Here is a 55,179-nt window from a genome sequence, read left to right on the forward strand (position 1 = left end):
CGTCGACGGCACCAGCCTGACGGTCAATGAGGTCAATGGCGCCGAGTTCGAGCTGACCATTGTCCCGCACACCCTGTCCGAAACCATCATGGCCGACTACCGCGCAGGGCGTCGGGTCAACCTTGAGGTCGATTTGCTGGCCCGTTACCTGGAGCGCCTGCTGCTGGGCGACAAGGCTGGCGAACCGAGCAAGGGCAGTGGCATTACCGAAAGCTTCCTGGCCGCCAACGGCTTCTTGAAATCCTGATTGAGAAGGGGGTGCCGCGTGGCGCTCAACAGCATCGAAGAACTGGTCGAAGACATCCGCCAGGGCAAAATGGTCATCCTGATGGATGACGAAGACCGTGAAAACGAAGGCGACATCATCATGGCGGCCGAGTGCTGCCTGCCTGAGCACATCAACTTCATGGCCAAGCACGCCCGTGGGTTGATCTGCATGCCGATGACCCGCGAACGTTGCGAAACGCTCAAGCTGCCGCTGATGGCGCCGCGCAACGGTTCGGGCTTCGGTACCAAGTTCACCGTGTCGATCGAAGCGGCCGAAGGTGTTACCACCGGCATCTCGGCGGCCGACCGCGCACGTACCGTGCAGGCCGCAGCCGCCAAGGATGCCAAGGCCGAAGACATCGTAAGCCCGGGCCACATCTTCCCGCTGATGGCCCAGCCCGGCGGTACCCTGGCACGCGCCGGCCACACTGAGGCCGCCTGCGACCTGGCGCGCATGGCCGGTTTCGAGCCGAGCGGCGTGATCTGTGAAGTGATGAACGATGACGGCACCATGTCGCGTCGCGCCGAGCTCGAAGTGTTCGCCGCCGAGCATGGCCTGAAAATCGGCACCATCGCTGACCTGATCCACTACCGCATGATCCACGAACGCACCGTGCAGCGCGTTTCCGAGCAGCCGATCGAGAGTGAGCTGGGTGAGTTCAACCTGGTCACCTACCGCGACGCCGTGGAAGGCGATGTGCACATGGCCCTGACCTTGGGCAAGGTCTGCGCCGAAGAACCGACCCTGGTGCGTGTGCACAACATGGACCCGCTGCGCGACCTGCTGCTGGTCAAGCAGCCTGGCCGCTGGAGCCTTCGCGCCGCCATGGCCGCGGTTGCCGAGGCCGGCAGCGGCGTGGTGCTGTTGCTGGGCCACCCACTGGATGGCGATGTGCTGCTGGCACATATCCGCGAAAGCGCAGGCGATGCACCGACCAAGGCACCGACCACCTACAGCACTGTGGGTGCCGGTTCGCAGATCCTGCGTGACCTTGGCGTGCGCAAGATGCGCCTGATGAGTTCGCCGATGAAATTCAATGCGATATCCGGATTCGATCTGGAAGTTGTAGAATACGTGCCCTCCGAGTGACTTGAGGCGGCGCTTGCGCCCTCACGCTCGAGTCCAAACCCTCCCGAGGCCGCCAGAGCGCGGCCTCGCTCTTGAAGATGAGAACATCGGAATGACCCTGAAGACCATCGAAGGTACCTTCATTGCCCCCAAAGGTCGCTATGCTTTGGTGGTTGGCCGCTTCAACAGCTTCGTCGTAGAAAGCCTGGTGAGCGGTGCCGTTGATGCCCTGGTACGCCACGGTGTCAGCGAAAGCGACATCACCATCATCCGTGCCCCGGGCGCGTTCGAAATCCCGCTGGTGGCTCAGAAAGTCGCCCAGCAAGGTGAATACGACGCGATCGTCGCCCTGGGCGCAGTGATCCGTGGCGGTACCCCGCACTTCGAATACGTGGCGGGCGAATGCACCAAGGGCCTGGCCCAGGTGTCCATGGAGTTCGGTGTGCCGGTGGCCTTCGGTGTCCTGACCGTCGACTCCATCGAGCAAGCCATCGAGCGTTCCGGCACCAAGGCCGGTAACAAAGGTGCTGAAGCTGCCCTGTCCGCTCTGGAAATGGTCAGCCTGCTGGCGCAGTTGGAGGCCAAGTGATTAGCGACGAAAGCGATCGTTTCAACCCGCGCGATCCAAAACCTGCGGATGCCGGCAAGCCATCGAAGAGCGCCAAGCGCCGCGAAGCCCGCAAGCTCGCGACCCAGGCCCTGTACCAATGGCACATGGCTCAGCATTCGCTGAACGAGATCGAAGCGCAGTTCCGGGTCGATAACGATTTTACCGATGTAGATGGCGCCTATTTCCGCGAAATCCTGCATGGGGTTCCGGCCATCAAGAGCGAAATCGACAGCGCGCTGAAACCGTGCATGGACATCGCCCTGGAAGAGCTCGACCCGGTCGAACTGGCCGTATTGCGCCTGTCCACCTGGGAGTTCATCAAGCGTGTCGATGTACCGTATCGCGTTGTGATCAACGAAGGCGTAGAGCTGGCCAAGGTCTTCGGCGCCACTGACGGCCACAAGTTCGTCAACGGCGTGCTGGACAAGCTGGCACCTTCGCTGCGCGAAGCAGAAGTCAAGGCGAACAAGCGCTGATCCTGGCGCTGTCGAGCCATGGGTGAGTTCGAGCTGATCAACCATTACTTCGCCGCCGCGCCCTGTGCGCAGGGCGGTGAGGGCGTGGCGCTGGGCATTGGCGACGACTGCGCCTTGCTCGAGCTTGCCCCGGGCGAGCAGTTGGCGGTGTCTACCGACACCCTGGTTGCCGGGGTGCACTTCCCGACGGTCTGTGACCCGCGCTTGCTGGGGCAGCGCTCACTGGCCGTGGCGGCCAGCGACCTTGCAGCCATGGGCGCCAATGCCATCGGCTTCACCCTTGCCCTCACCCTGCCCGATGTCGGTCCCGACTGGCTCGCCGCCTTCGCCGACGGCCTCAGCCGCATGGCCCAGCGTTGCCGCATGAGCCTGATTGGTGGCGACACCACTCGCGGCCCCTTGAGCATCACCGTCACTGTTTTGGGCAGCGTCCCGGCTGGCCAGGCCCTGCGCCGCAGCGGTGCCCGGCCGGGTGACCTGCTGTGTGTGGGGGGCGTGCTGGGCAAGGCAGCCGGTGCGTTACCGTTGGTGCTGGGCGAGCGGGAAGCGCCTGCCGAGCAGGCCGAGCCCCTGCTGGCCCACTACTGGTCGCCGCTGCCTCAACTCGGCCTGGGCCGGCGCTTGCGCGGGCGGGCGACGGCGGCGCTGGACATTTCCGATGGCCTGCTTGCCGATTGTGGGCACATCGCCAAGGCCTCCGGGGTCGCCCTTGAGGTGAACCTGGCGCAGGTGCCAGTGTCTCCTGCACTAGAGGCCTTTCTCGGCCGCGACGCGGCGGTGCAAGCGGCGCTCACCGGTGGCGACGATTACGTATTGGCGTTCACCCTGCCGCCTGAGGCGCTTTCATCCCTGGCGGACGCCGGCGTACATGTCGTCGGCCGAGTGCTCCAAGGGCAGGGCGTGACCCTGCGTGACCCCCAAGGCCAGGACATCACCCCCGTACAGCGGGGCTATCAACACTTTAGGGAGACACCGTGACCGACCACCCCAACCAGGTGCCAGCGGAGTTCGTTCCGCCATCGGTCTGGCGCAACCCGTGGCACTTCATCGCTTTCGGCTTCGGTTCGGGCACGCTGCCCAAGGCACCCGGCACCTGGGGCTCGATGGTGGCCATTCCGTTCATCCCGCTGTGGCAGATGCTGCCCGATTGGGGTTACTGGCTGCTGCTGGGCATCACCATGCTGTTCGGCTTCTGGCTGTGCGGTAAAGTCGCCAATGACTTGCGCGTGCACGACCATGAAGGCATTGTCTGGGATGAAATGGTCGGCATGTGGATCACCCTTTGGCTTGTGCCGCAAGGGTGGCAGTGGATTCTGGCGGGGTTCCTGATGTTCCGCTTCTTCGACATCCTCAAGCCATGGCCGATTCGCTGGATCGATCGCCATGTGCACGGCGGTGTCGGCATCATGCTCGACGATATCCTGGCCGGCGTGTTCGCCTGGCTGGGCATGCAGGTTCTGGTGTGGGCGGTAGGCTGAGACAGGGAGCGCTTTGATGGCCATTCGGACTGTGCTGCTGGCAATGATGCTCAGCTTTGCCCACGGGGCGCTGGCGGCCGAAGGCGTACCGAAACAGGTCCATCTGGTCAGTGAAGAGTGGCTGGACTACACCAATGCCGATGGTACCGGCGTGGCCTGGGATGTCTTGCGCAAGGTCTTCGAGCCTGCCGGCGTCAAGGTGGTGGCAAAGAGTGCTCCTTACAGCCGTGCCGTCGGGCTGGTCAAACGCGGCGAGGCCGATGCCTGGGTCGGTTCCTACAAGGATGAGAACGACGACAATCTCTACCCGCGTTGGCACTTCGACATGGACCACATCTATGCGCTGGGGCTTGCCAGCAAACCGGTGCCTACCCTGGAGACCGTTGGTCAGTATCGCTTGGCCTGGGTGCGTGGCTACGATTACGGCAGCTACCTGCCGAACGTAACGGAGTCGCGCGAGATCCAGCGCCGCGAAGGCATCCTGCCAATGCTTGAGCATGATCGCGTGGACTTCTACATCGATGCGCTGACCGAAGTTGACTACGTGCTTGGCCAAACCTCTCAGCCAGAACGGTTTCGTCGAACCCATGTCGCCGAACTGCCGTTGTACCTGGCCTTTGCCCGCAACGAGCACGGCAAGGCCCTGCGTGAACTGTTCGACAGACGCATGGCTGAACTGGTACGCAGCGGCGAGTTGAAGCCTATCTTCCAGCACTGGAAACAGCCGTATCCCTTTACTGCCGACAGCAAGCCTCAATAGCACCATGGGCTGCCACAGGCTAACCGAACATCGAACTTTTCGATCTTAACCCACGGTATTCAGCCAGCGCACAGGCGCTGACCTGCTGATACAATCGCTTCACGAGAATTTTCCTACTTATCCAGGAGCACAACGTGCCCGTCGTCTTTGTTGCCGCCTCTAAACTCCCGACCCCCTTCGCGACTTTCACCATGCATGGTTTCCTCGACGAAGCCACCGGCCGTGAGCACGTGGTGCTCAGCCTGGGTGACATCGCCGACGGTGAGCCGGTGTTGGGGCGCCTGCACTCCGAGTGCCTGACTGGCGATGCCCTGTTCAGCCAGCGTTGCGACTGCGGCTCGCAACTGGAAGCCGCCCTGCAGGCCATTGCCCGTGAAGGGCGCGGCGTGCTGCTTTACCTGCGTCAGGAAGGCCGTGGCATCGGCCTGCTGAACAAGATCCGCGCCTATGAGTTGCAGGATGGTGGTGCCGACACTGTAGAGGCCAACGAGCGTCTGGGGTTCGCTGCCGACCAGCGTGATTACGCGATCTGCCTGCCGATGCTCGAGCACCTGGGCGTGAAATCGCTGCGCCTGATGACCAACAACCCGCGCAAGGTCAAGGCGCTGACCGACATGAACATCAAGGTTGCCGAGCGCGTGCCGCTGCATACCGGGCATAACCCGCACAACCGTTACTACCTGGCGACCAAGGCCGACAAGCTTGGCCACATGCTGGGTAACGAACACCAGGGTGAGGTCCCCCAGGCGTGACCCGCAGCGAGGTGAAGCGGCGCCTGGCGCTGGCCTGGTGGCAATACCTGGCGGTTGGCCTGGTACCGCTGCCGGTGATGGCCTGGGCCTTTGGCGGTGGCGATGCGCTGATCCCGGTGCTGGCGATGCCGCTGTTCATCGCCGGTGCGGCAACCATGTTCCTCAGCCTGCCGCGTTTCGGCGCCTACAAGCGTGCTTTGATCGCCACCTCCAAGTTGCTTGGCACGGCTGAAGAGCCGGCTGCCTGGATCGAGTTGGCCCGGGTGCGGCGCATGGCCATGCTGTTCGCCTGTTTCCCTGCCTGGGTCGCCGCGCTGTCGGTGCTGGTAGGGCTCGAAGCTGTGCCGCAAATCCTCTTGGCGTTATCCACAGTGGTGGTGCTTTACCTCTACCGCATCCCGCGTCAGCTGGGGTGATGCGCCGCCTGCTCTGCCTGCTGGCGCTGCTGGCCTGCACCGTCCAGGCTGGCGAGCCTCTGCGCGTGGTCAGCCTTGCGCCTTCAATGAGCGAAATCATGCTTGAGCTGCAGGCCGATGACCTGCTGGTGGGCGTGCTCGACGGCGGCGAGCGCCCAGCGGCGCTGCGTAACCTGCCTTCGGTAGGGCGCCAGGGGCAACTCGACATGGAACGCCTGCTCAGCCTCAGGCCTGACCTGCTGTTGCTCTGGCCCGGCAGCGTGGCACCGGCCCAGCGCGATCAGCTTACGCGCCTGGGTATCGCGACCTACAGTGCAGAACCCCACGACCTTGAGCAACTGCTTGAACAGATCGAGGCCATTGCCGTGCGTGTAGGGCGGGCAGAGCAGGGGCGGCAGTATGTGGGAGGCCTGCGTGAACGGTTGCGGCAACTGCGTCAGCACTATCGGCGTGAACAGCCGCTACGGGTGTTCTATCAGGTCTGGGACCGGCCGCTGTACACCTTGGGTGGACGACAGGTGGTGAGTGATGCCTTGGCGGTGTGTGGGGCGCGCAATATCTTTGCCGACCTGAGCCAGCCGGCACCGCAAGTGAATGTGGAATCAGTGCTGATGCGCGATCCGCAGGTGATTCTGGCTGGCGACCAGGGGCAGTTGGCAAGCTGGAAGGCCTGGCCAGATTTGGGCGCTGTGGCCGGTGATCGTCTGCTGGTGGTGCCGGACAAGGGCCTGGAGCGGCCCAGCGGGCAGATGATCGAAGCCACCGCCCGCTTGTGTGCGCTGCTCGAATCTAAAGCGCCGGCGTCCAGGTGACGCTGAACAGGGCCGTGCGGCCCTCTTCGCGGTAGCCGTAGCTGGCGCCATCGTAGCTGTACAGCGCACGGCTGTAGTCTTTGTCCAGCAGGTTATCCAGCTTTAGTTCCAGCTTCAGCTCGTCGGTCGCTGCCCAACTGCTGCGCAGGCCCAGCAAGCCATAGCCGCCGAGGCGGTTGCGGTTGGCCTCGTCGTCGTAACTGGCGCTGACGGCCTGCCAGCTGCCTCCTACCGTAAAACGCTCGAATTGACGGTCCAGGTCCAGGCTCAAGGTGCGCCTTGCGCGGCGGGCGAGGGTGTGGCCGCTGTCACGATCACGCGGATCGATCAACGCCAGGCCCAGCTGGCTGCGCCATTGGCCCCACTGTTGCTCCAGTGCCATTTCCACGCCGTTGATACGCGCCGAGGCCACATTACGCGGGATCGAGTCCTGGCCAAAGATAATCGCATCGCGCAGGTCAGTACGGTACAGCGAAGTTTCCAGGCGGCTGTCGCGGCTGAGCTGGCTGCGCCATTGCAGCTCGTAACTTCTGGAATGCTCCGGGTCCAGCTGCGGGTTGCTGTACTGCGGGTAGTACAAGTCGTTGAAGGTCGGCGCACGAAAGCCTTCGCTGTAGGACAGCAGCACATCGTTGTGCGTATTCAGCGGCACGGTCAGGCTACCGCTCCATGTGGTCTGGCCGCCAAACTGCTGGTTCTGGTCGCGGCGCACGCCCAGTTCGGTAGAGACGTGCTCGCCGCGCAAGCGATGCTGGATGAAAGCGGCGCGGTTCCAGCGGCTGTCTTCGCTGAAATCGGTGCTGGCGTGCACGCGGTCTTCGTACCAGTCGCCGCCGATCAACAGGTTCTGCCGCTCGCTCAGGGCCAGGTCGTTCTGCCAAGTGACCTGGTCGCGATAGGTGTTGAACACCGAGCGTTCGTCACTGAGCTTGTCGCGCTTGTCGTCGCGGTTTTCGCTATGGCCCAGCTCCAGGCGTGAATGCCACACGTCATTGAGCTGTGCATCGAAGTAAGTACCCAGGCTGCTGACGCTGAAGTCGGTGTAGGGCTTTTGCCCGAAGCTTTCGAAGGTGACCGGGTCGAAGCCACCGAACGGATTGTCGTACTCGCTGCGCCCTCGGCTGTCGAGCAGGTTCAGGCCGGCTTCGAAACGTTCGCCAAAGGTGTGGCTCAGGCTCAGGTTGAACGACTTGTTGCGGTTGGCATCATGATCGCCGTCGCTGGCGAAGGACGGGCCGGTCGAGTCGATGCCTGCTGTTTCGTCCAGGCTGGCGCCCAGGTTGAAGCGGGTCGCGCCCTCGCCTCCGGACAGGCCCAGGCTGCGTTGCCAGGTCTGGTTGCTGCCTGCCGCCATGCGCAGGCGCGGCTGAAGGCCCGTGCCGTTGCTGCGACGGGTGAAGATCTGAATGACACCGCCGATGGCATCGCTGCCGTAGATCGCCGAGCGTGAGCCGCGCAGCACTTCGACACGCTCGATCTGGTCGACGTCGAGAAACTGCAGGCCGCTGTCGCCCGAGGTGGCGTTGGCGATGCGCACGCCGTCGACCAGTACCAGGCTCTGCGCGGCCTTGGTGCCGCGGATGAAGATACCCGGCAGGCTACCGCGGCCACCGGTGGGCGCGACTTGCACGCCGGGCACGCGGGCGAGCAGGTCGGTGACGCTGGTCGGTTGCAGGCGGTCGATGTCGTTGCGGGTGAAAACGGTGTTGGCGGCGCTGGTGGCGGTGCGTGATTCGACCTGGCGGTTGGCGCTGATCAGCACGTCGGGGAGCTTCAGGGCGTCGTCGCGTTCGGCGGCCAGAAGCGGCAGGGGCAGGCAGAGCAGGGTGGCGAAGGTTGAGGTTTTCATGGGCAGTACCAGTTTGCGAGGGCTACGCCCTCGATCGCGACACAAGGCCGCTCCTACAGGATTCCGCGGTCCTGTGTAGGAGCGGCCTTGTGTCGCGATGGGCCGCAAGGCGGCCCCAGGGATTACAGGCCGAGCCTGGCCATGCGGGCCTTCACCGAAGCTTCGATGCCGGCCGCATCCAGCCCACATTCAGCCAGCATCTGCGCAGGCTTGGCGTGCTCGACATAGATATCCGGCAGGCCCAGGTGCAGCAGCGGCTTGATCACGGCCTGGCTGGCCAAAAACTCACCCACCGCAGCCCCCGCACCGCCCATGATGGCGTTCTCTTCGAGGGTCACCAGCAGCTCATGACTGCCTGCCAGCTCCAGCACCAGTGCCTCGTCCAGCGGCTTGACGAAACGCATGTCGACCACGGTGGCGTTGATTTGCTCGGCAACCTGCAGGGCTTCGGCCAACTGCACGCCAAACACCAGCAAAGCGACCTTTTCGCCCTGACGACGGATGACGCCCTTGCCGATTTCCAGCGGTTCCAGGTCGCCACTGATCGGCGCGTTGGGGCCGGTGCCGCGTGGGTAGCGCACCGCTGCCGGGCCGTTGTACAGGTGGCCGGTGCTGAGCATCTTGCGCAGTTCGTTCTCGTCGCTGGGCGTCATCACCAGCATGCCCGGGATGCAGCGCAGGTACGACAGGTCGTAGCTGCCCGCGTGGGTCGGGCCGTCTTCGCCGACCAGGCCTGCCCGGTCAATGGCGAACAGGACGTCGAGGTTCTGTACCGCCACGTCGTGGATCAGCTGGTCGTAGGCGCGCTGCAGGAAGGTCGAGTAGATCGCGACCACTGGCTTGCTGCCTTCGCAGGCCATGCCTGCCGCCAGCGTGACGGCATGCTGCTCGGCGATGGCCACATCGAAGTAGCGCTCGGGGTAACGCTCACTGAAGGCAACCAGGTCGGAGCCTTCCTTCATTGCCGGGGTGATGCCCACCAGGCGGTTGTCGGCAGCGGCCATGTCGCACAGCCACTGGCCGAATACCGCAGAGTACTTCGGCCCGCTGGCCTTCTTCGGCGCGGCCGGCTTGTCGGCAGGCTCGAGCTTGGTGATGGCGTGGTAGCCGATCGGGTCGATCTCGGCCGGCGCGAAGCCTTTGCCCTTCTTGGTCACCACGTGCAGGAACTGCGGGCCTTTGAGGTCACGCATGTTGCGCAGGGTGGCGATCATGGTCGGCAGGTCGTGGCCATCGATCGGGCCGATGTAGTTCCAGCCCAGCTCTTCGAACAGGGTGCCGGGTACCAGCATGCCCTTGGCGTATTCCTCGGTGCGGCGGGCAATCTCCCAGGCACCTGGCAGGCGCGACAGCACCTTCTTGCTGCCCTCGCGCATGCTTGCGTAGGTGCGGCTGGAAAGAATCTTGGCCAGGTAATTGGACAGCCCGCCAACGTTGCGCGAGATCGACATGTCGTTGTCGTTGAGAATGACCAGCATGTCGGCGTTGACTTCCTGGGCGTGGTTCAACGCCTCGAATGCCATACCGGCTGTCAGGGCACCGTCACCGATCACTGCAATCGACTTGCGCGCGCTGTTCTGCAGGCGGGCGGCAATGGCCATGCCCAGTGCGGCGCTGATCGAGGTGCTGGAGTGGCCGACGCCGAAGGTGTCGTACTCACTTTCGCTGCGGCGCGGGAAGGCGGCGATCCCGTCCTTCTGGCGCAGGCTCAGCATGCGGTTGCGCCGGCCGGTGAGGATCTTGTGCGGGTAGGCTTGATGGCCGACGTCCCACACCAGCCGGTCGTCCGGGGTGTCGAAGACGTAGTGCAGGGCGATCGTCAGTTCGATCACGCCCAAGCCGGCGCCAAAATGCCCACCGGTCTGACCCACGGTGTAGAGCAGCTCCTGGCGCAGCTCGTCGGCCAGGTGCTCAAGGTCGGCTTCGGCCAGCCGGCGCAGGCCGGCAGGCGTGTCAGCGCGGTCGAGCAGCGGCGTGACCGGGCGTTCGCGGGGGATCTCTTGAAACGTCGTGGGCATCAGGCGAGTCGTTATAGATGTTAAGACGCGGCAGTTTACCCCATTGTGGGAAAAGTGCCCATTCGACCAGAGGTTGCAGCCCCCTGTGTGCGGGTTTGGAACCAGTGCTTCTTAATGGCGGCGCTCGACGATGTAGCGCGCCAACGCCCGCAGAGGTTCTGCGTTTTCACCAAACCCTTCAAGTGCGACCAGCGCCTGGTCGCGCAGTTCGATCGCGTAGGCCTTGGCCGCTTCCAGGCCAAGCAAAGCCGGGTAGGTCGGTTTGTCACGGGCGATGTCGGCACCTTGGCGCTTGCCGAGGGTGGCGGTGTCGCTTTCCACGTCGAGGATGTCGTCCTGCACCTGGAATGCCAGGCCAATGGCCTGTGCATAAGTCTGCAGGGCGTCCAGCTGCGCCTGCTCGGCGCGGCCGCTGGCCAGGGCGCCAAGGCGCACGCTGGCTTCGATCAGCGCGCCGGTCTTGTGCCTGTGCATGAATTCCAGGGCCTGCTGGTCCAGCTTCACGCCGACCGAGCCAAGGTCGATGGCCTGGCCTCCGACCATGCCGGCAGGGCCTGCAGCTTTGGCCAGGGCCTGGACCATGGCCAGGCGGATGGCGTCGGGCTGCGGGCTCAGCCGGGGGTCGAGCAGGGCGCTGAAGGCCAGGCTCTGCAGGCCATCGCCGGCGAGGATCGCGCAGGCTTCGTCGAAGGCTTTATGGGTGGTCGGCTGGCCACGGCGCAGGTCGTCATCGTCCATGGCCGGCAGGTCGTCATGCACCAGCGAATAAGCATGGATCAGCTCCACCGCGCAGGCGGCGCCGTTGGCCTGCTCGGCCGGTGCGCCCAGCGCTTGGCAAGCCGCATAGGCGAGCAGCGGGCGCACGCGCTTGCCGCCGTTCATCACGCTGTAGCGCATGGCGGTGTACAGCCGCTCAAGCTCCTTGGTGGGCGCGATGAACAGGGGTTCAAGGGCCGCATCGACGCGCGCCTGGCTGCTGGCCTGGTAGGCGCCGATCATGCCTCTGGCTCCGCATCGAAGGGCTGAGCGGCGAGCTCGCCGTCGCGTTCCAGCAGTATCTGTACTTTTTGCTCGGCCTGGGCCAGGGCGCCCTGGCAATCGCGGGTCAGGGCGATACCTTGCTCGAAGGCGGCCAGCGAGTCTTCCAGCGACAACTCGCCGTTCTCCAGGCGTTCGACCAGGGCTTGCAGGTCGGCGAGGGATTGCTCGAAATCGATGGAGGCTTTTTTGCGGGCCATGGCGACGGGTCTCGGTGGCTGTTCAGAACGGCGCGACACTAGCAGAGCGGGGCGGGGGGAGCAAACTTGAGGGTGGTTTTTCCGGCCCACAGGTACAGCACAATACCAGAAGGCTGTGCTGAACCTGTTGGAGCCGGCTTGCCGGCGATTGGGCCGCAAAGCGGCCCCGTCGATCAATCAGGCTGGCACAGCTTCCAGCTCCACCATTGCCTCGCGGCAGCGTGCCAGCTCGGCAATGGTCAGCACCGGCAGATTGTACTGGCGGGCATACACCGCCACCTGCTCGCCGCGGGCCATGCTGCCGTCGGGGTTCATCAGCTCGCACAGCACCGCTGCCGGGCGCAGGCCTGCCAGGCGAGCCAGGTCCACCGAGCCTTCGGTATGGCCGCGACGGGTCAGCACCCCACCATCACGCGCCCGCAGCGGGAACACGTGGCCGGGGCTGACGATATGCCGTTGCTGCGCCGTCGAGCGCAGCGCTGCTTCGATGGTGGTGATGCGGTCCTGGGCGCTAACGCCGGTGCTCACACCTTCTGCCGCTTCGATGGTCACGGTGAAGCCGGTGCCATGACGCGCCTGGTTGTTCGCCACCATCGGTGCCAGTTGCAGGGCGTCGACGGTGGCTTCGTCCAGGCACAGGCAGACGATGCCGCTGCAATCGCGAATCATCATGGCCATGGTCTGCAACGACAGGTTTTCGGCGGCGGCAACGATGTCCGCTTCGTCCTCGCGGTCGTCATCGTCGAGCAGCAGTACGGGGCGGCCTGCCTGGAAGGCGGCGATGGCAGCGGACACATTGGGGAATTGCTGGTGATGCTTGGGGGACATGAAACGCTCCTCGTGAATGATCGATGAACGTCTCGGGGCGAACAAAATGCGCGCGCAAGGGCGCCCGAATGGCCCTTGCCTGACGCCTTCTTTCATCCGGACTATGACCGTCGGCTCTGGAGTCGCACCAGATCTGCTGACCCCCGGCATGGCCGGGGCGCTCGCGGGCTCATCTTTCGATTTACCGCCGGTGGGGACTTTCACCCCGCCCTGAAGACCGGGCAAGCATACCGCACAGTGCCACCCTGCTGACAAGCCGATGATCTGCGACCTTTGGCGTATCAGGGGTGACAGGCCTGATGGAACGCGCAGGCCTAGCGAGACATATCCTCAATTACTTCTTGCAATGAAGCTGGCAGCATCGGCCCATGCCCCACCCCCTCGAACCGCTCGAAACGCACCTGCAACCCCGGCACCTTGGCCAGGTAAGCCGCCAGCTCCCGCGTCGGCCGCTCTACATCGCCTTGCACCGGTGCGCGCGGGCTCGACGGTTCGTCGCCACCGCGCATGAGCAACAGCGTCGGTCGGTTATTGCCCAAGCGCTGCTGTAGCCCCTGCGCTTGCCGAACGATAGCTCCATCGTGCCACCACAACGACGGGCTGGCCGCCGCATAGTTGCTGAACGCTCCAGGCCGAGTGAACAACGTGTGCAACACCGTCAAGCCGCCATAGGAATGCCCCCACAGCGTCTGCCGCTGCGCGTCGATGGGCGCCACGCCGGCTACCATCGGCCGCATGCGCTCGGTAAGCAAGTCCAGGAATGCATCCACGCCACCGCTGGGCAGGTGGGTCAGCGGATCACGTTGTTCTGCAAGCCCGGCAATTGCCGGTGTGTAGTCGTAGGTACGCCCGGTTCGCTCGATGCGCTGCTCGGTCTGATACCCAACCGCCACCAGCAGTGGTGCCTGGCCCGCTGCGAGTTTGCCCAGTTGCGCACTGTCCAAAGCACCGAGTGCGGCATTGCCGTCGAGCATCCACAACACCGGATAACCTGCGGCGGGCGCCGGGCGGTTTGGCTTGCCGACCCACAAGCGGTAATGGCGCTGGCCATCGGCCGAGTCCAGGTCGAGGTGGCTGAAACGATAGGCCAGGTCCTGGCGCTGCAGCAGTGAAGTGTCCATCTTCTGCTCGCGTTGCGGCTGCGCCAGGGCAAGCGGGGCCGCAAGGGCCAACGCCAATGCCAGGGACAGGGTGATCTTGCTCATCAGGCGCCTCATCGATGCTTTGCAAGGAGCGCAAAGCGGGAGAGCCCAGATGATAATCAGTCCTGATTGAGCGTAAAGCGTATTAACTTTCTAAACATTCCTGGGCAACAGGCAGCAACAGGTGCAGGCAAAGGCCGGGATGACCATTGCTGGCCCACAGCCGGCCGCCTTGCAGTTCGACCGCGCGGCGGGCGATGGCCAGCCCCAGGCCGAAACCTGCGCCGCTGTCGGGCAAGCGCTGGTAGGGCTTGAAGATGCGTTCGAGTTCAGCGTGAGGCACGCCGGGGCCCTGGTCACTCAGGCGCAAATGCCAGCGGTCGCCCTCACGCCAGCCATCGAGGCTGACCCGGCCATCGGCAGGCGAATGGCGGATGGCATTGCGCATGAGGTTTTCCAGCGCCTGGGCCAGGCTGTCCAGATGGGCCTGCACCACGCATTCGATGCCGAGCGAGCAGGGCAGCCGTGCACGGTCCCAGCCGCTCTCGAAGCAGGCGTCCTGGCATAACGCTTCCCACACAGACACCATCAGCACCGGTTCGGTGCGTAACTGCGGCTGCTCGGTGTCCATCCAGGCGAGGTCCAGGGTGCCCTCGAGCAGCTTCTGCATGTCATTGACCTCGTGGCCCAGGCGCTCGCGCAACTGGGCGGGGGGCAAGTCACTGTCATGGGCAATGCGCAGCCGCGCCAGGGGCGTGCGCAGTTCGTGAGACAGGATACGCAGCAGCAGGCGTTGCTGCTCCAGGCTTTGGCGCAGGCGCCCGGCCATGTGTTCGAAGGCCTGCGCCAGTTCGCCCAATTCATCGCGGCGATCCTGCAGGGGCAGGCCAGGGCCGTCCAAGTCGTCCGCGCGCAAGGCGTCGGCGCGGTCGCGCAGGCGGTTGAGCGGTACCACCAGGTGCCGATAGATCGCCAGGCCAAGTAACAGCGCCAGCAGTGTGGGTGCAACGCCGTGAGTGATGAGGTGGGTCCAGGGGGTCAGGCCAGTGGGTAGCAGGCGCTCGGGCAGCTGCAACACCAGCCGGCCCTGTTCTGGATGCTGCGGGAACTCGATGCTGACGTAGGGCAGTTCATCCTGCAGGCGCCGGCTCATCGGCCAGTCGAGTTTGCGCATGAAGGTCAGGCGGCTGGCCTCGTCGACATTCAGCGGCGCGGTGCCGAGGCTTTGCAGGTGCGGCCCGATCAATACCGCCCAGGTGTTCTCGGCGTGCTGCAGCTTTGTGCGAAAGGCTTCGGCGCCGGCCGCACCGCCTTGCTGCCAGGCCTGTTCAGCCTGCTGCGCATAGCGCGCCAGATAATCCTGGTCGGCCTGGGACAGAAAATAAGTGCTGCGCTCCACCGACAGGCCCCAGGTCCAGATCAGCCAGGTCATCAGCAGGCAGAAGCTGACTTGCAGTGCGGCCAGTTTCCACAGCAGGGGATGGCGGCGCATCACAGGTGTTCCGTGTCGACCAGGATGTACCCTTGGCCACGTACTGCCTGTATCTGCACATGCTGGGCACCGATATCGGCCAGCTTGCGGCGCAGGTTGCACACATGCACGTCCAGCCCACGGTCCAGGCGGGTGTAGGCGCGGTGCAATACGGTCTGGTAGAGGAATGCTTTGCTCAAGGCCTCACCGGGGTGGGCGCTCAAGGTGGCCAGCAAGCGAAACTCAGAGGCAGTGAGGCCGGCAGCCTTGCCGTGGTGAATGACATCCTGATGGTCCTGGTCGAGCATTACCTTGCCGGTTTCGCTTGGAGCCGCCGGCCTGCGGTCAAAGGCCACCCGGCGCATCAGGGCATCGACCCGCGCGTCCAGTTCCGCCAGGCTGAAGGGCTTGGGCAGGTAGTCGTCCGCCCCGCGGGTAAAGCCACTGATGCGGTCCTGCTCGGCCCCCAGCGCCGACATCAGTATCACCGGAACTGCCTGCTGGCGGCGCAACTCGTCGAGCAGGCTGAGGCCGTCCAGGCCTGGCAGCATGATGTCCAGCAACACCAGATCGAAGCCATTGTGTTGCACCGCGTTCAACGCCTGAGGGCCGGTGGCGCAGGCGTTGACCACAAAGCCCCGGTTGAGGAAGTGGCGCTGGAGGTCCTCACGCAGGCGTGGGTCATCTTCGACGAGCAGGAGTGAGGTTGGCATTGGCAGTCTTGAATGAGAATTCGTATCAGTTGGCGATCATCCCATTGCAGGCAGGGGAAGGGCAATCGCCTCGTGCCGGGCCTAAGTGTTAAGAAGGTTAATCCTGCTGCACCCCTAGTTTTCGTCCGGTATCGTTCGCAAAAAGCAACGTGTTTCGTTTGCGATTAAATATCATTTGGGCGGAAGGTGTGTCATGAGCGGTTTCAAAGGTGTGGGAAGCCCCCGACGGGTGCGGGGCTGGCTGATGCTGGGGTTGTTGGCGCCGTTTTCTTTGTCGGCACTGGCCGAAACGGTCGCCAGTGAGGTTGCTGCGGACAGCTCGCTCGACCTGCCGGCGCTGACCATCGAAGGCAACCGCCTGTACGACATGCTGCCTTCGGAAGAAACCGGCGGTTACAGCGTCGACGCTGCCACGGTGGGCACCAAGACCCCAGCGTCGCTCAAGGAAATACCGCAGTCGGTCACCGTCTACACCCAGGACTACGTCAAAGACCGTCAGTTCGTGCACCTGGATGACCTGGCCAAGTACACCGCGGGGCTGCGCACCCTGACCAACGACAGCGGGCGGTCGTCGATCTATGCCCGTGGTTACGAGTACAGCGAGTTCAACATCGACGGCCTGCCGGCGCCCATGGCCAGTATTTTTGGCACCGTGCCGTCGCTGGCGGCATTCGACCGTGTGGAGATCATGCGCGGCCCGGCGGGGTTGTTCAGCAGCACCAGCGAGCTGGGCGGTATCGTCAACATGGTGCGCAAGCGCCCAACCGCCGAGTTTCAGGGCCACGTCGAAGCCAGCTACGGCACCTGGGACACCAACCACGAAGAAATTGACCTGAGTGGGCCGCTGGATGATGCAGGCCGGGTGCGCGGGCGATTCGTTGCATCGCGGGACGACACCAATGGTGAAGTGGACTACAACGCCAACACCAGCAACAGCTACTACGGCGCGCTGGACATCGACCTTGATGACGACACCCAGCTATCGTTCGGCCTGATCCACGAAGTGAAGAACATCACCCCGCACAACGGCTACCCGGCAACGCTGTCTGGTGAGGTCCCGGATTTTAGCCATTCGAAGTTCCTTGGCGCTGACTGGAACTACTTCGACGGCAAGACCACCGACCTGGTTGCCGAGTTGACGCACCGCTTTGACAACGGTGGTTATGGCCGTATCGCCGCCCGTGGCTCGCACCGCGACACCAACTACCTCTATGCCTTCACTGCGACCAATGCCACCACCGGTGCCAACTCCGAGCGCGCCAGCGCCCGAGACTTCACCCAGGATACCTATTCGCTGGATGCCAGCTACAGCCAGCCGTTCGAAACCTTCGGCCAGGTCAGCGAATTCGTGGTGGGTACGGACTACAAGAACTACGACACCGAGTACCTCAACGGCACCACCAACCTGGGGGCCATCAACGTCAACAGCTACTCGCCGACCCAGTTCGCCAAGCCGTCACCGAACTACAGCACCGAAACCGGTATGCAGGAGGAAGAGTACGGCCTGTACTCCAAGGTCACCTTCCGCCCGGTCGAGCGTTTGGCGCTGATTGCTGGTGGCCGTTTCAGCTGGTATCGCGGTGATTTCTACACCACTACCCTGAGCACTGCTTCGACTGTCGATGACAACAAACGCGTGGATGGACGGTTCACGCCGTACGGTGGCGTGGTCTACGACCTGACCGAAAACCATGCGCTGTATGCCAGCTATTCGCAGGTATTCAAGCCGCAGTCAGATACCGACAGCAATGGCCGCGTACTCAAACCGCGTGAAGGCGAGCAGTATGAGTTTGGCCTCAAGAGCAGTTACTTTGGCGGCGACCTCAATACGCGTGTCTCGGTATTCCGTTTGACCGACGAGAACCGCGCCAGCACCGAATATGATGAAGATGGCGTAGACACCGGTTTCTCCGTGGCATCGGGCAAGACCCGCGTGAAGGGCGCCGAAGTGGAAGTCAGCGGCAAGCTGACGCCGAACTGGGAGCTGCTGGCGGGCTACACCTGGATGGAAACCGAAACCCTCGACGGTGATGCCGAAACCACCTTCTTCATCATGCCGCGCAACCAGGCGTCGCTGTGGAGCAAGTACACCATCAGCCAAGGGCCTTTGACCGGGCTGGCCATTGGTGGCGGCGTCTCGGCGATGAGCAACTTCCATTCCGAGAGCGGCGGCGTGCGCATCGATGCACCGGGTTATGCCACGGTGGATGCGATGCTGTCGTACCCGGTCACCTCGAAGCTGACGGCCACCTTCAACGTCAACAACCTGTTCGACCGCGATTACCTGTCGCGGGTGGGGTCGACTTCGACGTTCAACTTCTATGGGCCTTCGCGCAGCATGATGGTTGGTGCACGTTACGATTTCTGACGTATTTCCCAGGAAATATTCAGATTTTTACCGTTGCTTGTAGTCCATTTCTGAAATAGCTTGCTACCGCCTTTTCGGCATTGTGCTGCTTTTCTCTGCGGCCTAGTCTGGGCCCGTCGTTGCCAAATCAGCGACCGGGCCTGCAAGCCCGCACAGAAAACGCATGCTTATCACCGAAAGCCAATGGTTTGCCATTGAGCACGCTTGACGGTGGCTGCGTACGGGAGGTTTTCGAACCTGCCGGTTTTCGTTCTCTGTCCGGTCTTGCAGACCCGTACGTGGCCGCCACCCATCACACTGCAAGTCATGAGTGCGGCTCTAGTGAATCCACAGAGGGCTACGCCATGCTTAAAATTGTCCCCGACCCACCCCATGATAATCATTCCCTTGAAGACACCCTGATCCAGGCCGCGGACTATGCGCTGTGCGCCACGACCGTGGTGCACCAGGCACTGCTGCTGCACCCCAAGTCCCCGGTATCGATCTTGATGATGACCTCGCTGCATGAAATGGAGGCGCTACGGGTTTTGCTCGAATCGGCGCTGATCCAGGTGCAGATGCCCACAGGCCCTCGGACCTTGCATTAAGGCTTAAATGATCTGCCGCCTGAGCCGGCCCACAGGGTTCAGCAGCGCTGCGGGCATTGTAGGAGCCGGCTTGCCGGCGATGAGGCCAGGCCGGGCAGCGGAAATTTCAAGGAGTTTGAGCAATGACCACTCACACGACCAAATTCACTGTCGGCAAGACCACCTTCTTCCAGGGTGAAGACCACAGCCACCCACTGTTCCGCATCGAAGCCGGCATTCCATGCCAGGATGCCCGGGAGCAAGCGTCGGAGTTGATGGGGTATGTGCGGGAACTGACCATAATCGGCCTGATGGATGAGAAACCCATGATGATATGGGCTTCGCATTACCTCAGTGCCATGGCCAAGGCGCTGATGGATGATGCCGAGTTGGGTATGATGCATTAAGAGCAGGCATTGAAAAGCCGGCTTGTGGCCGGCGTTCATTATGTGCTGTAGCATCCACCAACCTCCGTTACCTCTTTTCGGCGCATTGGCGGTAGTATCTGTCCATTAGCGTTCGTTGAGATTCGGGTGAATCCAGCGATTTGGTGTGGGTCAAGGGGTGGGTGTGATGCGATGTCGAAATTGACAGCAGCAGGGGTCAAGAGGCTAGCGAAACTGGCAGTGCCCTTGACCCTCAGAAATATGTGCTAGTGGAGAATCAAGGGCGGGCTTCATTCACCTTGGCGCGAAAATTTCGCTAGTATTATGTTAGATAGGCATATTCAAAAAATCTTGAAGCACCTTGCAAATTTCTTTCGTCTTGTCGGGGTACTTTTCATTTAAATAGTAGTACAGGTGTTGGTGGGAAATCCCGAACTCCCTCTTTATTGCCTTGATAAACTTCTTGTCAAGTTTGTCTCCCCGCAGTTGCTCAGCTAGAGGAGCTGGCAAGGTGAAGATACCGTTTTGGTAGTCTTCAAAAATCTTTTTTTCGATGCTTAAAAATGGAATGCAGTATGTTTGGTTCTTTCTGCCGTTACGAGTGCCTTCATAATCCCCATCAAGGATAGCAAGGACATTATTCTCAGGGCCAAAAAAGCCTTCGCCTATATTTTTTTGTCGCAGCTGAGCCACGTTGTCCCCGCCGCCAACAGGAATAATTTGATAGGTGTAGAAGCTTGGGATTTTTTGGGTGGTGATCAGGAATTTGAAAAAACCTTCCAGCGCAGGATCTTCAGTGAGGATGTAGCGATCCCACCCAGAAAATCCAAACAATACAGATTTGACGTAATTGTATGAAACTGGCCTGGTTGTTATTGCATCTTCCTCGCAACTCATATAGTGAAGCTCGCCATCTTCCATGGTTCGCATTATTGCCATTGAGTGCGTGGTAAATACGATGCTTACGTTTTCTGCTTTGCAGAAATCCCTGAGCCATTTAATCAAGCGGCTTTGAGCAGCAGCGTCCAAGGATATGTCAATTTCGTCGATAACTATTAGTTTGGAGCTGCCTTTTATTTTTCTATAGAGTGATATTAAAAAAAATTCACCGGAGCTCAGGTGATCTTCTCTAACATATCTATCATCTTTTAAGGGCATTATGTAAAAAGATGACCTGCCTACCCTGACTTCCTTTAGTTCTGCGAATTTATTATTTCCATAAACGCCAGCCAGTAACTGTATGAGCTCTTCAGGAATATGATATTCCTCAAGCATTACAGCGGTTCTTATCTCGTTGTCGGCAGAGCTGATGCTTTGGAATGTATTGAATCTTTGTCCCCATGGTATGGGTAGTTCAACCTCAATCTGTTTCTTTAGTTCTTGAGGGAACACATCTTTGCTGTTTAGATCTTCAAGCTCGTGGTCGTACTCAAAGTTATACGTGGCCCCATTGCACATATAGCTTATTTTGCTTCCAGGCTTGATGGCGCCAGCCTGCGCCATTTTCGAGAATGTATCGGAAATTTTGAGGTTTCTGATCGATTTAATAAGAGTGGTTTTGCCTACACCATTTTTGCCAACAATGCAGGTTAAGCCGCTTTCGTTAATGTTGAGATCAACCCGAAGCTTGGATATGTGCTGGATATTGCTAACTTCGATAGATAGTTGCATCACGAAGCCACCGAAATATGTATTATTTTATCTACTGTTGCTGTCCCGTACTTTTTTCGCAACTTGTCTAGAAAGCTAGGGTCTACAGTGTTTATATAATTCAACTGTCCCGAGAATTTTTTTAGAGCTTTATCCAAGTCTGCTTCTTTGAAGAAAGATTGAAACATTTTCTTGTCTTTCAGAAGTAGATGCATTGCTGTTTCTGTTCGTTTCTTTAACTTGCCATCAACAGATACTTTGCCGTTTGGTAAGATTGCAATACCAAGAATTTTTATTTTTTCGCCTGGGCGAATTATTTTTGTCTTTTGCGGATTTAGTTTGATGAAGTTATTGAATTCTTCATTTAGAAGCTCAGTCACCTTGTAACTCAACGAGTTCATCCAGATATCGTTGGTGCCGGACACGATTATGTCGTCAGCATACCTGGTGTAGGTTAGTGAGTGCTCGTTGCACCAAGCTAATAACCGTTTGTCAAAACTGAGTAAGCACGCATTGCTTATCGCTGGCGAAGTTGGATAGCCTGGTGGGAGCGCGCCTTCAACTGTTACCAAGTCCAATATTCTTTCTATCCAAGTCTCGATGTCAGTGATGGGGCACTGGTCAATGGCGGATAAGATAGTTTTCTTTATGATTTCTTTGGTTATATTTCCAAAGAAATTTTCTATGTCAGACTGGAAAAAGAATTTGTTGTTAGCATGCTTTTCGACAGCATTAACAACGTTAACTCCTTTTCGATATGAGTAGACGACATCTTTTTCAACAGGGAGGCGATCAAATAGTACGCGACTAAGAAAGCTCAAGTAATTTTTTAGTGTTTTGCCAGGACTAAATACAGCTCTTCCTTCAAATTCTATCCTGGAGTACGCCTGGCTAACATTCAGGCTTGCAAACTCCGAGAAATCCAAACTTCCTCGAAATGTTGCAAAAAACAATTGGTCTAAAGGTCTTTTGTTCATCGCTCAATTGCTCAATTCGTCAGCTTAAATCAGCAACAGTTCGTTTCTGAAATTCGTGTCAAACGATTATGATAGTCGATTCCCAGTGGATTATCGACATGTTTGAAATTTCACGGGCAGGCGCTTTAAGCAGTTTTTGGCCGCATTAGCAATGCTGGGACTGCAACGTTAAATTAATCGTGGTGACCGCTTTGCCTTTTGCAGTGGCAAGGTATGATCGAGGTATAGAATCTGAAGTGTTTTACGTTTTACTGAGGGGCAAGCGGAAGGAGGAGGCGGGAGAAGCTACGGAGAATCTAATTTTTGCTCCTTACTATCTGTGCAGGCATATGCTGTTTTCAACATAAACCTACACAAACGTAAGACGGAGACTAGACACCTGTAGAGGCCAGCATTCCAAACCGACTGGAGATACTCCTAGTCACTGGCATGACCTGATCATAAGCGATGCCTTACGTACACGCAAGGCTGGAGGATACGAACTCAGCTGCTGACCCTCATGACCGTCGGGAGCCTTCCGCTCCTTGCAGGGGGCAGAAGAAAGCGCGAGCGGGACGGTTTGGGCGTGGCCCTTGGGCTGAAGCTAAGGCCCAGCACCCAACCTAGAAAAAATTAAACTCTCTTCCCAAAGCAGCAGTGTGGGTCTAGGTGTGGGTCCGATCCGAGGGAGAGGGCTGACCACCTATATTTTCGGGGGAGAAGAAATAAAAAGCCGGCTTGTGGCCGGCTTCTCGGGGACGCTTCCGGCTAATTTATGGTAAGCCGCAACCGCCTTAACTGTGTGGCCATCAAGGGCCTGAAAGAGATGGCGAACGTTCGTGTGAAACGTTGCCGAGCCCTCTGGACTGCGGCTTGCGCCGGTCGGGGCTGAATGTGGCGCGTAGCATACAAGGGCCTGCCCAGGATGCCCAGCAAAAAATGGCACAGGGTGTTTCATTCGGGGCGTTGCTGAGAAAAATGCGACCAGTGGAAAACCCAGCCGAGTATCTTCAAGTGCTGTGCCTGGCGCTGGGCAGGGGTGAAGCGTTCCACGGTGTAGTTGCGCCGGTCATGGCTGTGCAGGCACAGGGTGCCCTTGTGGCCGAGGCTGAGGCTGTTCACCCTGAGTGCGCCATTGTGCAGCAGGGCATAGGTTTCACCGTCCTTGACCCGGGTCTGGCTGACGTCAATGGCCAGTATCGCGTCGCGTGGCACCCACGGAGCCATGTTTTGGCTTGGCATGGCCAGGCAGACGACATTTTCTGTTGCCACGCCCAAGGCCTGCAGCGCTTCAACCGGGAGTTGCAGGTATTTGCCGTCGAGAGTTAACAGCTTGCCGTCGTGCACTTGCTGAAACGGCACCTGCAAGAGCCGGGTGGCCCGGGTCGATAGCGAGGTGGGCGAATTGTCCGAGGCGGGCGGCAGGGCGCAGGTGCGCAGGATCGAGCTGGGGTGTTTGGGGCCTTCGCCGCTGCGTAGCCAGCGGCGGTGTACGCAAAACAGGTCGGCCAGTTCGTCCAGGCGAGCCAGGGGAACGCCGCGTTTGAACCAGTTGTTGACGTGCTGGGGCGTCACACCGCGCTGGGCGGCGAAGTCGGAAGGGGTCAGGCCACACTCGTGGAGGAGGGCCTTGAGGCGGTCACCGGAGGTTTTCATGCAGCCGAGTGTAGCGGCGCGGTGCCAGTAGGGATATGAACCGGGTGTTGACGTGATGTGTACGAAAAACGCCTAACGGTAGGACGCTGGATTAGGACTGCGTAGGATTTTTTACCATTACGGGGCGCGCACAAAAAAGCCCCGCCGAAGCGGGGCTTGGTGCAACCGGTATCAGCCCTTGTAGGCAGCGACCGATTTGGTGATCGCGGCGCGGGCGGCGTCGGCGCCTTCCCAGCCTTCGATCTTGACCCACTTGCCCTTCTCGAGATCTTTGTAGTTCGCGAAGAAGTGTTCGATCTGCTGGATCAGCAGTGCTGGCAGGTCGGTGTATTCCTTCACGTCAACGTACAGCTGCGACAGCTTGTCGTGCGGAACAGCGATGACCTTGGCGTCGCCGCCGCCGTCGTCGGTCATGTTCAGAACGCCGACCGGGCGGGCGCGGATGACCGAACCTGGGGCGACCGGGTAAGGCGTAACCACCAGCACGTCCAGCGGATCACCGTCGTCGGCCAGGGTGTTCGGGATGAAGCCGTAGTTGGCCGGGTAGAACATCGGGGTAGCCATGAAGCGGTCGACGAACAGGGTATCGCTGTCCTTGTCGATTTCGTACTTGATCGGCGCGTGGTTGGCCGGGATCTCGATGGCGACGTAGATGTCGTTCGGCAGGTCTTTGCCAGCCGGAATCTTGCTGTAGCTCATTGGGCAGTGCCCCCGTGTTTGATCAAAAAAGTGGCGGCGATTATAGGCACATTCGGCCAGGCCATGCCACGCCCGACCTGATGCGCGGGCGCCTCAGGCGTGGCTTTCGCGGTAGTCCGGGTGCTCGGCCTGCAACCGCGTCAGGCGCGCCAGAGGGTCCTGGCGGTAGAACAGCGAGAGTTGCCGGTACACCTGTGGATAAGCCTGCTGCAAGAGGTCGGGGGCGCTGAAGAAGTACTCGCTGGTGACGGCAAAGAATTCTGCCGGGTTTTCGGCCGCATAAGGGTCGATGGCCGTTTGCGTTTCAGGGTCGGCGTCCAGCTGGCGGTTGAGGTCGTCATACGCCTGCTGCATGGCCGTGGCCCAGTCTTCAACCTGCATGTCGCTGTGCAGCGGTGGCAGGCCATTGGCATCGCCATTGAGCATGTCGAGCTTGTGCGCCAGCTCGTGGATCACCAGGTTGTAGGCTTCCCAGCCGCCGCTGGCCAGCACCCCGGCCCAGGCCATGATCACCGGGCCCTGCTGCCAGGCCTCACCGCTGTGTTCACCATCCCAGACATGCTCCACGCCACTGGCGTCGCGATGGCGCTGCGGGCTCTTGAAGTCGTCCGGGTAGAGGATGATCTCGTGAAAACCCTGATACCAGTTGAGTTCCCCCAGGTGCAACAGCGGTAGCTGGGCCTGGGCGGCGAGGAACAGGCGTTGCTGGTCATCCAGCTCGACGCCGGGCAGGGTGGTCAGGTGCTTGTCGAGCAGGAACAGGATGCAGGCCTCACGTAGCCGACGGTCTTCGTCGTCGCTGATGCCGTCGAGCATCGGCAGGCGTTCACGGACCACCTGCCATTGCTGTGGATCGACCGGGTAGCGCGCCAGCGTGCGCTTGCGCCGCCAGGCGCTGAAGGACCACATGGCGTTCGTCAGTGTGCCTTGGCGGTGCGGCCCAGGCGCCCGCGCAGCAGGCCCAGAACCATGGGTACCAGCGACAGGAAGATGATGCCGACCACCATCAGCGAAAGGTGCTGCTTGATGAACGGCACGTTGCCGAAGAAGTAGCCGAGGGTCACCAGGCCGCCGACCCACAACAGCGAGCCTGCAACGCTGAAGGCCAGGAAGCGTGAGTAATGCATGTGGGCGATGCCAGCGACGAACGGCGCGAAGGTGCGCAGGATCGGCAGGAAGCGCGCCAGGGTCACGGTTTTGCCACCATGGCGTTCATAGAATTCATGGGTGCGCTGCAGGTAGTCGCGACGGAAAATTTTCGAATCGGGTTTGTTGAACAGCCGTTCACCTGCCGTTCGCCCGATCACGTAATTGGTACTGTCACCCATGATTGCCGCGGCCATCAGCAGGCCGGCCAGCAGTACCGGGTCCATGCCGCCACCTGCGGCCACCGCGCCGGCGATGAACAGCAGTGAATCACCCGGCAGGAAGGGCATTACCACCAGGCCGGTCTCGCAGAAAATCACGGTGAACAGGATGGCGTAGATCCAGGGGCCGTAGTTGGTGACCAGCAGATCAAGGTAGGCATCGAGATGCAGGATGAGGTCCAGCGGGTTGAAATCCATGTACAGCACCTGTGTTCTTGACCCGCAGCTACGGGCGAGCGGACTTGCGGTAGGGTAAATTTTCAGACATGCCAGGAGCAGGCATTATACGGCCAAGTCGCGAGGATGCCCGGAGAGTTTGTAGCGGGGGGTTACTGAGGGTGCCGGTACCGGCCCGATCGCCGGCCAGCCGACGGTCGGGCCAGTACTGATCAGTCCTGGCTGATCGGCAAGATGTAGCTTTCGAACTCGGTATCCTTGCGAAAACCGATGGATTCATAGGTCCTCTGCGCCACCTCGTTGTTGGCGCTGGTCGAAACCCGCATGCGCACGGCCTGGGTGTCCTTGGCCATCTTCTTGGCTTCACGGATCAGGTGGTCAGCCACCAGCATGCGCCGTGAGTCTTCGGCCACATAGATGTCATTGAGAATCCACACCCGCTTGAGCGACAGCGACGAGAAGCTCGGGTAGAGCTGGCAGAAGCCCAGCAGTTTGGCGTCGTCATCGTCCGGCAGTGCCAGGTAGATGACCGACTCGTCGCGCTTGAGGCGCGTTTCCAGGAATTTGCGCGAGCTGTCCGGGTAGGGCAGTTGCCCATAGAACTCGCGGTATCGGACGAACAGCGGGGTGAGCAGGTCGAGGTGTTCCAGGGTTGCCTTGATGATGCGCATGTGCGGCCCTCAGAGTCCATTTGGGAAACAGCGGAATGCCAGCAGCTTTCAATCGCATGCTGCCCAATGCTGGCCAGAAGCGCAATCCGCCGTCCGTGACATGTTCTTTACCCTTCACCGAGTAGGAAATTGCCTTTTTGATTAGAGGTGTTTTCACTGTCGATGGTATGGACCTCCGCTTCGTCCTTGAGGTTCACGCCAGACAGCTGTCGGCGACAGGCCTCGCGCATCAGGTATAGCAGGCGATGCGCGGCCATGCCGTAGCTCAGGCCTTCCAGGCGCACGTTGGAGATGCAGTTGCGGTAAGCGTCGGTCAGGCCCACCTTTGGCGCGTAGGTGAAATACAAACCCAAACTGTCGGGTGAACTGAGCCCGGGGCGCTCGCCGATCAGCATCACGGTCATGCGCGCCCCCAGCAGTTGGCCCACTTCGTCGGCCACGGCTACCCGGCCTTGCTCCACCAGCACCACCGGTGCGCTGGTCCAGCCATCGGCGGCGGCCTGCTCCTCGAAACGGGCCAGCAAAGGCAAGGTGTGGCGATGCACGGCCAGGGCCGAAAGGCCGTCGGCCACCACGATGGCAAGGTCGCAGCCGCCAGGGTTGGTCTGGGCGTGCTGGCGCAATTGCTCCACCGAGTGCTCGTTCAGGCGCCGGCCCAGGTCGGGGCGTTGCAGGTACTGGTTGCGGTCGCTGGCGGCGCTGTGCAGTACCAGGCTGTCACGCCCGCGTTCCTTCAATTGTTCGCTCAGGGCCGCGTGGTCGAATGCCAGGTGCACGGCATCGCGGGCCTGGGCGTGGGCGAACTGGAAGTCCAGCTGGGCGCCGGTTGGCAGGCTGATGCCGCTACGGCCAAGGGCGATACGTGCCGGGGTCAGGCTGCGAAGGGCCTGCCAAGGGTTTTCGGGGGTGGGCGTCTGATGGGCCATGGTCACCTCTATGCCAGCTGCGCCAAGGCCTGGCGGAACGCCGGCGGCAGGTTGTCGCCAAAGCGCACCCGGCCATCGGCCTGGGTGAATATGCCGGTGCGCTGCAACCATGCCTCGAACTCAGGCCCGGGCTTGAGGCCCAGGGTCTGGCGCGCATACAGCGCGTCATGGAACGAGGTGGTTTGGTAGTTGAGCATGATGTCGTCGGAACCGGGGATGCCCATGATGAAGTTGATCCCGGCCACACCCAGCAGGGTCAGCAGGGTGTCCATGTCGTCCTGGTCGGCCTCGGCGTGGTTGGTGTAGCAGATGTCGCACCCCATCGGCACGCCCAGCAGCTTGCCGCAGAAGTGGTCCTCAAGGCCGGCACGGATGATCTGCTTGCCGTTGTACAGGTACTCGGGGCCGATGAAGCCGACCACGGTGTTGACCAGAAACGGTTTGAAATGGCGGGCAACTGCGTAGGCGCGGGTTTCGCAGGTTTGCTGGTCGACGCCGTGGTGAGCGTTGGCCGACAGGGCGCTGCCCTGGCCGGTTTCGAAATACATGAGGTTCTGCCCGAGCGTGCTGCGCTTGAGCGACAACCCGGCCTCGTAACCTTCCTGAAGCACGTTGAGGTTGATGCCAAAGCCGGCGTTGGCCGCCTCGGTGCCGGCAATCGACTGGAACACCAGGTCCAGCGGCACGCCGCGGTTGATTGCCTCGATCGAGGTGGTGACGTGGGTCAGCACGCAGGCCTGGGTGGGAATGTCATAGCGCTGGATGATGGCGTCGAGCATTTCCAGCATGGCGCAGATCGAGGCGATGCTGTCGGTGGCCGGGTTGATGCCGATCATGGCGTCGCCATTGCCGTACAACAGGCCATCGAGAATGCTGGCGGCAATCCCGGCCGGCTCGTCGGTAGGGTGGTTGGGCTGCAAGCGGGTCGACAGGCGCCCGCGCAAGCCCATGGTGCCGCGAAAACGGGTGACTACACGGATCTTCTGCGCCACCAGTACCAGGTCCTGTACGCGCATGACCTTCGATACGGCAGCGGCCATTTCCGGGGTCAGGCCAGGCGCCAGGGCGCGCAGGCTGTCCTCGTCGGCTTCGTCACTGAGCAGCCAGTCACGCAGGCCGCCGACGGTGAGGTGGCTGACCGGGGCGAAGGCCTGGGCGTCGTGAGTGTCGATGATCAGGCGGGTAACTTCGTCCTGCTCGTACGGGATGAGCGCTTCGCTGAGGAAGTGGCTGAGCGGGATATTGGCCAGTGCCATCTGCGCCGCCACCCGTTCACCATCGTTGGCGGCAGCAACGCCAGCCAGGTAATCCCCGGAACGTGCGGGGCTGGCTTTGGCCATCACGTCCTTGAGGCTGTCGAAGCGGTAGACCAGGTGGCCTACCGTGTGTACGAAACTTGCCATACAGAATCTCCAGAGTGCCGCGGGCGTGCCCGCGGCAGGTGTCGGCAATCAGTGCAGGGCCTCTTCGGCCTTCTGGATCGCGGCGAATTCCTCTTCCGGTGTACCCGCAACCAAGTGGTGGCGGCTGTAGAACGCAAAGTAGGCAATCAGTACTGCATAGATCACTGCAGCGCCAATCACCACCCGTGGGTCGACCAAAAAGCCTGCGACCACGGCGATGCATGCCAGCACCAGGGCTACGCCCGAGGTGAAGATGCCACCAGGGGTGCGATAGGGGCGTTCCATCTTGGGCCGGCGGATGCGCAGGGTGATGTGCGCGGCCATCATCAGTACATAAGACAGCGTCGCACCGAACACTGCAACCAGGATCAGCAGGTCGCCCTGGCCGGTCAGTGACAGGCCGAAACCGATGATGCCAGGGATGATCAGGGCCAGTACCGGGGCCTTGCTCTTGTTGGTTTCGGACAGCTTGCGCGGCAGGTAGCCGGCGCGGGAAAGGGCGAAGATCTGCCGCGAATAGGCATAGATGATCGAGAAGAAGCTGGCAATCAGACCGGCCAGGCCAACCAGGTTGACGAAGCCGCCCATCCAGGTGGAGCCGCCATACGCCTTGGAAAGTGCTTCTACCAGTGGGTTGCCGGAGGCTTTGAGCGCTTCGGAGCCCGCACCACCCGGGCCTACCACGAGGATCAGCAGGGCAAACGCCAGCAACACCAGCATTGCGCCAATCAGGCCACGTGGCAGGTCACGTTTCGGGTTCTTGGTTTCCTCGGCCGCCAGCGGCACGCCTTCTACCGCCAGGAAGAACCAGATCGCGTAGGGGATTGCCGCCCACACGCCAACATAACCGAACGGCAGGAAGCTGCTGGCGCCGACCGCATCGGTCTGGGCGATGTCGAACAGGTTCGCCGCATCAAAATGGGGCACCATGCCCACAAGGAAGACAGCCAGGGCGATGGCGGCGACGGCGGTGATGATGAACATCAGCTTCAGGGCTTCACCGACCCCGAAGATGTGGATGCCGATAAAGACGATGTAGAACGCCAGGTAGATCATCCAGCCGCCAATGCCGAACAGGGACTGGCAGTAGGCACCGATGAACACCGCGATGGCTGCCGGAGCGATGGCGTACTCGATGAGGATCGCCGTGCCTGTCAGAAAGCCGCCCCACGGCCCGAAGGCGCTGCGGGCAAAGCCATAGCCGCCCCCGGCGGTAGGGATCATCGAGGACAGTTCGGCCAGCGAAAAGCACATGCACAGGTACATGGTGGCCATCAGCAGGGTGGCAAGGAACATGCCGCCCCAGCCACCTTGGGCGAGGCCGAAGTTCCAGCCGGCATAGTCGCCGGAGATCACGTAGGCGACGCCCAGGCCCACCAGCAGGACCCAGCCGGCGGCGCCTTTTTTCAGTTCACGTTGCTGGAAATAGTCCGAACCGACCTTTTCGAAATCGACGGAAGCGCCTGCCGGTGCGCCGGAGGATTGATCGCTTGGCATAGTTTCACCTGTTCTTTTTCTTGGTGGCCGGAAGGGTTCCGGCCGATGGTGATGGGTACTGCAGGAAGCGAGCCATGCAAGCTACAAGCCGCAAGCTACAAGCCTGAAGAAAAAGCAGGTTGGCGTTCTATCCGCTTTTTCTTGCAGCTTGCAGCTTGCCGCTTACCGCTTAGAAGAAGCCCAGCGGGTTGATGTCGTAGCTCACCAGCAGGTTCTTGGTCTGCTGATAATGGTCGAGCATCATCTTGTGGGTTTCACGGCCCACGCCGGACTTTTTGTACCCGCCGAACGCGGCGTGCGCCGGGTACAGGTGGTAGCAGTTGGTCCATACGCGGCCAGCCTTGATGCCGCGGCCCATGCGGTAGGCGCGGTTGATGTCGCGGGTCCATACACCGGCGCCAAGGCCGAACTCGGTGTCGTTGGCGATGGCCAGTGCCTCGGCTTCGTCCTTGAAGGTGGTGACGCTGACCACCGGGCCGAAGATTTCTTCCTGGAACACGCGCATCTTGTTGTTGCCTTTGAGCAGCGTCGGTTGGATGTAGTAACCGGTCGCCAACGCGCCTTCCAGCTTCTCCACCTTGCCACCGGTCAGCAGTTCGGCGCCTTCATCCTGGGCGATCTGCAGGTACGACAGGATTTTTTCGAACTGCTGTTGCGAAGCCTGGGCGCCGACCATGGTGTCGGTGTCGAGCGGGTCGCCGCGCTTGATCTGCAGCACCTTCTTCATCACCACTTCCATGAACTGCGGGTAGATCGACTCTTGCACCAGCGCCCGCGACGGGCAGGTGCATACCTCGCCCTGGTTGAAGAACGCCAGCACCATGCCTTCGGCAGCCTTGTCGATGAAGCTCGGCTCGGCCTGCATGATGTCTTCGAAGTAGACGTTGGGTGATTTGCCGCCCAGCTCGACGGTAGACGGGATGATGTTCTCGGCGGCGCATTTCATGATGTGCGAGCCGACCGGGGTAGAGCCGGTGAAGGCGATCTTGGCGATGCGCTTGCTGGTGGCCAGTGCTTCGCCGGCCTCGCGGCCATAGCCCTGGACTACGTTGAGCACGCCGGGCGGCAGCAGGTCGCCGATCAGCTCTACCAGCACGGTGATGCCCAGCGGGGTTTGCTCGGCCGGTTTGAGCACCACGCAGTTGCCAGCGGCCAGGGCCGGGGCCAGTTTCCAGGCGGCCATCAGGATCGGGAAGTTCCACGGGATGATCTGCCCGACCACGCCCAGTGGCTCATGGATGTGATAGGCCACGGTATTTTCGTTGATCTCGGCGGCACCGCCCTCTTGGGCGCGTATGCAGCCGGCGAAGTAGCGGAAGTGATCGACCGCCAGCGGGATGTCGGCGTTGAGGGTTTCGCGGACCGGCTTGCCGTTGTCCCAGGTTTCGGCGATGGCCAGCACTTCCAGGTTCTGCTCGATGCGGTCGGCGATCTTCAGCAGCACGTTGGAGCGGTCCTGCACCGAGGTGCGGCCCCAGGCATCGGCGGCAGCGTGGGCGGCGTCGAGCGCCTTGTCGATGTCTTCGGCAGTGGAGCGGGGGAATTCAGCGATCAGCTTGCCATTCACCGGGGAGGTGTTGTCGAAATACTGCCCCTTGACCGGAGCTACGAATTCACCACCGATGTAGTTGCCGTAGCGGCTCTTGAAGGAAACCTTCGCGCCTTCGGTACCGGGATGTGCATAACGCATGGTGTGTCTCCTGGTTAATTGTGTTTGTTGAGGAGTTGGAAAGCGTAGAGCAAAGGTTGGGCCAGCGTGGGGAGGGCCATTGGAATCAAGGGTTTGCGCGGCTTCTGGATGAGCCTGTAGGGGTTGCTGTCCCAAGAGTGGCACGGCCTGGGTGACACTTTGTACCGTTTGCGACACGCTTGATTGCGGTGCATTGCAAAGCCCGGGCGGGTGGAGGATGCTGGCAGGACGCTCTATCTGCGGAGAACAAAAACCAATGCAGAGCCACCACCTCAGTCGGCATGCCCAGCAAGTGCATACCGTTGCCCACGGCGAAGCCGGCGGTGCCGGTAGCGACCCGTCGATTGCCCGATCCTGGCTGCGATGCCTGGAGGACTATCATCTTGATCCCGAGGTGCTTGCGGCGCCGGTCGTGCTGGAACACGGCCGCCTGCTCGAAAGCCGTGAGCGCCTGAACCAGGTGCTGAAAATCGCCGACAATGAAATGAACAGCCTGCACCAGCAGCTATCAGGTGCCGGGCACGCGGTACTGCTGACCGATGCGCGCGGTGTCATCCTCAATTGTGTCACCGCACCCAGCGAACGGCGCATTTTCGAGCGTGCAGGGTTGTGGTTGGGCGCTGACTGGAGCGAGGCGCGCGAAGGCACCAACGGCATCGGCACCTGCCTGGTCGAGCGCCAGGCGCTGACCATCCATCAGAACGAACACTTTCGCGGGCGGCACACCGGGCTGACCTGTTCGGCCAGCCCTGTTTTCGACCCGCATGGCGAGCTGCTGGCAGTGCTCGATGTGTCATCGGCGAGGCCGGATGTCTCGCGTCAGAGCCAGTTTCATACCATGGCGCTGGTCAACCTTTCGGCAAAGATGATCGAGAGCTGTTACTTCCTGCGCCACTTCGAGCAGCAATGGTTGCTGCGCTTCCATCTGCAGGCCGAGTCGGTGGGGTTGTTCAGCGAAGGGCTGCTGGCGTTCGACGCCGATGGCCGTGTCTGCGCGGCCAACCAGAGCGCCCTCAACCTGTTGGGCACCGTCCGTGGCGGGGTACTGGGCAAGCCGCTGGAAATGTTTTTTGCCTGTAACCATGATGAGCTCTTCAGCCGCGCCATGCCCAATGGCAGCACGGCCTGGCCGCTGTATACGCGTGATGGTCGCCAGGTATTTGCCAGCTTGCGCGGGCAGGCGAAGGCACCGGTGTGGGCGGTGCCGGCGGGTTTGCCCGAAGCCCGGCCAGAGGCTGCCCCCGGCATTTGTCTGATGGACCCGGCACTGCAGGGTGACTTCCGGCGTGCGCTGAGGGTGTTCGAGCGTGATGTGCCACTGCTGGTGTCGGGCGAGACCGGTTGTGGCAAGGAAGCCTTCGCCCAGGCAGTGCACCAGGCTAGCCAGCGGCGCGGCAAGCCGTTCGTGGCAGTCAACTGCGCATCGATTCCCGAAAGCCTGATAGAGAGCGAGTTGTTCGGTTACCGCGGCGGCAGTTTTACCGGGGCGCGCAAGGAAGGCATGCGCGGCAAGCTGCTGCAGGCCGATGGCGGCACATTGTTGCTCGACGAGATCGGTGACATGCCGCTGGCGCTGCAGACCCGTCTGCTACGGGTGCTGGAGGAACGTCAGGTGGTGCCGATCGGTGGTGAGCCGCAAGCGGTCGATGTGCGGATCGTCAGTGCTACCCACCGCGACCTGCTTGAGCGGGTGGAGCAGGGCACCTTCCGCGAGGACCTGTATTACCGGCTCAATGGCCTGGAAGTGACGATGCCGGCGGTGCGTGAGCGCAGTGACAAGGCTCAGTTGCTGGATTTCCTGTTGCGACAGGAAGCGCAAGGCCAGGCCATCGAAATCGAGCCAAGCGCCCGCCAGGCGCTGCTGGATTTTGCCTGGCCGGGCAATGTGCGCCAGATGCGCAACGTGCTGCGTACGTTGGTGGCATTGTGTGAGGATTGTCATGTCGCGTTTGCGGATCTGCCCGCAATCGTGCGCAACACTTCCAGCCCTGTAGGAGCGGCCTTGTGTCGCGAAAGGGCTGCGAAGCGGCCCCCGCAAACTGGGCAGCGCTATCGAAATCCTGGGGCCGCTCGGCGGCCCTTTCGCGACACAAGGCCGCTCCTACAGGCGGAGGGCCAGGCCCTGTTATCCGTACTGGAGGCAAACCGCTGGCACCTGACCCGTGTCGCCGAGCACTTGGGTATCAGCCGCAATACCTTGTATCGCAAACTGCGCAAACACGGCATCGCCAGGGGCGTCTGAGCGAAACAGCGAGTGCGATTTCCCGCGCCCTGGGCTACCCTGCCTCGAAGTTTTGCGAGGTCGACCATGCATATTCATATTCTCGGTATTTGCGGCACTTTCATGGGTTCGCTGGCGGTGCTGGCCAAAGAACTCGGCCACCGTGTGACCGGTTCGGACGCCAACGTCTACCCACCGATGAGCACCCAGCTCCAGGCCCAGGGCATCGAGCTGACCCAAGGCTATGACCCGGCCCAGCTGGACCCGGCACCGGACCTGGTGGTCATCGGCAACGCCATGTCGCGGGGCAACCCGGCGGTGGAGCATGTGCTCAACAAAGGCCTGCCTTATGTATCCGGCCCCCAGTGGCTGGCCGACCATGTGCTGCAGGGGCGTTGGGTGCTGGCCGTGGCCGGTACCCACGGCAAGACCACCACCAGCAGCATGCTGGCCTGGGTCCTGGAGCATGCCGGCATGAGCCCCGGCTTCCTGATCGGTGGCGTGCCGCAGAACTTCTCGGTGTCGGCACGCTTGGGCGATACGCCGTTCTTCGTGGTGGAGGCCGACGAATACGACAGCGCGTTCTTCGACAAACGTTCGAAGTTCGTGCACTACCGTCCGCGCACTGCGATTCTCAATAACCTTGAGTTCGACCACGCGGACATCTTCCCGGATCTCGCTGCCATCGAGCGCCAGTTCCATCACTTGGTGCGCACCATTCCGAGCGAAGGTCTGGTAATTCACCCGACCACCGAACAGGCGCTGGAGCGGGTAATCGGCATGGGTTGCTGGACGCCAGTGCAGACCACCGGCGAGGGTGGCCAATGGCAGGCGCGCTTGCTCAGTGCCGACGGCTCGCGCTTCGAAGTGCTGTTCGAGGGGCAAGCGCAAGGCGTTGTGGACTGGGCCCTGACCGGCCAGCACAACGTTGCCAACGCGCTGGCAACATTGGCCGCTGCCCGTCACGTGGGGGTGGTGCCTGCCATGGGCATTGCAGGCCTGAGCGCGTTCAAGAGCGTCAAGCGGCGCATGGAAAAGGTCGCAGAAGTTCAAGGCGTGACCATCTATGACGACTTCGCTCACCATCCGACGGCTATCGCCACCACCCTCGACGGCCTGCGCAAGCGGGTGGGCGAGGCACCGGTGATCGCCATCATCGAGCCTCGTTCCAACTCTATGAAGCTGGGCGCGCACCGTGACGGCCTGCCGGAAAGCGTCAACGATGCCGACCAGGTAGTCTGGTATGCGCCAGCCAACCTGGGCTGGGACCTGGCGGCGACTGCGGCGCAGTGCAAGGTGCCGAGCGTGGTCGCCGACAGCCTCGAAGCGATCATCGAGCGGGTCAAGGGCCAGGCGCGGCCGGGCACACACGTGGTGATCATGAGCAACGGCGGCTTTGGCGGCCTGCATGGCAAGCTGGCCGAGGCCCTGAAGTGAGCGGGCCGGAACGCATCACCCTGGCCATGACCGGCGCCTCCGGCGCGCAGTATGGGTTACGCCTGCTCGATTGCCTGGTGCGCGAAGACCGTGAGGTGCATTTTCTCATCTCCAAGGCCGCGCAATTGGTGATGTCCACCGAGACCGACGTGCTGCTGCCGCCCAAGCCCCAGGCCATGCAGGCCTTTCTGACCGAGTACACCGGTGCTGCCGATGGGCAGATCCGCGTGTATGGCAAGGAGGACTGGATGTCGCCGGTGGCCTCGGGCTCCGGCGCACCGGCGGCCATGGTGGTGGTGCCGTGCTCCACCGGCACCTTGTCGGCCATCGCCACCGGGGCCTGCAACAACCTGATCGAACGTGCCGCCGACGTGACCCTCAAGGAGCGTCGCCAGCTGATCCTGGTGCCGCGCGAGGCGCCATTCTCGACCATCCATCTGGAGAACATGCTCAAGCTCTCGCAGATGGGGGCGGTGATCTTGCCGGCGGCGCCCGGCTTCTATCACCAGCCGCAGACCATCGATGACCTGGTCGACTTCGTCGTGGCGCGCATTCTCAACCTGCTGAACATCCCGCAGGACATGTTGCCGCGCTGGGGGGAGCATCATCTTGGGGCGGATGATTGAAACGCACGTTGCCTGCAATGCTGGCCGTCCTGTTGCTCAACGGCTGTGCCACGGTGCGCACGCTTGATGCCAACAAGCCGGGCGCGCCGGTGGTGTATGCCGGCACCCGGCTGGACTTGTACGTGATCAATGGCGGGTGCTGCCCCAAGGATCATTTCGGGGCTCAGGCGCCGGCGTATCCGCGGCTGGACCTGCCTGGGAGCATGTTGCTCGATACCCTGCTGCTGCCATTATCGTTGCTGACGGCTGCCGGGATCGGCTTCCAGGCCACTGGCGGTCTGTAACGGCCCTGTCGCCGGCTTGCCGGCGACAGGGCCGTTCAGGCGGGCGCTATTTCTTGCCTAATCTACGCAGCTCATCCGACTCGACAACCCGAATCCCGTCCTCTTCCTCCAGCGCCAGGCGCCATAGCGCCCGCGCCAATGTGCAGGCTTCGATGCCCCGATACTTGCCCGGCATCAACCGTGCAAACGGGGAAGCCAGCCGTTCGCCCAAGCGCGGCGCAATGCGCTCACCCAGCAGCAGCGAAGGCCTGACAATCGTCAGTTGCGGCCAATCCTGCGCCTTGAGCGCCTCTTCCATTTCGCCCTTGACCCGGTTGTAGAAGATCGACGACTTGGGATCGGCGCCGATGGCGCTGACCACCAGCAGGTGGCGCGCACCCATCTCCCGTGCACGCTTGCTGAAGGCCACCACCATGTCCAGGTCGACGGCGCGGAACGCCTGCTCGGAGCCGGCCTGCTTCAAGGTAGTGCCCAGGCAGCAGTAAGCGATGTCCACGCGCCCGGCCAGTTGCGGTAGGAACACCGCAGGGTCACCGACCGGGTTTTCCAGGTGTGGGTGTTCGGCCAGGGGGCGGCGGGTGGGTGCCAGAACGCGGCTGATGGTGGGCTCGTTGAGCAGGCGGTCAAGCAGGTGTTCACCCGTCAGGCCCGTGGCTCCGGCAAGCAGGACATGCTGAGGCGTCAAGTACATGATGTCTCTCCTGTGTTACACACAAGTCTAGTGCGGGGCTGGCCTTTTTTCCTGCCCCTGCGAAGTCGCTTGTGCGGCATTGCGTAAGGCTTTCTCAGCTTGCTGCTGGCGCAAGCGTTGCCAATGTGCCAGTACGGTTGGTGGTGCCCAGATCTGTGGCTCGGAGGCTTCGAAACCTTCCCTCTTCTCCCGTTCGGCAACACTGCTGCGCGCCAGTTCGAACGCTTGTTCGAGGTCGTCGGTCTGGTTCAGCGCTTGGGCAAACAGAGCCTCGCCGAAATAGGTGAAATCGGCCTCTTCCGAGCAGCCGAATGACACCCTGTCCGCCCGTGCGGCAGTCATGATGATCGTCCGCTCATCTTTGAGCGGGGCGATGTAGCCCCCTGAATAGCAGGCGGAGATGACGATCACCTTGTCGCGCTCTTTGAGCGGCGCCAAGGCGCTGGCCAGTTCGTCGGCGGACAGGTCGGCAAGCTGCAGGCGTGGTTGGTCGAATACCAACTGGTGGTCTGGGCTGCCATGGCTGGTCAGGTAGATGAACACCAGGTCTTGCGGGCCGGTGCGCTCGGCCAAGGTGCGGGCGGCGCGGGTAAGGTTCTCGCGGGTTGCCATGGGCCGTGTGGACATCTGGTCGCGGTGGTTGACCAGCGTGATCTGGCCGTGGGCACCGAAGCGCACCTTCAAAAGATTGCTGACGTAGTCGGCCTCGCGCAGAAATACACTCTGCTGGCCGTCACCGGCGACCACCAGGCTATACAGCTCAATGGGCGGCGTGGAGCGCGGTACGCGCGCCAGCACCTCATCCAGTAGCTTGCCCTGATTGAGCAGGGCCAGTTCCAGCGGGTCGGGGAGCAGTTTGCCGTTGTGGTCGCGAACGCGCACACCATTGACCCAGTAACCGCTTTGCACCTTGCCACTGGCCAGGGTCAGTTTACCCTGGCCCTGGTAGGCGTCGTTTTCGAAGCCGCCGACGTAGTGGCTGCCATCGGGCAGTTGCAGGCTGCCCTGGCCGGCCAGGCGCCAGTCGACGAAGCTGCCCTTGTAGTGGCTGCCATCGCTGCCCAGCATTTCCCCCTCGCCAAGCAGCGAGCCGTCCTTGAACTCGCCGATCCAGACATCACCTTCGGCGTTTTCATAGCGGCCACGACCTTCCAGGCGGTTGTCCTTGAACTCGCCGATATATTGCTCGCCATCGACGCTGTCGTAGGTGCCGCTGCCCTGCAACAGACCGTCGACGAAGCGGCCGCTGAACTGATTGCCGCTGGCATCGCTGCGTACGCCGGCACCATTGGGCTTGCCGCTGGCAAACAAGCCCTGGTAACGGCTGCCGTCCGCCAGTTCGAGCTCACCCGCGCCATGGTACTGATCGTCCTTGAACTGGCCGCGGTAGGTCTGGTCTGCCTGCTTGAGCGTACCTTCGCCGTCGCGACGGCCGTGGCTGAAGGTGCCTGCATAGTGGCTGCCGGGGGTGGTCAGGTCGCCCACGCCCTGGAACAGGCCGGCGGCGAACTGGCCGCGATAGACCTCGCCATTGCTGCCATGCCACTCGCCCTGACCATGCCATTGGCCATCCTTGAAGCCGCCGGCGTACCAGCTGCCGTTGGGATAGTCGATGCGCCCTTCGCCTTGCAGCAAGCCGTCAACCACCTGGCCCCTGTAACGACCGCCATCGGGCAGGCGCGCATCCGGTGGCAACAGCGATTCGCCATCGCCACAGGCAGCGAGCATCAGGGTCAGGGTGAGAGGCAACAGAGCACGCATGGCCGAATCCGGGCAAAAGTTATGCCGAGTATGCCGCACAATGGGGCGGATGAGACAGCCATGGCAGGGGCCGCGTGGCGACCCCAAAAAACGATCAGACGAAGCAGAGCGAAAGCGGCTCGGCGATATAGGCCGGCTTCTCTTCGCCTTCGATCTCCAGTGTCGCGGTAGCCTTGAGCAACCACTGCCCAGGTTTCTTCTCGGTCACCTCACCCAGGTCCACCTTCAGGCGCACCTTGCTGCCGACTTTCACCGGCTGAATGAAACGCACACTGTCGAGCCCGTAATTGACCACCATCTTCAGGCCTTCAGGCAGCACCAGTATGTCTTCCATCAGCTTTGGAATCAGCGACAAGGTCAGGAAGCCATGGGCAATGGTGCAGCCAAAGGGTGTCTTGGCCGCTTTGTCAGGGTCGACATGGATGAATTGAAAATCGCCCGTGGCCTCAGCGAACAGGTTGATGCGTTGCTGGTCGATCTTCAGCCAGTCGGAACGTCCCAGTTCCTTTCCAACGTACTGCGAAAGCTCGGTAACCGGTACATAGGGCATCGCGACTCTCCAGGTTGTCATTTGGTACGAGTGTGCAAGATCAGCACGGCGAACAATTACAGTCAAGTTGCCAGCATCAGGGCGAATATCCGCCCATAGCCTTGCGCGTGCTTATAATGGCCGGCATGGCCGAAAGGAGATCCTTATGCTGTTGCGTGGTTTGACCTGGCTGGTGCTGTTCCAGCTGCTGGGTACGGCGCTCAATCATCTATTGGTGCCGATACTGCCCGGGCCGATCATCGGCCTTTTGCTTTTGTTGTCGTTCCTCATGGCCCGCGGTGAGGTCGGCAAGCCGTTGAACGAGGCGGCGAGCAGTCTGTTGCGTTACCTGCCGCTACTGTTGGTGCCGCCAGCAGTGGGTGTGATGGTGTATGCCAAGGATATCGCTGCAGACTTCTGGGCCATCGCCGGCGCGCTTCTGATCTCCTGCCTGGCCACCTTGGTCTTTGTCGGTGTATTGATGCAGAAACTCATGCATCGCCAGGGCAAGCGCGGGGAGCAGCCATGATCCTCGATTGGCAGGGCGCGCTCGATGCGGTTGTCCACCATCCGCTGTTTGGCATTGGCATTACGCTGGGTGCCTATCAGGTGGTGCTAGCAGCTTACGAGAAAACGCGCTGGATCTTCCTGCAGCCGGTACTGGTGTCGATGGTCATGGTGATCGGTGTGTTGCTGGTCTGTGGTATCGACTACCGTGAGTACCGCAAGAGCACCGAGATCATGAACATCCTGCTGGGGCCGGCCACGGTGGCCTTGGCCGTGCCGCTCTACCTCAACCTGCGGCGTATCCGGCAGCTGTTCTGGCCGACATTTACTACGCTGGTAATCGGAGGCCTGTTCGCCACGCTCTGCTGCCTGTTGCTGGGCTGGTGGTTCGGCGCCGAACACATGATCCTGATGACCATGGCGCCGAAGTCGGTGACCTCACCGATTGCCATGCTTGTGGCCGAGCAAATTGGTGGTGTGGCGGCCCTGGCGGCGGTCTTCGTGTTGATCACCGGGGTGATCGGGGCCATTTTCGGCCCTGCGCTGTTGAGCCGTTTTGGTGTGCATAGCCCCGAGGCGCGCGGCATGTCCCTGGGCGTGACCGCGCATGCCGTGGGTACCTCGGTGGCCTTGCAGGAAAGTGACGAGTGCGGCGCGTTTGCCGCACTGGCGATGAGCCTGATGGGGGTGGCCACGGCGGTGTTCCTGCCGTTGGCGGTCAGCCTGGTGGCTTGAGGAGTTGTGATGACGCTACCGCTGTTTCCCCTCAATACTGTGTTGTTTCCCGGTTGCCTGCTGGATTTGCAGATATTCGAAGCCCGCTACCTGGACATGATTGGCCGCTGCATGAAGCAGGGCACAGGCTTTGGTGTGGTGTGCATCGTCGAAGGCGAGCAGGTCGGCAAGGCGCCGCCTGTGGTTGCATCGATCGGGTGCGAGGCGCTGATCCGTGATTTTGTCCAGCAGGACAACGGCTTGCTGGGTATCCGTGTGGAAGGTGTGCGGCGCTTCGAGCTGGGTCAGACCGAGGTGCAGAAAGACCAGTTGCTGCTGGGCGAGGTGCATTGGCTGGCGGAGCAGGCGGACAGCCCGCTGACCGATCAGGACGATGACCTGCTGGCCCTGCTGGTGGCGTTGGGTGAGCACCCGATGGTCGAGGCGCTGGACATGCCCCGTGACGTCGCGGGGCGCCAGGCACTGGCCAACCAGCTGGCTTATCTGCTGCCGTTCATGGAAGAGGACAAGCTGGACTTGCTGGCGATCGACTCGCCGTCGCAGCGGCTGGCGGAAATCCAGAGGCTGCTGGAGCGGATTCAGGGTGAGTTGTTTGCCTGATAGAGGGTGGTTGCCTTTATGGCCCTATCGCCGGCAAGCCTGCTTGCCGGCGATAGGGCTGTACAGCCAGCGTCAATATTGGTAACGCTCCAGGGCCAACGGCAAGGCATACAGGGCAAAGAAAGCCAGTAATGCGATACACGCCGGTAGTACCAGCCACCATACCCGTTGTGGCAATGCATTGAGCGGCTGGCGATATTGCACCAGCGTCAGGCTGAGCGCGCAGACGCAGCAGGCCAGCAAGGCTCCGGCCAGGATGTCGGTCGGCCAATGCGCTCCCAGGTACACGCGCGACAGGGCAATCGCCAGCGCCGGAATGCACCCCAGCATCACCCAGGTCAGGCGCATGCGTGGCGGCTGGCCACGCCCTGCCAGCACCGCCATCACCAGAAAGAACGCAAACGAGGCCGAGCTATGCCCGCTGGGCATGCTGTAACTGGTCAAGGGGTCGGTCAGCACCTCCGGTCGCGCCCGGGCGAACAGCCATTTCAGCGAGCCATTGGCAATTGCCGTACCCATCAAGGCGCCACCGGCGAACAGTGCATGCCGCCATTGTCGGGCGAGCAGCAGCAGGCCGGTGAGCAGCCCGCCCAGGAACAGTTGGGTGCGGAAATCGCCCAGGCGGGTTACCAGTACCATGGTGCCGTCCAAGGCTTGGCTGCGATGCTCCTGCACCAGGGTCATCACGCCCTGGTCGAACTCGTGAAAATACGGCCATCCCAGAAACACCCCGGCCAATGCCAGAAAGCTCAAGCCGGCGATCAGCCGCGTCCCATGGCGCTGGTCGCGTACGCTGCTGTTCAGGCTCAGCCCGATCAGCACCGCCAGGGCGCCGGCGATGATGCCTGCATCCAGCCAGAACCCTTCCGGCAATGGCAGGCGCATGGCCGCCCCGGTAGCCCAGCCCGGCAACAGGTAGGCGACCGACCAGCCGGCACCGGCCAGCACGCTGACCGCGATGAAGCGCGGCAACGGCATGTCGAACATGCCCGCGACCATCGGCAGCATCGGCCGCAGCGGGCCGATGAAACGGCCAACCAGCAAGCTGGCGATGCCGTAGCGCTGGAAGTAGGTTTCAGCGCTGCCGATCCATTCCGGGTGGTGGCGCAACAGGGGTAGGCGGCGGATGTTCTGGTGGAAGTACTTGCCTATCGTGTAAGACAGGGCGTCACCGAGCAGGCCACCGAGGAACCCCAGCAGCAATGTTTCGCCCAGGCTGAAGGTGCCGCTGCCGGCCAATACCGCGACGGCAAACAGCAGTACCGTACCAGGTACGATGATGCCGGCGATGGCCAGGCATTCGATGCAGGCCACCAGAAAAATTGCCACGCCAAGCCACTGCGGGTTGGCGCTGAGCCAGCCTGTCAGGCTGTCGAGCCATTGGCCCATGTTTCAGCTTCCTTGTTTGAGAATGAAAAAGTCTTGCCCTTCGACTTGCCCCCGGCGCAGCGGGTTCCGGGTGCAGAAGCGGGCGTATTCGGCGTCGATGAAACGGTACGGCAGGTGCTCATCGCGGCCATGGGGGATACCCAGGCGCGCGGCCTGGACCACTTTGGGCACGGTGATGGCACAATCCTCGACGTACAGGCGTTCAGGGTCGAAGCGCTGGCCATCCCACTGCGCTACCTTCAAGCCCAAGGCCCGGCAGAGCAGGGTCTGGCCGGCGCACAGGCGTTCGGCTGGGCGCAGCTTGCCGCTGGCGTCGGGGTTGTTCAACTGCATTTGCGCCAGGCTGTTGGCACCGGAAAGGGCGTCCACCCAGGGGTAGGCCGACTTTATGAGCACTGCATTGCCTGGGCCGTGTGCGCTGAAGTTGAGCGAGTCACCTCCGCGGGCGTAATACATGTAGATATGCCCGCCATCGAGAAACAGCGCCCTGCGTTTCTCTGTGTAGCCAAGCGAGGCATGGCTGCCCTTGTCAGTCAGGTAATAGGCCTCGGTTTCGATGATCCTTGCGGCCAGCCACAGGTCGCCATGCCGATGGCGGATGACCTTGCCCAGCAGGGCTTTGGCCAGGGTCTGGGCGTCTCGGTCGAAGAAGCTGTCGGGCAAGGCGCGGGCAGGGCAGGGGGTCGTGTCTGGCATGCTGGCGGTTCGTCGTGGTCAGGCGCGGATGATAGCAACGATTGGCTTAATCGAGGCTGAACCAAGACAGTTCGATAAGGCCGGTTACATCTTTCCTACAGATTCTTGTCTGCCATTTTCTACCATCCGCCACCCGCCGCTGGGCGTATACCTGCGCGGCAGTTATAATCAGCCGATTTCCCCTTCGCCAAGACACCGAACCCATGACTGAGTCCGTTCTTGACTACATGACCCGTTTGGGTCGCGCCGCTCGCCAGGCCTCCCGGGTGATCGCCCGCGCCAGCACTGCGCAGAAGAACCGCGCCCTGCAGGCTGCTGCCGATGCACTGGACGCCGCGCGTGCCGAGCTTACCGCAGCCAACGAACAGGACCTGGCCGCCGGCCGTGCCAACGGTCTGGAGCCTGCCCTGCTCGACCGCCTGGCCCTGACCCCAGCGCGTATCGACGGCATGATCACCGGCCTGCGCCAGGTGGCCAGCCTGGCAGACCCGGTCGGCGCCATCCGCGACATGAGCTATCGCCCGTCGGGTATTCAGGTCGGCAAGATGCGCGTGCCGCTGGGGGTGATCGGGATCATCTACGAATCGCGCCCGAACGTGACCATCGATGCCGCCAGCCTGTGCCTGAAGTCAGGCAACGCCACCATCCTGCGCGGCGGCTCCGAGGCCATTCACTCCAACCGCGCCATCGCCACCTGCATTCAGCGTGGCCTTGCCGAGGCCGGCCTGCCGGCCGCCGTGGTTCAGGTGGTCGAGACCACCGACCGTGAGGCGGTTGGCGCGCTGATCAGCATGCCTGAGTTTGTCGATGTCATCGTCCCGCGGGGCGGCCGTGGCCTGATCGAACGCATCAGCCGCGATGCCCGTGTGCCCGTCATCAAGCACCTGGACGGCATCTGTCACGTCTATGTTGCCGAGCACGCGGACCTGGACAAGGCCTGGCGCGTTGCTTTCAACGCCAAGACTTACCGTTACGGTATTTGCGGTGCGATGGAAACCCTGCTGGTCGACCAACGTGTGGCTGAAGGTTTCCTGCCGGAAATGGCCCGCCGTTTCCAGGAAAAGGGCGTCGAACTGCGCGGGTGCGAGCGTACCCGTGCGCTGATCGAGGCCAAGCCGGCCAGCGAAGACGATTGGCACACCGAGTACCTCGACGCCATCCTGTCGATTCGTGTGGTCGATGGCCTGGACCAGGCCATCGAGCACATCAACCACTATGGCTCGCATCACACCGATTCGATCATTACCGAACACCAGGGCCAGGCCCGTCAGTTCATGGCCGAGGTGGACTCGGCATCGGTGATGCTCAACACCCCGACCTGCTTCGCCGACGGCTTCGAGTATGGCCTGGGCGCGGAGATCGGTATTTCCACCGACAAGCTGCACGCCCGCGGCCCGGTCGGCCTGGAAGGCCTGACCTGCGAGAAGTACGTAGTGATCGGCGATGGCCAACTGCGCGGCCAGGAGTCCTGCTGAGTTGAGCAAGGCCCAGGCAGTCCGGCGCATCGGCATTCTTGGCGGTACTTTCGACCCCGTGCACATCGGCCACCTGCGCAGCGCGCTTGAGGTCGCCGAGTTCATGGGGCTGGAAGAGATGCGCCTGTTGCCCAATGCCCGGCCGCCACACCGCGACACCCCGCAGGTGGCGGCCGAAGATCGCCTGGCGATGGTGCGTGGGGCCGTGCAAGGCGTCGAACGCCTGAGCGTGGATGCCCGCGAGCTTGAGCGCGACAAGCCGTCCTACACCATCGATACGCTGGAGTCGGTCCGCGCCGAACTGGGCGCTGCTGACCAGCTGTTTCTGGTGTTGGGCTGGGATGCCTTCTGCGGTTTGCCTGGCTGGCACCGCTGGGAAGAACTGCTGCAACACTGTCACATCCTGGTGCTGCAACGCCCGGATGCCGACGTTGAACCCCCTGACGAGCTGCGTAACCTGTTGGCCGCGCGCTCCGAGAGCGATCCCACCGCCATGTCCGGCCCGGCGGGTAGTATTTCGTTCGTCTGGCAGACACCGCTTGCGGTGTCGGCTACACAGATCCGACAGCTGCTGGCCAGCGGCAGGTCGGTGAGGTTCCTGGTGCCGGACGCCGTACTGGCCTACATCGAGGCGCATGAACTGTATCGTGCGCCTAACTGACGGTGCCCTGTGGGCGCCTCATCCAACGAGTTGAACGAGTTTTATATGAGCAAGCAGAAAATCAATGGCGAAGAACTGGTCAAGCTGACCATCAGCGCGCTGGAAGACGTCAAGGCCCAGGATATCCAGGTCATCGACGTTCGCGAGAAGCACAGCCTGACCGACTACATGATCATTGCCACCGGTACCTCCAATCGCCAGATCAACGCGATGCTGGAAAAGGTCCGTGAAGCGGTCAAGAAAGAAGGTGCGCAGCCGCTGGGCGAAGAAGGCAAGGGCGACAGCGACTGGGTACTGCTGGACCTGAACGACGTCATCGTGCACATGATGACCGCCGCTGCCCGCCAGTTCTACGACCTGGAACGCCTGTGGCTGGGTGCCGAGCAGAGCCGCGCCGCCGATGCCAAGCACCACAGCCCGGAAAACGCCAGCGACTACTTCACCGACAAGCTCAAAGACCGGGAATAAGGAAGCGTCGTGCGTCTGCGCCTGATCGCGGTCGGCTCGCGCATGCCCAAGTGGGTCGAGGAAGGCTGGCATGAATATGCCAAGCGCCTGCCCCAGGAGCTGTCGCTGGAGCTGGTGGAAATTCCGCTGAACACCCGTGGCAAGAATGCCGACGTCGCCCGCCTGATTCGTCAGGAGGGTGAGGCCATGCTGAGCAAGGTTCAGCCCGGGGAACGCATCGTCACCCTCGAGGTCCATGGCAAGCCCTGGAGTACCGAGCAATTGGCGACCGAGCTGGACCGCTGGCGGCTGGATTCGCGCACGGTGAATTTGATGGTGGGCGGCCCGGAAGGGCTGGCGCCTGAGGTTTGTGCGCGCGCCGAGCAACGCTGGTCGCTGTCGCCGCTGACCCTGCCGCACCCGTTGGTAAGGATACTCATCGGCGAGCAGATCTACCGCGCCTGGACCGTGTTGTCCGGGCACCCTTACCACAAATGAGCCTGTAAGCAGTCCGATGTCGCAGCCGATCCGCCTCAAGGACCACGAGAAAGACGCCCGCCTGGTGCGTAACCGCGTCGTGGTCGGCGCCGTCGCGATCATGCTGCTTGTCTGCGTGTTGATCGCACGCCTGTACTACCTGCAGATCATCCAGTACGACTACCACTCCACGTTGTCAGAGAACAATCGGGTGCACGTGCAGCCGATCCCGCCGACGCGCGGGCTGATCTTCGACCGCAATGGGGTGATCATCGCCGATAACCGGCCGAGCTTCAGCCTGTCCATGACCCGTGAACGTGCGGGTAACTGGCAGGAAGTGCTGGACAATATCGTGGAAGTGCTGGAGCTGACGCCGGACGATCGTGCACTTTTCGAAAAACGCATGAGGCAGGGGCGTAGGCCGTTCGAGCCAGTGCCGATCCTGTTCGAGCTGAACGAAGAGCAGATCGCCCGCGTGGCGGTCAACCAGTTCCGTTTGCCTGGCGTCGAAGTGGTCGCCCAGTTGGTGCGGCATTACCCGCAAGGGGCGCATTTCGCCCATTCGGTAGGGTATGTCGGGCGGATCAACGAGAAAGAGCTCAAAAGCCTAGATCCTGTGAACTACAGCGGCACCCACCATATCGGCAAGACCGGTATCGAGCGCTTCTACGAAGCCGACCTGCACGGCCAGGTCGGTTACGAGGAAGTCGAGACCAACGCTCGCGGGCGCGTGCTGCGGGTCCTCAAGCGTACCGACCCGAAACCTGGCAAGGACATCGTGCTGAGCCTGGACATCAAGTTGCAGGAAGCTGCCGAAGCGGCCCTGGGTGGGCGCCGCGGTGCGGTGGTAGCGCTCGACCCGCGCAACGGCGAAGTGCTGGCGATGGTCAGCCAGCCGAGTTTCGACCCCAACCTGTTCGTCACCGGCATCAGTTTCAAGGCCTACGCCGAGTTGCGCGACTCGATCGACCGGCCGCTGTTCAACCGCGTGCTGCGCGGCTTGTACCCGCCGGGTTCGACCATCAAGCCGGCGGTTGCCATCGCCGGCCTCGACAGTGGTGTGGTCAACGCCGGCAGTCGTGTGTTCGACCCGGGGTATTACCAACTGCCCAACTACGATCACAAATACCGTAACTGGAACCGCAGTGGTGATGGCTGGGTCGACCTGGATACCGCAATCATGCGTTCCAATGACACCTATTTCTACGATCTTGCCCACAAGATGGGTATCGATCGGCTGTCCACCTACATGAACAAGTTCGGCATCGGCCAGAAAGTTGCCCTGGACATGTTCGAGGAGTCGGCCGGGCTGATGCCGTCGCGTGAATGGAAGCGCGCCACCCGCCGTCAAGCCTGGTTCCCCGGTGAAACCCTGATTCTGGGCATCGGTCAGGGCTACATGCAGGCAACACCGCTGCAACTGGCCCAGGCCACAGCGCTGATCGCCAACAAAGGCGTTTGGAACCGTCCGCACCTGGCCAAGACCATCGAAGGCCAGCCGCCCGTGGACCCGAACCCGATGGAAAACATCATCCTGCGTGACAAGTCCGACTGGGCCAAGGTCACCCACGGCATGGAGCAGGTGATGCACAACGCCCGTGGTACTGCACGCAAGGCTGCGGCCGGTGCCCAGTACCGCATTGCCGGCAAGAGCGGTACCGCGCAGGTGGTAGCGATCAAGCAGGGCGAGAAATACGACCGCAACAAAATTCAGGAGCGCCACCGCGACCATGCGTTGTTCGTCGCCTTCGCCCCGGCCGACGATCCGAAGATCGTGGTTTCGGTGATGGTCGAGAACGGCGAGTCCGGCTCCGGTGTAGCCGCACCCGTGGTGCGGCAGATCATGGACGCCTGGCTGCTCGACGAGAACGGTCGGCTCAAGCCCGAGTTCGCTCCTGCCACTGTCGCCCAGGAAACGGCCCCGTGAAGAACAATTTCGATCGCATGCTCTCCAGCGAGGACGTGATGCGTCGACGCGCCAGCTTCCTGCAGCGCATCCACATCGACGGCCCCTTGCTGGTCATCCTGCTGACCCTCGCCGCCGGCAGTCTGTTCGTGCTCTATTCTGCCAGCGGCAAGAACTGGGATTTGCTACTTAAGCAGGCCACTTCATTCGGTATCGGGCTGGTGTCGATGTTCGTCATCGCTCAGCTTGAACCCCGCTTCATGGCGCGCTGGGTGCCTCTTGCCTATCTCACTGGGGTGCTGCTGCTGGTCGTGGTGGACGTCATGGGCCATAACGCCATGGGTGCCACGCGCTGGATCAACATACCCGGGGTAATACGCTTCCAGCCCTCGGAGTTCATGAAGATCATCATGCCGGCGACCATCGCCTGGTACCTGTCCAAACGCACCTTGCCGCCTCATTTGAAACACGTGGCCATCAGCCTGGTGCTGATTGGCGTGCCGTTCATCCTCATCGTCCGCCAGCCGGACCTGGGTACGGCGTTGCTGATCCTTGCCTCCGGCGCCTTCGTGCTGTTCATGGGCGGCCTGCGCTGGCGCTGGATCCTCAGCGTGCTGACGGCGGCCGTGCCTGTGGCGGTGGCCATGTGGTTCTTCGTCATGCACGACTACCAGAAACAGCGTGTGCTGACGTTCCTCGACCCTGAAAGCGACCCGCTGGGCACCGGCTGGAACATCATCCAGTCCAAAGCGGCCATTGGCTCGGGTGGCGTGTTCGGCAAGGGCTGGCTGCTGGGCACCCAGTCGCACCTGGACTTCCTTCCCGAGAGCCACACCGACTTCATCATCGCAGTGCTCGGCGAGGAATTCGGCCTGGTCGGCATCTGCCTGCTGCTGATCGTTTACCTCTTGCTGATCGGTCGTGGGCTGATGATCACGGCTCAGGCGCAGACCTTGTTCGGCAAGCTGCTTGCAGGCAGCCTGACCATGACCTTCTTTGTATATGTATTCGTCAATATCGGTATGGTCAGCGGCCTATTGCCCGTGGTGGGCGTGCCGCTGCCCTTCATTAGTTATGGCGGAACTTCGTTGGTGACGCTGCTGTCAGCGTTTGGCGTTCTCATGTCGATCCATACGCACCGTAAATGGATCGCACAGGTTTGAAAAAGGTGAAGAATTTCATGCAAGCAGTGCGTAACTGGGCTGCCCGTTTTGCGCCGTGGTTCGGCGCGGTGGGCCTGTTCGCCGCTGTCCAGCAGGCGCATGCCGGCGATTATGACGGCTCGCCTCAGGTGGCCGAATTCGTCGGTGAGATGAGCCGCGACTATGGCTTTGCCAGCGAGCAGTTGATGGGCGTGTTCCGCGAGGTTCAGCGCAAGCAATCGATCCTGGACGCCATATCGCGGCCGGCCGAGCGGGTAAAACCGTGGAAGGATTACCGACCGATGTTCATTACCGACGCGCGCATCGCCCGCGGTGTGGACTTCTGGCGCCAGCATGAAGCGGTGCTGGCCCGGGCGGAGCAGGAGTACGGCGTACCGGCGCAGTACATCGTCGCGATCATCGGTGTGGAAACCTTTTTTGGCCGCAACACTGGCAACTACCGTGTGATCGATGCCTTGTCGACCCTGGGCTTCGATTACCCGCCGCGCGCCGAGTTCTTCCGCAAGGAGCTGCGTGAATACCTGCTGCTGTCGCGCGAAGAGCAGCTCGACCCGCTGACCCTCAAAGGTTCATACGCCGGTGCCATGGGCCTGCCGCAGTTCATGCCGAGCAGCTTTCGCAACTACGCGGTGGACTTCGATGGCGATGGCCACATCAATATCTGGAACAACCCTGACGATGCCATCGGCAGTGTCGCCAGCTACTTCAAAGAGCACGGCTGGGTGGCTGGGCAGGGCGTGGTCAGTCGCGCCCAGGTCAGTGGTGCGCGGGCAGACGAAGGCCTGACCACGGGTATCGAGCCGGTGAAAACGGTCGCAGAGTTGCAGGCGCTTGGCTGGTCGAGTCATGATGCGTTGCGCGGTGATCTGCCAGTCACCGCCTTCCGTCTGGAAGGCGCAAACGGGCCTGAATACTGGTTGGGCCTGAAGAATTTCTACGCGATCACTCGCTACAACCGCAGCGTGATGTATGCCATGGCGGTGCATCAGCTTTCGGAACAGCTGGTCCAAGCACGGGGCGTCAAGTAATGCGCGCAATGATTTCTGCCAATACCTTCAAGTTGCTGGCCTGCATGGCCGTCGGCATGCTGCTGGTCAGTTGCTCCTCCAGCCGGCCGGCCCCCCAGAAAAGCGGCAATACCGTTCGTGCGCAGCCTGGCCTGGATATCAACCGTGCCCACAAGGACGGTGCGCCGTGGTGGGACGTGGATGTGAACAAGATCCCGGACGCGACGCCGACCGTGCACACGGGCAACTACAAGGCCAACCCTTACACGGTGCTGGGTAAGACCTACTACCCCATGCAGGACTCGCGCAACTACCGTGCCGAAGGCACCGCCTCCTGGTACGGCACCAAGTTCCACGGGCAGAACACCGCCAACGGTGAGCTGTACGACCTGTATGGCATGAGCGCAGCGCACAAGACCCTGCCGCTGCCGGCCTACGTGCGGGTGACCAACCTCGCCAACGGGCGCAGTGTGATCCTGCGGGTCAATGACCGTGGCCCGTTCTACTCCGACCGCATCATCGACCTGTCCTATGCCGCAGCCAAGAAGCTCGGCTATGCCGAGAGCGGCACCGCGCATGTGCGGGTCGAAGGTATCGATCCCCAGCAATGGTGGGCTCAGCGTGGCCAGCAGCCGCCGTTGATGCTCAAGGAGCCTAAGGCCACCCAGCCTCAGGCGATTGCGGCCAGCACCGGGCGTGTCGAGCAATGGTCGCCGCCGGCGCAGCAACACGCAGCGCCCGTAGTGCCAGTGCAAGTGGGTGGCAACAATGTGCCGGCAGGCAACGGTGGCAGCTTCCTGCAGGTGGGCGCATTTGCCAACCCCGACGCCGCCGAGCTGTTGCGTTCGAAGCTGAGCACCATGGTCAGCGCACCGGTGTTCATCAGCTCCATCGTGCGCAACCAGCAGACCCTGCACCGCGTGCGCCTGGGGCCGATCAGCAGCCAGGGCGAAATCCAGCAGGCGCAGGACAGCATTCGCCTGGCGAACCTTGGCCAGGCCAAGCTGGTCACAGACTGACGGCAGCGGCAAGCGGCAAGCGGCAAGCGGCAAGCGGCAAGCGGCAAGCTTCAAGAAGAAGCCAAGGTGCGCGTCGCCTTGTCTTGCAGCTTGCAGCTTGCAGCTTGCAGCTTGAGCCTCAAGCTGTCTGTTTTGTCATGAATTGACGGGCGCGGCCATGTACAATGTCCGCTTTTGCCCGCAGCGACATAAAGCCGCACTTCCTGGGCTCGGCCCTGAGCCGCAAAAACTAGACTGACTGGCGCTGGGCACACGATGTGGCCCAGGGAACATCTCAGACCATTAGCGATTTTCGAGAGACGGATGAACATCACCAACCTTGCCAAACGACTTTGCCTGCCCGTACTGCTGATGATCACGCCTGCTGCCTTTGCGGCAGAGCAGATGATGCCGGCACCACCGCAACTGGCAGCCAAGTCCTACGTACTCATGGACGCGTCCAGCGGCAATGTGCTGGTCGAGAACAACGGTGACGAGCGCCTGCCGCCAGCCAGCCTGACCAAGCTGATGACCGCCTACATCGCCACCCTGGACATCCGCCGTGGCCAGATCGGCGAGAACGATCCGGTCACCGTCAGCGAGAATGCCTGGCGCACCGGTGGTTCGCGCATGTTCATCAAGGTCGGTAGCCAGGTCACCGTCAGTGACCTGCTGCATGGCATCATCATCCAGTCGGGCAACGACGCATCGGTCGCCTTGGCCGAGCACATCGCTGGCAGCGAAGATGCTTTTGCCGACATGATGAACAAGACTGCCGCCGACCTGGGTCTGTCCAACAGCCACTTCATGAACCCGACCGGTCTGCCGCACCCGGACCACTACTCCTCGGCCCATGACATGGCTACCCTGGCGCGCGCGATCATCAACGTCGACCCGGCCCACTACGCCATCTACTCGCAGAAAGAGTTCTTCTGGAACAACATCAAGCAGCCAAACCGCAACCTGCTGCTGTGGCGTGACAAGACGGTCGATGGCCTGAAGACCGGCCACACCGAAGAAGCCGGCTACTGCATGGTGGCCTCGGCTGTACGCGACGGCCAGCGCTTGATCGCGGTGGTGTTCGGCACCAACAGCGAGCAGTCCCGTGCTGCCGAAACCCAGAAGCTGCTGACCTATGGCTTCCGCTTCTTCGAAACCCAGACCTTCTATCAAAAGGGCACCGAACTGACCCAGGCCCCGGTCTGGAAAGGCGCCACCAGCATTGTCAAAGCCGGCCTGGCCGACGACCTGACCCTGACCATGCCCAAAGGCCAGATGAAGCGCCTCCAGGCGTCGATGACCATGAACCCGCAGCTCACCGCACCGATCGCCAAAGGTGACGTGATCGGTAAAGTGGAAGTCAAACTGGACGAGAACGTGGTTCACAGCGCCGACCTGATCGCCCTCGATGGCGTAGAGGAAGGTGGTTTCATCCGTCGTATGTGGGATAGCATCCGTCTATTCTTCTACGGGTTGTTCAACTGATACGTGACCTGCACGCCCCCGTAATCCTGCGGGGGCGTTGTTGTTGCCACGGCTTACGAGGCCGTTTCCGCCATGAGCGAACCTGACGTCAAGTCGCACAAGATCGAATTCCCCTGCGCCGATTACCCGATCAAGGTCATCGGCGATACCGTTGTCGGCTTCAAGGACATGGTGATCGAGGTCCTGAGCAAGCATGCCAAGGTCGACCTCGCCACTTTGGCCGAACGCCAGAGCAAGGAAGGCAAGTACACCACGGTGCAGTTGCACATCGTTGCCGAGAGCGAAAATCAGCTGCACGATATAAACAGCGCCCTGCGTGCCACCGGCATCGTGAAAATGGTGCTCTGATGTCCCTTTGTCTCGGTTTTCGCGAGCTTGGCCTGCAGCCCTATGAACCGGTGCTGGAAGCCATGCGTCGCTTCACCGAGCAGCGTAGCCCGGACAGCCAGGATGAAATCTGGCTGGTAGAGCACCCCGCGGTTTTCACCCAGGGCCAGGCCGGCAAGGCCGAGCACCTGCTGGTACCGGGCGATATTCCGGTGGTGCAGACCGATCGGGGTGGCCAGGTGACCTACCACGGCCCCGGGCAACTGGTTGCCTACCTGCTGCTGGACGTGCGCCGCCTTGGCTTTGGTGTGCGCGAACTGGTCAGCCGCATCGAACAGACGCTGATCGAGCTGCTTGCCAGTTACGGTGTCAGCGCTGCGGCCAAGCCCGATGCGCCGGGTGTCTATGTCGACGGAGCGAAAATCGCCTCCCTCGGCCTGCGAATCCGCAATGGCCGTTCTTTTCACGGCCTTGCTCTGAACGTGGACATGGACCTTGCGCCATTCCGCCGAATCAACCCCTGCGGGTATGCGGGGCTGGCCATGACCCAGCTGCGTGACCTGGCAGGCCCGATCGAACTCGACGAGGTCAGGACAAGGCTGCGCGGACAGCTGGTCAAGCACCTCGACTATGCTGAGCAGACGACCCTGACGGGCGGAATCGACTGAATATGACAACTGTGCAAGAAGCCGTGCCGAACCTGATACCTACCCAGGATGCCACCCCGCGCCCAGCGCCGAAGAAGGTGGAAGCTGGGGTCAAGCTGCGTGGTGCCGACAAGGTGGCGCGCATTCCGGTGAAGATCATCCCTACCGATGAGCTGCCCAAGAAACCCGACTGGATCCGCGTGCGCATCCCGGTTTCCCCTGAGGTAGACCGCATCAAGCAACTGCTGCGCAAGCACAAGCTGCACAGCGTGTGCGAAGAAGCTTCCTGCCCGAACCTGGGTGAGTGCTTCTCCGGTGGTACCGCCACCTTCATGATCATGGGCGACATCTGCACCCGTCGCTGCCCGTTCTGCGATGTCGGCCACGGCCGGCCGAAACCGCTGGATGTGGACGAGCCGAAAAACCTGGCTGTTGCCATCGCCGACCTGCGCCTGAAGTACGTAGTGATCACCTCGGTGGACCGCGACGACCTGCGCGACGGTGGTGCCCAGCACTTCGCCGACTGCATCCGCGAGATCCGCGCGCTGTCGCCGGGCGTACAGCTGGAAACCCTGGTGCCGGATTACCGTGGCCGGATGGATGTGGCCCTGGAGATTACCGCGCAAGAGCCGCCGGATGTTTTCAACCACAATCTTGAAACCGTACCGCGCCTGTACAAGGCCGCACGTCCCGGTTCGGACTACGACTGGTCGCTGGACCTGCTGCAGAAGTTCAAGCAGATGGTGCCGCACGTACCGACCAAGTCTGGCCTGATGCTCGGCCTGGGCGAGACGGACGAAGAAGTGATCGAAGTGATGCACCGCATGCGTGAGCATGACATCGACATGCTCACCCTCGGGCAGTACCTGCAGCCTTCGCGCAGCCACCTGCCAGTGCAGCGTTTCGTGCACCCCGACACCTTCGCCTGGTTTGCCGAGGAAGGCTACAAGATGGGCTTCAAGAACGTCGCATCGGGCCCGTTGGTGCGTTCGTCCTACCATGCCGACCAGCAGGCTCACGAAGCCAAGATCAAGCTCTGATCCTGGTTTGAGCCGTACATGCCGATGCACGCCGAAAGGCGGCATCGGCATTTTTGTTTTTGTGCCCAGCGCTGCAAGGAGTTGCGATGAATTGCGCCGAAACGTTTGAACACCGCCTGCCCGCCGCGCTGCCGGACAATGCCTGCTTTGCCATTGTCG

The 55,179-nt window shown here is 61.7% G+C and carries 57 protein-coding genes and 1 riboswitch (2 of these 58 running past the window's edge); of the genes, 33 read left to right on the forward strand and 24 right to left on the reverse strand.

Features of this window, described 5'->3' with window-relative positions; all coding sequences use genetic code 11:
* From EGJ09_RS06790 to EGJ09_RS06835, 10 genes are all read left to right on the forward strand, one after another.
* Positions 1 to 247: the final stretch of a riboflavin synthase gene (locus EGJ09_RS06790; protein WP_046785096.1), read on the forward strand. The gene continues 419 nt to the left of window position 1, outside the view; only the last 247 of its 666 coding nucleotides appear in the window; its start codon lies off the left edge, out of view; the stop codon is at positions 245 to 247.
* An 18-nt stretch (positions 248 to 265) separates the two neighbouring features.
* On the forward strand, positions 266 to 1,357 hold the full coding sequence (gene ribBA / locus EGJ09_RS06795; RefSeq protein ID WP_012312509.1) for a bifunctional 3,4-dihydroxy-2-butanone-4-phosphate synthase/GTP cyclohydrolase II: 1,092 nt from the start codon (positions 266 to 268) through the stop codon (positions 1,355 to 1,357).
* Positions 1,358 to 1,448: 91 nt separating this feature from the next.
* The gene (ribE, locus tag EGJ09_RS06800; RefSeq protein ID WP_043210219.1) at positions 1,449 to 1,925 is read left to right on the forward strand and encodes a 6,7-dimethyl-8-ribityllumazine synthase; all 477 of its coding nucleotides are present in this window, start codon (positions 1,449 to 1,451) and stop codon (positions 1,923 to 1,925) included.
* Positions 1,922 to 2,422: a transcription antitermination factor NusB gene (gene nusB / locus EGJ09_RS06805; protein ID WP_012312511.1), complete on the forward strand. Its 501-nt coding sequence runs from the start codon at positions 1,922 to 1,924 to the stop codon at positions 2,420 to 2,422. Before ribE ends, nusB begins: the two co-directional genes overlap by 4 nt.
* Before the next feature lie 18 nt (positions 2,423 to 2,440).
* Positions 2,441 to 3,400, forward strand: a complete 960-nt coding sequence (thiL, locus tag EGJ09_RS06810; RefSeq protein WP_046785098.1) for a thiamine-phosphate kinase — start codon at positions 2,441 to 2,443, stop codon at positions 3,398 to 3,400.
* The gene (locus tag EGJ09_RS06815; protein ID WP_046785099.1) at positions 3,397 to 3,900 is read left to right on the forward strand and encodes a phosphatidylglycerophosphatase A; all 504 of its coding nucleotides are present in this window, start codon (positions 3,397 to 3,399) and stop codon (positions 3,898 to 3,900) included. Before thiL ends, EGJ09_RS06815 begins: the two co-directional genes overlap by 4 nt.
* A 16-nt stretch (positions 3,901 to 3,916) precedes the next feature.
* Complete coding sequence (locus EGJ09_RS06820) at positions 3,917 to 4,660, forward strand: ABC transporter substrate-binding protein (protein ID WP_125923493.1); 744 nt, start codon at positions 3,917 to 3,919, stop codon at positions 4,658 to 4,660.
* Between the two features lie 134 nt (positions 4,661 to 4,794).
* Positions 4,795 to 5,412: a GTP cyclohydrolase II gene (gene ribA / locus EGJ09_RS06825; protein ID WP_012312515.1), complete on the forward strand. Its 618-nt coding sequence runs from the start codon at positions 4,795 to 4,797 to the stop codon at positions 5,410 to 5,412.
* Complete coding sequence (locus EGJ09_RS06830) at positions 5,409 to 5,828, forward strand: hypothetical protein (protein WP_046785101.1); 420 nt, start codon at positions 5,409 to 5,411, stop codon at positions 5,826 to 5,828. The genes ribA and EGJ09_RS06830 overlap by 4 nt, the downstream gene beginning before the upstream one ends.
* Complete coding sequence (locus tag EGJ09_RS06835) at positions 5,828 to 6,640, forward strand: cobalamin-binding protein (protein WP_125923494.1); 813 nt, start codon at positions 5,828 to 5,830, stop codon at positions 6,638 to 6,640. The genes EGJ09_RS06830 and EGJ09_RS06835 overlap by 1 nt, the downstream gene beginning before the upstream one ends.
* Here EGJ09_RS06835 and EGJ09_RS06840 read toward each other — a convergent pair.
* The 8 genes from EGJ09_RS06840 to EGJ09_RS06875 all read right to left on the reverse strand — a co-directional run bounded on the left by EGJ09_RS06840 (position 6,618) and on the right by EGJ09_RS06875 (position 15,899).
* Positions 6,618 to 8,489: a TonB-dependent receptor domain-containing protein gene (locus tag EGJ09_RS06840; RefSeq protein ID WP_125923495.1), complete on the reverse strand. Its 1,872-nt coding sequence runs from the start codon at positions 8,487 to 8,489 to the stop codon at positions 6,618 to 6,620. The two genes, EGJ09_RS06835 and EGJ09_RS06840, sit on opposite strands and share 23 nt — an antisense overlap.
* Before the next feature lie 122 nt (positions 8,490 to 8,611).
* Positions 8,612 to 10,507, reverse strand: a complete 1,896-nt coding sequence (gene dxs / locus EGJ09_RS06845; protein ID WP_125923496.1) for a 1-deoxy-D-xylulose-5-phosphate synthase — start codon at positions 10,505 to 10,507, stop codon at positions 8,612 to 8,614.
* Between the two features lie 111 nt (positions 10,508 to 10,618).
* Positions 10,619 to 11,506 (reverse strand): (2E,6E)-farnesyl diphosphate synthase, encoded by an 888-nt coding sequence (ispA, locus tag EGJ09_RS06850; RefSeq protein ID WP_115273474.1) that lies wholly within the window; start codon positions 11,504 to 11,506, stop codon positions 10,619 to 10,621.
* Positions 11,503 to 11,745 (reverse strand): exodeoxyribonuclease VII small subunit, encoded by a 243-nt coding sequence (locus EGJ09_RS06855; RefSeq protein WP_008092375.1) that lies wholly within the window; start codon positions 11,743 to 11,745, stop codon positions 11,503 to 11,505. The genes ispA and EGJ09_RS06855 overlap by 4 nt, the downstream gene beginning before the upstream one ends.
* A 177-nt stretch (positions 11,746 to 11,922) precedes the next feature.
* Positions 11,923 to 12,573 carry a 3,4-dihydroxy-2-butanone-4-phosphate synthase gene (gene ribB / locus EGJ09_RS06860; protein WP_115273475.1) on the reverse strand — a complete coding sequence of 217 codons (651 nt, stop codon included), beginning with the start codon at positions 12,571 to 12,573 and terminating at the stop codon, positions 11,923 to 11,925.
* 80 nt (positions 12,574 to 12,653) lie between these two features.
* A riboswitch (FMN riboswitch) is annotated at positions 12,654 to 12,795 on the reverse strand.
* 92 nt (positions 12,796 to 12,887) lie between these two features.
* Entirely contained in the window at positions 12,888 to 13,778 is an 891-nt protein-coding gene (locus EGJ09_RS06865) for an alpha/beta hydrolase (RefSeq protein WP_125923497.1), read from the reverse strand.
* Between the two features lie 82 nt (positions 13,779 to 13,860).
* Complete coding sequence (locus EGJ09_RS06870; protein WP_125923498.1) at positions 13,861 to 15,207, reverse strand: sensor histidine kinase; 1,347 nt, start codon at positions 15,205 to 15,207, stop codon at positions 13,861 to 13,863.
* A complete protein-coding gene (locus EGJ09_RS06875) occupies positions 15,207 to 15,899 on the reverse strand; it encodes a response regulator transcription factor (RefSeq protein WP_125923499.1) in 693 nt (230 codons plus the stop codon). Before EGJ09_RS06875 ends, EGJ09_RS06870 begins: the two co-directional genes overlap by 1 nt.
* 193 nt (positions 15,900 to 16,092) lie before the next feature.
* Here EGJ09_RS06875 and EGJ09_RS06880 point away from each other — a divergent pair, with 193 nt between their 5' ends.
* The 3 genes from EGJ09_RS06880 to EGJ09_RS06890 all read left to right on the forward strand — a co-directional run bounded on the left by EGJ09_RS06880 (position 16,093) and on the right by EGJ09_RS06890 (position 19,240).
* On the forward strand, positions 16,093 to 18,267 hold the full coding sequence (locus EGJ09_RS06880) for a TonB-dependent siderophore receptor (protein ID WP_125923500.1): 2,175 nt from the start codon (positions 16,093 to 16,095) through the stop codon (positions 18,265 to 18,267).
* Positions 18,268 to 18,611: 344 nt separating this feature from the next.
* A complete protein-coding gene (locus tag EGJ09_RS06885) occupies positions 18,612 to 18,854 on the forward strand; it encodes a hypothetical protein (protein ID WP_115273483.1) in 243 nt (80 codons plus the stop codon).
* A gap of 122 nt (positions 18,855 to 18,976) precedes the next feature.
* Entirely contained in the window at positions 18,977 to 19,240 is a 264-nt protein-coding gene (locus EGJ09_RS06890) for a DUF3077 domain-containing protein (RefSeq protein ID WP_046785111.1), read from the forward strand.
* Positions 19,241 to 19,546: 306 nt separating this feature from the next.
* On the opposite strand, the gene EGJ09_RS06895 is transcribed toward EGJ09_RS06890, so the two are convergent.
* The 11 genes from EGJ09_RS06895 to EGJ09_RS06945 all read right to left on the reverse strand — a co-directional run bounded on the left by EGJ09_RS06895 (position 19,547) and on the right by EGJ09_RS06945 (position 31,911).
* Entirely contained in the window at positions 19,547 to 20,890 is a 1,344-nt protein-coding gene (locus EGJ09_RS06895; RefSeq protein WP_125923501.1) for an ATP-dependent endonuclease, read from the reverse strand.
* A complete protein-coding gene (locus EGJ09_RS06900) occupies positions 20,890 to 21,846 on the reverse strand; it encodes a reverse transcriptase domain-containing protein (protein ID WP_125923502.1) in 957 nt (318 codons plus the stop codon). Before EGJ09_RS06900 ends, EGJ09_RS06895 begins: the two co-directional genes overlap by 1 nt.
* Before the next feature lie 933 nt (positions 21,847 to 22,779).
* On the reverse strand, positions 22,780 to 23,481 hold the full coding sequence (locus tag EGJ09_RS06905; protein WP_125923503.1) for an XRE family transcriptional regulator: 702 nt from the start codon (positions 23,479 to 23,481) through the stop codon (positions 22,780 to 22,782).
* Between the two features lie 171 nt (positions 23,482 to 23,652).
* Positions 23,653 to 24,180, reverse strand: coding sequence for an inorganic diphosphatase (ppa, locus tag EGJ09_RS06910; RefSeq protein WP_003255365.1), 528 nt, complete (start codon positions 24,178 to 24,180; stop codon positions 23,653 to 23,655).
* 93 nt (positions 24,181 to 24,273) lie between these two features.
* The gene (locus EGJ09_RS06915; RefSeq protein WP_125923504.1) at positions 24,274 to 25,089 is read right to left on the reverse strand and encodes a zinc-dependent peptidase; all 816 of its coding nucleotides are present in this window, start codon (positions 25,087 to 25,089) and stop codon (positions 24,274 to 24,276) included.
* An 8-nt stretch (positions 25,090 to 25,097) separates the two neighbouring features.
* On the reverse strand, positions 25,098 to 25,745 hold the full coding sequence (locus tag EGJ09_RS06920) for a DedA family protein (protein WP_125923505.1): 648 nt from the start codon (positions 25,743 to 25,745) through the stop codon (positions 25,098 to 25,100).
* A 191-nt stretch (positions 25,746 to 25,936) separates the two neighbouring features.
* Positions 25,937 to 26,395, reverse strand: a complete 459-nt coding sequence (locus EGJ09_RS06925; RefSeq protein ID WP_012312531.1) for an N-acetyltransferase — start codon at positions 26,393 to 26,395, stop codon at positions 25,937 to 25,939.
* Between the two features lie 107 nt (positions 26,396 to 26,502).
* Entirely contained in the window at positions 26,503 to 27,321 is an 819-nt protein-coding gene (eutC, locus tag EGJ09_RS06930; RefSeq protein WP_125923506.1) for an ethanolamine ammonia-lyase subunit EutC, read from the reverse strand.
* A gap of 8 nt (positions 27,322 to 27,329) precedes the next feature.
* Entirely contained in the window at positions 27,330 to 28,724 is a 1,395-nt protein-coding gene (locus tag EGJ09_RS06935; RefSeq protein WP_125923507.1) for an ethanolamine ammonia-lyase subunit EutB, read from the reverse strand.
* A 48-nt stretch (positions 28,725 to 28,772) separates the two neighbouring features.
* Entirely contained in the window at positions 28,773 to 30,221 is a 1,449-nt protein-coding gene (gene eat, locus EGJ09_RS06940; protein WP_039604782.1) for an ethanolamine permease, read from the reverse strand.
* A gap of 169 nt (positions 30,222 to 30,390) precedes the next feature.
* A complete protein-coding gene (locus tag EGJ09_RS06945; RefSeq protein ID WP_046785116.1) occupies positions 30,391 to 31,911 on the reverse strand; it encodes an aldehyde dehydrogenase family protein in 1,521 nt (506 codons plus the stop codon).
* A 256-nt stretch (positions 31,912 to 32,167) separates the two neighbouring features.
* Between EGJ09_RS06945 and EGJ09_RS06950 the strand changes: the two genes are divergently transcribed.
* The 4 genes from EGJ09_RS06950 to EGJ09_RS06965 all read left to right on the forward strand — a co-directional run bounded on the left by EGJ09_RS06950 (position 32,168) and on the right by EGJ09_RS06965 (position 36,479).
* Positions 32,168 to 34,153 carry a sigma-54-dependent Fis family transcriptional regulator gene (locus EGJ09_RS06950; RefSeq protein ID WP_125923508.1) on the forward strand — a complete coding sequence of 662 codons (1,986 nt, stop codon included), beginning with the start codon at positions 32,168 to 32,170 and terminating at the stop codon, positions 34,151 to 34,153.
* A gap of 66 nt (positions 34,154 to 34,219) precedes the next feature.
* Positions 34,220 to 35,569 carry a UDP-N-acetylmuramate:L-alanyl-gamma-D-glutamyl-meso-diaminopimelate ligase gene (gene mpl / locus EGJ09_RS06955; RefSeq protein WP_125923509.1) on the forward strand — a complete coding sequence of 450 codons (1,350 nt, stop codon included), beginning with the start codon at positions 34,220 to 34,222 and terminating at the stop codon, positions 35,567 to 35,569.
* On the forward strand, positions 35,566 to 36,195 hold the full coding sequence (ubiX, locus tag EGJ09_RS06960) for a flavin prenyltransferase UbiX (RefSeq protein ID WP_039603651.1): 630 nt from the start codon (positions 35,566 to 35,568) through the stop codon (positions 36,193 to 36,195). Before mpl ends, ubiX begins: the two co-directional genes overlap by 4 nt.
* Before the next feature lie 17 nt (positions 36,196 to 36,212).
* Positions 36,213 to 36,479, forward strand: coding sequence for a YceK/YidQ family lipoprotein (locus EGJ09_RS06965; protein WP_371316849.1), 267 nt, complete (start codon positions 36,213 to 36,215; stop codon positions 36,477 to 36,479).
* Between the two features lie 46 nt (positions 36,480 to 36,525).
* Here EGJ09_RS06965 and EGJ09_RS06970 read toward each other — a convergent pair whose 3' ends face one another.
* From EGJ09_RS06970 to EGJ09_RS06980, 3 genes are all read right to left on the reverse strand, one after another.
* Complete coding sequence (locus EGJ09_RS06970) at positions 36,526 to 37,170, reverse strand: oxidoreductase (RefSeq protein ID WP_012312540.1); 645 nt, start codon at positions 37,168 to 37,170, stop codon at positions 36,526 to 36,528.
* A gap of 27 nt (positions 37,171 to 37,197) precedes the next feature.
* Entirely contained in the window at positions 37,198 to 38,931 is a 1,734-nt protein-coding gene (locus EGJ09_RS06975; RefSeq protein ID WP_125923510.1) for a C13 family peptidase, read from the reverse strand.
* Between the two features lie 94 nt (positions 38,932 to 39,025).
* Complete coding sequence (locus tag EGJ09_RS06980; RefSeq protein ID WP_046785122.1) at positions 39,026 to 39,481, reverse strand: MaoC family dehydratase; 456 nt, start codon at positions 39,479 to 39,481, stop codon at positions 39,026 to 39,028.
* A 145-nt stretch (positions 39,482 to 39,626) separates the two neighbouring features.
* Here EGJ09_RS06980 and EGJ09_RS06985 point away from each other — a divergent pair, with 145 nt between their 5' ends.
* The 3 genes from EGJ09_RS06985 to EGJ09_RS06995 are packed head-to-tail and all read left to right on the forward strand — an operon-like array spanning position 39,627 to position 41,302.
* Complete coding sequence (locus EGJ09_RS06985; protein ID WP_046785123.1) at positions 39,627 to 39,989, forward strand: CidA/LrgA family protein; 363 nt, start codon at positions 39,627 to 39,629, stop codon at positions 39,987 to 39,989.
* Positions 39,986 to 40,702 carry an LrgB family protein gene (locus EGJ09_RS06990; RefSeq protein WP_046785124.1) on the forward strand — a complete coding sequence of 239 codons (717 nt, stop codon included), beginning with the start codon at positions 39,986 to 39,988 and terminating at the stop codon, positions 40,700 to 40,702. Before EGJ09_RS06985 ends, EGJ09_RS06990 begins: the two co-directional genes overlap by 4 nt.
* 9 nt (positions 40,703 to 40,711) lie before the next feature.
* Entirely contained in the window at positions 40,712 to 41,302 is a 591-nt protein-coding gene (locus EGJ09_RS06995; protein WP_046785125.1) for an LON peptidase substrate-binding domain-containing protein, read from the forward strand.
* Between the two features lie 72 nt (positions 41,303 to 41,374).
* Here the strand turns inward: EGJ09_RS06995 and EGJ09_RS07000 are convergent, their stop codons facing one another.
* On the reverse strand, positions 41,375 to 42,691 hold the full coding sequence (locus EGJ09_RS07000; protein ID WP_115273491.1) for a bifunctional DedA family/phosphatase PAP2 family protein: 1,317 nt from the start codon (positions 42,689 to 42,691) through the stop codon (positions 41,375 to 41,377).
* Positions 42,692 to 42,694: 3 nt separating this feature from the next.
* The gene (locus EGJ09_RS07005; protein ID WP_046785127.1) at positions 42,695 to 43,387 is read right to left on the reverse strand and encodes a DNA-3-methyladenine glycosylase; all 693 of its coding nucleotides are present in this window, start codon (positions 43,385 to 43,387) and stop codon (positions 42,695 to 42,697) included.
* A 203-nt stretch (positions 43,388 to 43,590) separates the two neighbouring features.
* On the opposite strand from EGJ09_RS07005, the gene EGJ09_RS07010 reads away from it, so the two are divergent.
* The 13 genes from EGJ09_RS07010 to EGJ09_RS07070 all read left to right on the forward strand — a co-directional run.
* On the forward strand, positions 43,591 to 44,862 hold the full coding sequence (locus EGJ09_RS07010) for a glutamate-5-semialdehyde dehydrogenase (protein ID WP_046785128.1): 1,272 nt from the start codon (positions 43,591 to 43,593) through the stop codon (positions 44,860 to 44,862).
* Entirely contained in the window at positions 44,831 to 45,523 is a 693-nt protein-coding gene (gene nadD / locus EGJ09_RS07015; RefSeq protein WP_046785129.1) for a nicotinate-nucleotide adenylyltransferase, read from the forward strand. The genes EGJ09_RS07010 and nadD overlap by 32 nt, the downstream gene beginning before the upstream one ends.
* Positions 45,524 to 45,568: 45 nt before the next feature.
* Positions 45,569 to 45,991 carry a ribosome silencing factor gene (rsfS, locus tag EGJ09_RS07020; protein WP_012312550.1) on the forward strand — a complete coding sequence of 141 codons (423 nt, stop codon included), beginning with the start codon at positions 45,569 to 45,571 and terminating at the stop codon, positions 45,989 to 45,991.
* 9 nt (positions 45,992 to 46,000) lie between these two features.
* Positions 46,001 to 46,468 carry a 23S rRNA (pseudouridine(1915)-N(3))-methyltransferase RlmH gene (rlmH, locus tag EGJ09_RS07025; RefSeq protein WP_008090421.1) on the forward strand — a complete coding sequence of 156 codons (468 nt, stop codon included), beginning with the start codon at positions 46,001 to 46,003 and terminating at the stop codon, positions 46,466 to 46,468.
* A gap of 16 nt (positions 46,469 to 46,484) precedes the next feature.
* On the forward strand, positions 46,485 to 48,374 hold the full coding sequence (mrdA, locus tag EGJ09_RS07030; RefSeq protein WP_125923511.1) for a penicillin-binding protein 2: 1,890 nt from the start codon (positions 46,485 to 46,487) through the stop codon (positions 48,372 to 48,374).
* A gap of 38 nt (positions 48,375 to 48,412) precedes the next feature.
* Positions 48,413 to 49,516, forward strand: coding sequence for a rod shape-determining protein RodA (gene rodA / locus EGJ09_RS07035; protein WP_042111868.1), 1,104 nt, complete (start codon positions 48,413 to 48,415; stop codon positions 49,514 to 49,516).
* Between the two features lie 17 nt (positions 49,517 to 49,533).
* Complete coding sequence (mltB, locus tag EGJ09_RS07040) at positions 49,534 to 50,544, forward strand: lytic murein transglycosylase B (protein WP_046785178.1); 1,011 nt, start codon at positions 49,534 to 49,536, stop codon at positions 50,542 to 50,544.
* Complete coding sequence (locus tag EGJ09_RS07045; RefSeq protein WP_046785131.1) at positions 50,544 to 51,542, forward strand: septal ring lytic transglycosylase RlpA family protein; 999 nt, start codon at positions 50,544 to 50,546, stop codon at positions 51,540 to 51,542. The genes mltB and EGJ09_RS07045 overlap by 1 nt, the downstream gene beginning before the upstream one ends.
* Before the next feature lie 303 nt (positions 51,543 to 51,845).
* Positions 51,846 to 53,006 carry a D-alanyl-D-alanine carboxypeptidase family protein gene (locus tag EGJ09_RS07050; RefSeq protein WP_046785132.1) on the forward strand — a complete coding sequence of 387 codons (1,161 nt, stop codon included), beginning with the start codon at positions 51,846 to 51,848 and terminating at the stop codon, positions 53,004 to 53,006.
* Positions 53,007 to 53,078: 72 nt separating this feature from the next.
* Entirely contained in the window at positions 53,079 to 53,354 is a 276-nt protein-coding gene (locus EGJ09_RS07055) for a DUF493 domain-containing protein (RefSeq protein ID WP_012312556.1), read from the forward strand.
* Complete coding sequence (gene lipB, locus EGJ09_RS07060) at positions 53,354 to 54,001, forward strand: lipoyl(octanoyl) transferase LipB (RefSeq protein ID WP_012312557.1); 648 nt, start codon at positions 53,354 to 53,356, stop codon at positions 53,999 to 54,001. Before EGJ09_RS07055 ends, lipB begins: the two co-directional genes overlap by 1 nt.
* A gap of 2 nt (positions 54,002 to 54,003) precedes the next feature.
* Positions 54,004 to 55,020 carry a lipoyl synthase gene (gene lipA, locus EGJ09_RS07065; protein WP_012312558.1) on the forward strand — a complete coding sequence of 339 codons (1,017 nt, stop codon included), beginning with the start codon at positions 54,004 to 54,006 and terminating at the stop codon, positions 55,018 to 55,020.
* A gap of 86 nt (positions 55,021 to 55,106) precedes the next feature.
* Positions 55,107 to 55,179, forward strand: the 5' portion of a protein-coding gene (locus tag EGJ09_RS07070) for an LD-carboxypeptidase (protein WP_125923512.1). 866 nt of this gene lie beyond the right edge of the window; only the first 73 of its 939 coding nucleotides appear in the window; the start codon lies at positions 55,107 to 55,109; its stop codon lies beyond the right edge, outside the window.

Origin of the sequence: Pseudomonas sp. p106, from assembly GCF_003936645.1 — a bacterium.
Classification (GTDB): domain Bacteria; phylum Pseudomonadota; class Gammaproteobacteria; order Pseudomonadales; family Pseudomonadaceae; genus Aquipseudomonas; species Aquipseudomonas putida_E.

Bases quoted from the DNA above. Each gene is read 5' to 3' on its own strand.
- EGJ09_RS06990 (WP_046785124.1), top strand. From the start codon at position 39,986: ATGATCCTCGATTGGCAGGGCGCGCTCGATGCGGTTGTCCACCATCCG.
- EGJ09_RS06885 (WP_115273483.1), top strand. From the start codon at position 18,612: ATGCTTAAAATTGTCCCCGACCCACCCCATGATAATCATTCCCTTGAA.
- ribB (WP_115273475.1), bottom strand. From the start codon at position 12,573: ATGTCCCCCAAGCATCACCAGCAATTCCCCAATGTGTCCGCTGCCATC.
- EGJ09_RS07000 (WP_115273491.1), bottom strand. From the start codon at position 42,691: ATGGGCCAATGGCTCGACAGCCTGACAGGCTGGCTCAGCGCCAACCCG.
- EGJ09_RS06950 (WP_125923508.1), top strand. From the start codon at position 32,168: ATGCAGAGCCACCACCTCAGTCGGCATGCCCAGCAAGTGCATACCGTT.
- EGJ09_RS06945 (WP_046785116.1), bottom strand. From the start codon at position 31,911: ATGCGTTATGCACATCCCGGTACCGAAGGCGCGAAGGTTTCCTTCAAG.
- EGJ09_RS06895 (WP_125923501.1), bottom strand. From the start codon at position 20,890: ATGCAACTATCTATCGAAGTTAGCAATATCCAGCACATATCCAAGCTT.
- EGJ09_RS06890 (WP_046785111.1), top strand. From the start codon at position 18,977: ATGACCACTCACACGACCAAATTCACTGTCGGCAAGACCACCTTCTTC.
- EGJ09_RS06995 (WP_046785125.1), top strand. From the start codon at position 40,712: ATGACGCTACCGCTGTTTCCCCTCAATACTGTGTTGTTTCCCGGTTGC.
- mltB (WP_046785178.1), top strand. From the start codon at position 49,534: ATGCAAGCAGTGCGTAACTGGGCTGCCCGTTTTGCGCCGTGGTTCGGC.
- thiL (WP_046785098.1), top strand. From the start codon at position 2,441: ATGGGTGAGTTCGAGCTGATCAACCATTACTTCGCCGCCGCGCCCTGT.
- EGJ09_RS07050 (WP_046785132.1), top strand. From the start codon at position 51,846: ATGAACATCACCAACCTTGCCAAACGACTTTGCCTGCCCGTACTGCTG.
- mrdA (WP_125923511.1), top strand. From the start codon at position 46,485: ATGTCGCAGCCGATCCGCCTCAAGGACCACGAGAAAGACGCCCGCCTG.
- EGJ09_RS06915 (WP_125923504.1), bottom strand. From the start codon at position 25,089: ATGTGGTCCTTCAGCGCCTGGCGGCGCAAGCGCACGCTGGCGCGCTAC.
- EGJ09_RS06975 (WP_125923510.1), bottom strand. From the start codon at position 38,931: ATGCGTGCTCTGTTGCCTCTCACCCTGACCCTGATGCTCGCTGCCTGT.
- EGJ09_RS06855 (WP_008092375.1), bottom strand. From the start codon at position 11,745: ATGGCCCGCAAAAAAGCCTCCATCGATTTCGAGCAATCCCTCGCCGAC.
- rsfS (WP_012312550.1), top strand. From the start codon at position 45,569: ATGAGCAAGCAGAAAATCAATGGCGAAGAACTGGTCAAGCTGACCATC.
- EGJ09_RS07045 (WP_046785131.1), top strand. From the start codon at position 50,544: ATGCGCGCAATGATTTCTGCCAATACCTTCAAGTTGCTGGCCTGCATG.
- nadD (WP_046785129.1), top strand. From the start codon at position 44,831: ATGGCCAACTGCGCGGCCAGGAGTCCTGCTGAGTTGAGCAAGGCCCAG.
- EGJ09_RS06905 (WP_125923503.1), bottom strand. From the start codon at position 23,481: ATGAAAACCTCCGGTGACCGCCTCAAGGCCCTCCTCCACGAGTGTGGC.
- EGJ09_RS06925 (WP_012312531.1), bottom strand. From the start codon at position 26,395: ATGCGCATCATCAAGGCAACCCTGGAACACCTCGACCTGCTCACCCCG.
- EGJ09_RS06985 (WP_046785123.1), top strand. From the start codon at position 39,627: ATGCTGTTGCGTGGTTTGACCTGGCTGGTGCTGTTCCAGCTGCTGGGT.
- eat (WP_039604782.1), bottom strand. From the start codon at position 30,221: ATGCCAAGCGATCAATCCTCCGGCGCACCGGCAGGCGCTTCCGTCGAT.
- lipB (WP_012312557.1), top strand. From the start codon at position 53,354: ATGTCCCTTTGTCTCGGTTTTCGCGAGCTTGGCCTGCAGCCCTATGAA.
- ispA (WP_115273474.1), bottom strand. From the start codon at position 11,506: ATGATCGGCGCCTACCAGGCCAGCAGCCAGGCGCGCGTCGATGCGGCC.
- EGJ09_RS06980 (WP_046785122.1), bottom strand. From the start codon at position 39,481: ATGCCCTATGTACCGGTTACCGAGCTTTCGCAGTACGTTGGAAAGGAA.
- EGJ09_RS06875 (WP_125923499.1), bottom strand. From the start codon at position 15,899: ATGCCAACCTCACTCCTGCTCGTCGAAGATGACCCACGCCTGCGTGAG.
- mpl (WP_125923509.1), top strand. From the start codon at position 34,220: ATGCATATTCATATTCTCGGTATTTGCGGCACTTTCATGGGTTCGCTG.
- ppa (WP_003255365.1), bottom strand. From the start codon at position 24,180: ATGAGCTACAGCAAGATTCCGGCTGGCAAAGACCTGCCGAACGACATC.
- eutC (WP_125923506.1), bottom strand. From the start codon at position 27,321: ATGGCCCATCAGACGCCCACCCCCGAAAACCCTTGGCAGGCCCTTCGC.
- EGJ09_RS06920 (WP_125923505.1), bottom strand. From the start codon at position 25,745: ATGGATTTCAACCCGCTGGACCTCATCCTGCATCTCGATGCCTACCTT.
- EGJ09_RS07010 (WP_046785128.1), top strand. From the start codon at position 43,591: ATGACTGAGTCCGTTCTTGACTACATGACCCGTTTGGGTCGCGCCGCT.
- ribE (WP_043210219.1), top strand. From the start codon at position 1,449: ATGACCCTGAAGACCATCGAAGGTACCTTCATTGCCCCCAAAGGTCGC.
- EGJ09_RS06865 (WP_125923497.1), bottom strand. From the start codon at position 13,778: ATGAGCAAGATCACCCTGTCCCTGGCATTGGCGTTGGCCCTTGCGGCC.
- EGJ09_RS06965 (WP_371316849.1), top strand. From the start codon at position 36,213: ATGCTGGCCGTCCTGTTGCTCAACGGCTGTGCCACGGTGCGCACGCTT.
- rodA (WP_042111868.1), top strand. From the start codon at position 48,413: ATGCGTCGACGCGCCAGCTTCCTGCAGCGCATCCACATCGACGGCCCC.
- EGJ09_RS06835 (WP_125923494.1), top strand. From the start codon at position 5,828: ATGCGCCGCCTGCTCTGCCTGCTGGCGCTGCTGGCCTGCACCGTCCAG.
- EGJ09_RS06820 (WP_125923493.1), top strand. From the start codon at position 3,917: ATGGCCATTCGGACTGTGCTGCTGGCAATGATGCTCAGCTTTGCCCAC.
- dxs (WP_125923496.1), bottom strand. From the start codon at position 10,507: ATGCCCACGACGTTTCAAGAGATCCCCCGCGAACGCCCGGTCACGCCG.
- EGJ09_RS07055 (WP_012312556.1), top strand. From the start codon at position 53,079: ATGAGCGAACCTGACGTCAAGTCGCACAAGATCGAATTCCCCTGCGCC.
- EGJ09_RS06970 (WP_012312540.1), bottom strand. From the start codon at position 37,170: ATGTACTTGACGCCTCAGCATGTCCTGCTTGCCGGAGCCACGGGCCTG.
- lipA (WP_012312558.1), top strand. From the start codon at position 54,004: ATGACAACTGTGCAAGAAGCCGTGCCGAACCTGATACCTACCCAGGAT.
- EGJ09_RS07005 (WP_046785127.1), bottom strand. From the start codon at position 43,387: ATGCCAGACACGACCCCCTGCCCTGCCCGCGCCTTGCCCGACAGCTTC.
- EGJ09_RS06880 (WP_125923500.1), top strand. From the start codon at position 16,093: ATGAGCGGTTTCAAAGGTGTGGGAAGCCCCCGACGGGTGCGGGGCTGG.
- EGJ09_RS06900 (WP_125923502.1), bottom strand. From the start codon at position 21,846: ATGAACAAAAGACCTTTAGACCAATTGTTTTTTGCAACATTTCGAGGA.
- EGJ09_RS06840 (WP_125923495.1), bottom strand. From the start codon at position 8,489: ATGAAAACCTCAACCTTCGCCACCCTGCTCTGCCTGCCCCTGCCGCTT.
- EGJ09_RS06870 (WP_125923498.1), bottom strand. From the start codon at position 15,207: ATGCGCCGCCATCCCCTGCTGTGGAAACTGGCCGCACTGCAAGTCAGC.
- EGJ09_RS06935 (WP_125923507.1), bottom strand. From the start codon at position 28,724: ATGGCAAGTTTCGTACACACGGTAGGCCACCTGGTCTACCGCTTCGAC.